The sequence below is a fragment of the Barnesiella sp. An22 genome (genome assembly GCF_002159975.1).
Taxonomy (GTDB): domain Bacteria; phylum Bacteroidota; class Bacteroidia; order Bacteroidales; family Barnesiellaceae; genus Barnesiella; species Barnesiella merdigallinarum.
Genome location: NZ_NFJR01000020.1, coordinates 1 through 42,313 on the forward strand (window position 1 = coordinate 1; position 42,313 = coordinate 42,313).

Annotated in this window: 36 protein-coding genes and 5 pseudogenes; 23 read left to right on the top strand and 18 right to left on the bottom strand. The window is 44.8% G+C overall.

Features of this window, described 5'->3' with window-relative positions:
- On the bottom strand, positions 1 to 202 hold a 202-nt coding region (locus B5F38_RS14460; RefSeq protein WP_206422496.1), incomplete at its 3' end, for a hypothetical protein.
- A gap of 196 nt (positions 203 to 398) precedes the next feature.
- Here B5F38_RS14460 and B5F38_RS13060 point away from each other — a divergent pair.
- From B5F38_RS13060 to B5F38_RS13070, 3 genes are read left to right on the top strand one after another with little or no spacing between them, the layout of a single operon-like run.
- A complete protein-coding gene (locus tag B5F38_RS13060) occupies positions 399 to 986 on the top strand; it encodes an RNA polymerase sigma-70 factor (RefSeq protein ID WP_087409591.1) in 588 nt (195 codons plus the stop codon).
- A gap of 9 nt (positions 987 to 995) precedes the next feature.
- A complete protein-coding gene (locus B5F38_RS13065) occupies positions 996 to 2,015 on the top strand; it encodes a FecR family protein (RefSeq protein WP_087409592.1) in 1,020 nt (339 codons plus the stop codon).
- 23 nt (positions 2,016 to 2,038) lie between these two features.
- The gene (locus tag B5F38_RS13070; RefSeq protein WP_087409593.1) at positions 2,039 to 4,135 is read left to right on the top strand and encodes a glycoside hydrolase family 97 protein; all 2,097 of its coding nucleotides are present in this window, start codon (positions 2,039 to 2,041) and stop codon (positions 4,133 to 4,135) included.
- 65 nt (positions 4,136 to 4,200) lie between these two features.
- Here B5F38_RS13070 and B5F38_RS13075 read toward each other — a convergent pair.
- The 6 genes and pseudogenes from B5F38_RS13075 to B5F38_RS13100 form a co-directional block, all read right to left on the bottom strand.
- Positions 4,201 to 4,994: pseudogene (locus B5F38_RS13075) on the bottom strand (PRTRC system ThiF family protein).
- The gene (locus B5F38_RS13080; protein WP_025279169.1) at positions 4,991 to 5,695 is read right to left on the bottom strand and encodes a prokaryotic E2 ligase family D protein; all 705 of its coding nucleotides are present in this window, start codon (positions 5,693 to 5,695) and stop codon (positions 4,991 to 4,993) included. The pseudogene B5F38_RS13075 and the gene B5F38_RS13080 overlap by 4 nt, the downstream one beginning before the upstream one ends.
- Positions 5,692 to 6,789, bottom strand: coding sequence for a hypothetical protein (locus B5F38_RS13085; RefSeq protein ID WP_025279168.1), 1,098 nt, complete (start codon positions 6,787 to 6,789; stop codon positions 5,692 to 5,694). Before B5F38_RS13085 ends, B5F38_RS13080 begins: the two co-directional genes overlap by 4 nt.
- A 35-nt stretch (positions 6,790 to 6,824) precedes the next feature.
- Complete coding sequence (locus B5F38_RS13090; RefSeq protein WP_016274015.1) at positions 6,825 to 7,046, bottom strand: PRTRC system protein C; 222 nt, start codon at positions 7,044 to 7,046, stop codon at positions 6,825 to 6,827.
- A gap of 4 nt (positions 7,047 to 7,050) precedes the next feature.
- Positions 7,051 to 8,136: pseudogene (locus B5F38_RS13095) on the bottom strand (PRTRC system protein E).
- Positions 8,137 to 8,181: 45 nt separating this feature from the next.
- Complete coding sequence (locus B5F38_RS13100) at positions 8,182 to 8,391, bottom strand: hypothetical protein (RefSeq protein WP_025279166.1); 210 nt, start codon at positions 8,389 to 8,391, stop codon at positions 8,182 to 8,184.
- Positions 8,392 to 8,793: 402 nt separating this feature from the next.
- Here B5F38_RS13100 and B5F38_RS13105 point away from each other — a divergent pair, with 402 nt between their 5' ends.
- From B5F38_RS13105 to B5F38_RS13120, 4 genes are all read left to right on the top strand, one after another.
- The gene (locus tag B5F38_RS13105; protein WP_025279165.1) at positions 8,794 to 9,144 is read left to right on the top strand and encodes a DUF488 family protein; all 351 of its coding nucleotides are present in this window, start codon (positions 8,794 to 8,796) and stop codon (positions 9,142 to 9,144) included.
- 22 nt (positions 9,145 to 9,166) lie between these two features.
- Entirely contained in the window at positions 9,167 to 10,837 is a 1,671-nt protein-coding gene (gene hcp, locus B5F38_RS13110; protein WP_025279164.1) for a hydroxylamine reductase, read from the top strand.
- Positions 10,838 to 10,842: 5 nt separating this feature from the next.
- Positions 10,843 to 11,265 carry a hypothetical protein gene (locus B5F38_RS13115; protein ID WP_025279163.1) on the top strand — a complete coding sequence of 141 codons (423 nt, stop codon included), beginning with the start codon at positions 10,843 to 10,845 and terminating at the stop codon, positions 11,263 to 11,265.
- A gap of 129 nt (positions 11,266 to 11,394) precedes the next feature.
- Complete coding sequence (locus B5F38_RS13120; protein WP_025279162.1) at positions 11,395 to 11,694, top strand: cupin domain-containing protein; 300 nt, start codon at positions 11,395 to 11,397, stop codon at positions 11,692 to 11,694.
- 60 nt (positions 11,695 to 11,754) lie between these two features.
- On the opposite strand, the gene B5F38_RS13125 is transcribed toward B5F38_RS13120, so the two are convergent.
- From B5F38_RS13125 to B5F38_RS13140, 4 genes and pseudogenes are all read right to left on the bottom strand, one after another.
- The gene (locus tag B5F38_RS13125) at positions 11,755 to 12,045 is read right to left on the bottom strand and encodes a nitrous oxide-stimulated promoter family protein (protein ID WP_025279161.1); all 291 of its coding nucleotides are present in this window, start codon (positions 12,043 to 12,045) and stop codon (positions 11,755 to 11,757) included.
- Positions 12,046 to 12,528 (bottom strand): pyridoxamine 5'-phosphate oxidase family protein, encoded by a 483-nt coding sequence (locus B5F38_RS13130; RefSeq protein ID WP_025279160.1) that lies wholly within the window; start codon positions 12,526 to 12,528, stop codon positions 12,046 to 12,048.
- A 157-nt stretch (positions 12,529 to 12,685) separates the two neighbouring features.
- Positions 12,686 to 12,886 (bottom strand): hypothetical protein, encoded by a 201-nt coding sequence (locus B5F38_RS13135; RefSeq protein ID WP_087409611.1) that lies wholly within the window; start codon positions 12,884 to 12,886, stop codon positions 12,686 to 12,688.
- A gap of 241 nt (positions 12,887 to 13,127) precedes the next feature.
- Positions 13,128 to 14,888, bottom strand: a pseudogene (locus B5F38_RS13140) (DNA topoisomerase); the annotation flags it as partial.
- Between the two features lie 175 nt (positions 14,889 to 15,063).
- On the opposite strand from B5F38_RS13140, the gene B5F38_RS13145 reads away from it, so the two are divergent.
- From B5F38_RS13145 to B5F38_RS13185, 9 genes and pseudogenes are all read left to right on the top strand, one after another.
- Positions 15,064 to 16,308 carry a site-specific integrase gene (locus B5F38_RS13145; RefSeq protein ID WP_057256750.1) on the top strand — a complete coding sequence of 415 codons (1,245 nt, stop codon included), beginning with the start codon at positions 15,064 to 15,066 and terminating at the stop codon, positions 16,306 to 16,308.
- The gene (locus B5F38_RS13150; protein ID WP_206422497.1) at positions 16,295 to 17,299 is read left to right on the top strand and encodes a tyrosine-type recombinase/integrase; all 1,005 of its coding nucleotides are present in this window, start codon (positions 16,295 to 16,297) and stop codon (positions 17,297 to 17,299) included. Before B5F38_RS13145 ends, B5F38_RS13150 begins: the two co-directional genes overlap by 14 nt.
- The gene (locus tag B5F38_RS13155; protein WP_057256749.1) at positions 17,289 to 18,314 is read left to right on the top strand and encodes a tyrosine-type recombinase/integrase; all 1,026 of its coding nucleotides are present in this window, start codon (positions 17,289 to 17,291) and stop codon (positions 18,312 to 18,314) included. The genes B5F38_RS13150 and B5F38_RS13155 overlap by 11 nt, the downstream gene beginning before the upstream one ends.
- 105 nt (positions 18,315 to 18,419) lie before the next feature.
- Positions 18,420 to 20,201, top strand: a pseudogene (locus B5F38_RS13160) (DNA topoisomerase); the annotation flags it as partial.
- Positions 20,202 to 20,394: 193 nt separating this feature from the next.
- Complete coding sequence (locus tag B5F38_RS13165; RefSeq protein ID WP_087409595.1) at positions 20,395 to 20,631, top strand: hypothetical protein; 237 nt, start codon at positions 20,395 to 20,397, stop codon at positions 20,629 to 20,631.
- Between the two features lie 583 nt (positions 20,632 to 21,214).
- Positions 21,215 to 23,587, top strand: a complete 2,373-nt coding sequence (locus B5F38_RS13170) for an ATP-binding protein (protein WP_087409612.1) — start codon at positions 21,215 to 21,217, stop codon at positions 23,585 to 23,587.
- The gene (locus tag B5F38_RS13175) at positions 23,562 to 24,869 is read left to right on the top strand and encodes a sigma-54 dependent transcriptional regulator (RefSeq protein ID WP_087409596.1); all 1,308 of its coding nucleotides are present in this window, start codon (positions 23,562 to 23,564) and stop codon (positions 24,867 to 24,869) included. The genes B5F38_RS13170 and B5F38_RS13175 overlap by 26 nt, the downstream gene beginning before the upstream one ends.
- Before the next feature lie 389 nt (positions 24,870 to 25,258).
- Entirely contained in the window at positions 25,259 to 25,582 is a 324-nt protein-coding gene (locus B5F38_RS13180; protein ID WP_087409597.1) for a helix-turn-helix domain-containing protein, read from the top strand.
- A gap of 170 nt (positions 25,583 to 25,752) precedes the next feature.
- Positions 25,753 to 26,568 carry a hypothetical protein gene (locus B5F38_RS13185; protein ID WP_143240984.1) on the top strand — a complete coding sequence of 272 codons (816 nt, stop codon included), beginning with the start codon at positions 25,753 to 25,755 and terminating at the stop codon, positions 26,566 to 26,568.
- A 292-nt stretch (positions 26,569 to 26,860) separates the two neighbouring features.
- On the opposite strand, the gene B5F38_RS13190 is transcribed toward B5F38_RS13185, so the two are convergent.
- The 4 genes and pseudogenes from B5F38_RS13190 to B5F38_RS13205 all read right to left on the bottom strand — a co-directional run.
- The gene (locus B5F38_RS13190) at positions 26,861 to 29,545 is read right to left on the bottom strand and encodes a DEAD/DEAH box helicase (RefSeq protein WP_087409599.1); all 2,685 of its coding nucleotides are present in this window, start codon (positions 29,543 to 29,545) and stop codon (positions 26,861 to 26,863) included.
- Positions 29,535 to 31,916 carry a ThiF family adenylyltransferase gene (locus B5F38_RS13195; protein ID WP_087409600.1) on the bottom strand — a complete coding sequence of 794 codons (2,382 nt, stop codon included), beginning with the start codon at positions 31,914 to 31,916 and terminating at the stop codon, positions 29,535 to 29,537. Before B5F38_RS13195 ends, B5F38_RS13190 begins: the two co-directional genes overlap by 11 nt.
- The gene (locus B5F38_RS13200; protein WP_087409601.1) at positions 31,909 to 33,081 is read right to left on the bottom strand and encodes a hypothetical protein; all 1,173 of its coding nucleotides are present in this window, start codon (positions 33,079 to 33,081) and stop codon (positions 31,909 to 31,911) included. Before B5F38_RS13200 ends, B5F38_RS13195 begins: the two co-directional genes overlap by 8 nt.
- A gap of 453 nt (positions 33,082 to 33,534) precedes the next feature.
- Positions 33,535 to 33,702, bottom strand: a pseudogene (locus B5F38_RS13205) (tyrosine-type recombinase/integrase); the annotation flags it as partial.
- A 285-nt stretch (positions 33,703 to 33,987) separates the two neighbouring features.
- On the opposite strand from B5F38_RS13205, the gene B5F38_RS13210 reads away from it, so the two are divergent.
- Positions 33,988 to 35,217, top strand: coding sequence for a site-specific integrase (locus B5F38_RS13210; protein ID WP_087409602.1), 1,230 nt, complete (start codon positions 33,988 to 33,990; stop codon positions 35,215 to 35,217).
- A gap of 19 nt (positions 35,218 to 35,236) precedes the next feature.
- Positions 35,237 to 36,439 (top strand): site-specific integrase, encoded by a 1,203-nt coding sequence (locus B5F38_RS13215; RefSeq protein ID WP_087409603.1) that lies wholly within the window; start codon positions 35,237 to 35,239, stop codon positions 36,437 to 36,439.
- A 39-nt stretch (positions 36,440 to 36,478) separates the two neighbouring features.
- Here the strand turns inward: B5F38_RS13215 and B5F38_RS14345 are convergent, their stop codons facing one another.
- The 3 genes from B5F38_RS14345 to B5F38_RS13230 form a co-directional block, all read right to left on the bottom strand.
- Positions 36,479 to 36,637, bottom strand: a complete 159-nt coding sequence (locus B5F38_RS14345) for a hypothetical protein (RefSeq protein ID WP_158096883.1) — start codon at positions 36,635 to 36,637, stop codon at positions 36,479 to 36,481.
- Between the two features lie 479 nt (positions 36,638 to 37,116).
- Positions 37,117 to 37,425, bottom strand: a complete 309-nt coding sequence (locus tag B5F38_RS13225) for a helix-turn-helix domain-containing protein (RefSeq protein WP_087409604.1) — start codon at positions 37,423 to 37,425, stop codon at positions 37,117 to 37,119.
- A 40-nt stretch (positions 37,426 to 37,465) separates the two neighbouring features.
- On the bottom strand, positions 37,466 to 37,777 hold the full coding sequence (locus B5F38_RS13230; RefSeq protein WP_087409605.1) for a helix-turn-helix domain-containing protein: 312 nt from the start codon (positions 37,775 to 37,777) through the stop codon (positions 37,466 to 37,468).
- Between the two features lie 462 nt (positions 37,778 to 38,239).
- Between B5F38_RS13230 and B5F38_RS13235 the strand changes: the two genes are divergently transcribed.
- From B5F38_RS13235 to B5F38_RS13255, 5 genes are all read left to right on the top strand, one after another.
- Positions 38,240 to 38,704, top strand: a complete 465-nt coding sequence (locus tag B5F38_RS13235; RefSeq protein ID WP_087409606.1) for a DUF3408 domain-containing protein — start codon at positions 38,240 to 38,242, stop codon at positions 38,702 to 38,704.
- Positions 38,705 to 38,932: 228 nt separating this feature from the next.
- A complete protein-coding gene (mobC, locus tag B5F38_RS13240) occupies positions 38,933 to 39,307 on the top strand; it encodes a plasmid mobilization relaxosome protein MobC (RefSeq protein WP_164470585.1) in 375 nt (124 codons plus the stop codon).
- The gene (locus B5F38_RS13245; RefSeq protein ID WP_087409608.1) at positions 39,304 to 40,233 is read left to right on the top strand and encodes a relaxase/mobilization nuclease domain-containing protein; all 930 of its coding nucleotides are present in this window, start codon (positions 39,304 to 39,306) and stop codon (positions 40,231 to 40,233) included. The genes mobC and B5F38_RS13245 overlap by 4 nt, the downstream gene beginning before the upstream one ends.
- A gap of 49 nt (positions 40,234 to 40,282) precedes the next feature.
- Positions 40,283 to 41,050, top strand: a complete 768-nt coding sequence (locus tag B5F38_RS13250) for a hypothetical protein (protein ID WP_087409609.1) — start codon at positions 40,283 to 40,285, stop codon at positions 41,048 to 41,050.
- A 4-nt stretch (positions 41,051 to 41,054) separates the two neighbouring features.
- The gene (locus tag B5F38_RS13255) at positions 41,055 to 42,257 is read left to right on the top strand and encodes a site-specific integrase (RefSeq protein WP_087409610.1); all 1,203 of its coding nucleotides are present in this window, start codon (positions 41,055 to 41,057) and stop codon (positions 42,255 to 42,257) included.
- Positions 42,258 to 42,313 lie beyond the last annotated feature (56 nt).

Sequence of the window (42,313 nt, forward strand, 5' to 3'; positions counted from 1 at the left end):
CTTTGCTATAAATGAACCGGTATTTTGTCTGCTGTTCTATGGATTTAAGAACATTTTCCAAGGCAATTCCATCGACATCAATGGATACCTTGCTGTTGGATGCGTAGGCAGATAGCCCATAGCCAAACATCATCAGGAAGAGCATAGCCCTAAACATCAGATGCCAACGGCTGCGCATTGGATGTAAATTTGTTTTTTCCATTATTTTGATATGAGGTATTGTTTTCTGGTATGATTTTTGAGGTAATTTATAGATTTTTATTGTAATCTAAATAAAGAACGATTGTGAAAAAATAATCCACATCGAGAAAGTACAAAATTTTCAATTTATTCATTTTTTGTTTGAAGTGCTTGGAAGCGAGCGTAATAATAATTAACTTCGCAACAAATATCATAACATGGAAAACGAAAAATTTGAAAACGAAATGCTTTTAGTGGCTGCCTTGAAGATAGACAGCCATGAAGCGTTTGTTAAAATTTTTCGACATTATTATTCAGACCTTGTAATCTTCGCATCCCGTTTCATCCCGGATAATGAGACATGCGAAGATATAGTCCAGGAAGCATTTGTGAAAATCTGGACGAACCGAAAAGTTCTTGAAATTCGGACATCACTGAGGACATATCTTATATCCTTAGTACAGCATCTTGCTTTAGACGAAATCAAGCACCGCAAGGTCAAGACCCTATATCAGGATATGAACCATGAGATTATCATGTCCCTGCCGGCCGATGAACATGTCATGTATTCGGAATTAAGTGACGCTATTGATAATCTGCTCTCACAGCTCCAACCGGATGTTCTTGAAACATATAGGTTGTCAAGAACACATAATCTGAAATATACCGAAATCGCCGAGAAACTCAATATTTCGGTTAGGACTGTGGAATCTCGCGTCAGCAAAACGGTAAAATTTCTTCAACAGCATCTCAAAGATTATAAGATCATCATATATTGGATTCTAACGTTTCAACACCTTTTATAAGAAATTACGATGGATAATAACATGAATAATACGATAGATTCCTTAATTAGCCGCTATCTGATGGGTAATGCTTCATCGCATGAGATTGAGGAATTACGGCGTTGGATTGAGTCGGATGAGCAAAATAGAAAATACTTTCAGCGACAACAGGATATATGGGCAGTCTTGAATCCGACTTTAGATATAAACGATATAGATACCGTAAGCGCAGAATTGAAAGTGCTTCGTAAGACCGGTATTGTATCTTTACGTTTTGCAATATTCAAGAAGTTGCTCGGATATTGGTCGCGCATTGCAGCTGTTGCTATTTTGCCACTACTTGCAGTGGTAGGATATCTGATTTATAGGCCATCGGAGGGACGAGATATTGCTGATGTGACAATCACCACCTCTTTTGGCTGTCTCAGCAGCACGGTTCTTCCAGACGGCACAATCGTATGGCTTAACGCAAACAGCTCATTGCAATATGACCCCATGATGGATGACAATGTGAGGAATGTGATATTACACGGAGAGGCATACTTTGATGTCAAAGCTGATGCGAAACATCCATTTAATGTAAAGACTCCATATATGACAGTCACGGCAACCGGTACGGAATTCAATGTAAATGCCTATGACTCGTCCGCTTCCATAACATTAGTCGATGGTAAAGTAAGTGTAGAAGTAGAAAGTAAATCAATGACACTTAATCCCGGCGAACATCTGGCAGTAGCAGATGGCCGTCCAACAATTAGCAACCATATAAATACAGAAAAATATTGCTGTTGGAGAAATGGCACGTTAATCTTTGAGGATGAACCTCTTTTTAATATCTGTAATAGGCTTCAGCAAATATATGATGTTGAGTTCGATATTGCGCCAGAATTGAAAGAGAGAACATTCCGGATGATTCTTAACGGCGAGAACATAAGCGAGGTGGTGCGTTTCTTTGAATTGGCCGCTCCTGTGACGTGTGAATTTGAGAACCTGAAATCCCCCAACGATACAACCAAATTTAAATCAAGAATCCGCATAATGCCTTCCTAAAATCATATAATCGAATCTTTCATATGAATGTACATATAAAATTATTCGCTATTGCCCTTGTCCTTACCAGCTGTAGCTCTACCACTGAAAATCTGCTTTCGCCAGACGGCAATATCGAGATTGCCTTTACTCTCACAGACAAAGGCGAGCCATCCTACTCCGCAAAGTACAAAGGCAACGACATCGTTCTTCCTTCTTTGCTGGGCTTTGTGCTTAAAGATACAACCTCTCTAACCGACAATTTCAAGATAACAGGCATCGAACGCTCTGATTTCAATGAGTCATGGACACCAGTATGGGGCGAAAACGACACTATCGAGAACTGTTACACACAGATGATCGTCAACCTCCAACAGGGCGACCGGAAAATGGACATAGAGTTCCGAGCATATAATGACGGCTTCGGCTTCCGATATATATTCCCTGAGCAGACGGCCAAAGCATTTGTAATCGCAGACGAAGCCACACAGATAGCAATGGCTGGCGACCATACGGCATGGTGGATCCCCGGAGATTATGACACCCAGGAATATGAATACACTACATCACGCCTAAGCGAAATACGCGCACACGCCGACGACAACTTCATGAATAATGCGTCGCAACAAAGATTCTCACCTACGGGAGTGCAGACAGCCTTGATGCTAAAAACCAACGATGGTCTTTATCTTAATCTCCACGAGGCGGCATTGGTCGACTTCCCTGCGATGAGTCTCGAACTCAATGACACCACAATGACATTTAAAAGCCATCTCACGCCCGGACAAGGCGGTACGATCGCAACTATACACACTCCCTTTAAAACGCCGTGGCGCACCATCACCGTAGGAGAGAAAGCAACTGACATTCTCGCATCAAATCTTATTTTAAATCTGAACGATCCATGTATTCTGGACGACGTATCATGGATTCATCCTACCAAATATATGGGAGTATGGTGGGAAATGATTACCGGCAAAAGTTCATGGAGCTATACATGGGCCGATAATTTCAATCTTGCGACTTTTGATTATTCAAAAGCCAAACCGAATGGCATTCATGGGGCTAATAATGAGAATGTGCGGAGATATATTGATTTTGCGTCAGAGCATGGTTTCGACCAACTTCTTGTCGAAGGCTGGAATATCGGTTGGGAGGATTGGTTCGGCAAAGAGAAGGACTATGTATTCGATTTTGTCACTCCTTACCCCGACTTTGACATCGCTGCACTCAATGATTATGCCCACCGCAAAGGTATCAAATTGATGATGCACCATGAAACTTCCTCTTCGGTCGATAATTATGACCGCCACATGGACGCCGCCTACGACTTGATGAAGCGATACGGCTATGACGCAGTGAAAAGTGGATATGTCGGTAATATCATACCTAAAGGAGAACATCATTACAGTCAGAAGCAGGTAAAGCACTATCTCGATGCTGTAAAAAAAGCAGCAGATAAACATATTATGGTAAATGCCCATGAGGCTGTACGTCCGACAGGCCTATGCCGCACATACCCCAATCTCGTAGGCAACGAAAGTGCTATGGGACAGGAATTCGCCGACATGAGTCCGCAACACTGCACCATACTGCCTTTTACCCGCCTTAAAGGAGGTCCTATGGACTTCACTCCGGGCATATTCCGTATGAAGATAACCGATTTTGCGCCTGGCGGTCAAGGTAAACAGAAGCGTGCGACCATCCCCAACCAGCTTGCATTGTATCTCACCATGTACAGCCCCTTACAAATGGCTGCGGATATGCCCGAGCACTATCAAAAGCACATGGACGCATTCCAATTTATCAAAGACGTACCGGTTGATTGGAGCAAAAGTGTATATCTTGATGCAGAACCGGGAGATTTTATCGTAGTCGCCCGCAAAGACAAAGGCAGCGATGCATGGTATGTAGGAGGCGTTACTGATGAAAATGCCCGAGACTATACACTTGATTACAACTTCCTGCCACCCGGTAAAACGTATGAAGCAACCATTTATGCCGATGCTCCGGATGGCGATGGCTTCGACAATCCCGAAGTTTATACCATTACCACCAAGACGGTAGACAGTACGTCAAAAGACAAAATCCATATGGCTCGTGGCGGCGGATTCGCAATTTCAATAAAACCAGTAGATTAAATTTAAATAATTAGTTTATCCAGGCGAGAGAAAATTTCTTTCGCCTGTTTATTGTAGATTTTCAATTATACTGAGACTGGATTTACTTTCATAGTAGCGAGATTTAGGTACAGGCCTTGATGCTCTATCATACCGTGACGGAACATTTTCCACAGCAGGTTGCAGCCGAGCTGCGCCAATGTCGAGTTGATAAACAGATCCTGTTTCTCCAATGCTTCGGCGAGGGAGCAGCTTGGACCTGAATCATTATCTTTCACTTTTGAGTACCGCACAAGGCGTGTCACCACTTTCAGTGAGCTTACCGTTTCATAAAGATGCGATTCCGGTTGCTTTATTTTTCTTGGCACAGTTCCCAATACAACCTGTCCGCTTGACTGCGAATTGCCAAAGTCGAGCCAATATATCGGTGTACCATGATTGGTGTAGTCTGATTCCTGTATCGCTTTCAGCACTTTCCATAAATTCATACGAGATTTCACATTGTCGGTGCATGTAATTGTGATATTGGCAAGATTATTCTTTCGTACATCCTTGGGACATACAGGATAGGATATAAGTCCGGGATTGCAGTCCAGTCATTCCCGAAGAAATTGTTTATCCGTGTCACCAGACACTGTGCCTTGTTCAGCCCGATATCCGACCAACCGAAAAGTTGACGCCCGATATTGGCCTCGGTAACTATGTCCGGGTCATAGACTGTCACGAATAGACCGGGATGGTTCAATGCCCTAAGTGTCACATCGAGCCGGGCGAGATTTGTAAGGACCTGTGAACCCGTGCCGCCGGCACCTATAAGGTTTACCGTAACCGGATGCTGCGGATTGAGCAGGTAATTGTGAATATAATGTACACGTTTCATTTCAGAAGGTCTTTTAGTTTAAGATTATTCAGAGGTATAAGTTCATTGAGGTTGAACGGTTTGTCACGTGCGGCCTTTGTCACCAGCACAAGATTGGACTTCGTAGGATTACGGCCTCCGCCCAAGTGTGAGAACTCCGTCAGCCAGAACCTTTTCTCAAGATATTCCAGAAATGTTCCGAATGTCGGTTGCCTCGGACTTTCAATTTTCGGATTCCCCATGCACACGCTGGCACTCGTGACGTTGAAAAACGGGGCGGCGTACAGTTTTGTCTCCGGAGTGGGGACTTCTCCTTTGAAGGCATACACGTTCATTCCGCCACCTTCCTTTGATTCATAGATCACTCCCGGAACATTATATTCCGCATTTTCAATCTTCAGGCTTTCCACAAAATACATCATTCGTCTTTGCGGCGGATTATACCATACATACCGTTCAGACCCCTTGCGTGTATCGCAATACAGCAGATTTGACGGCAATATCCCGCATGGAGTGCTGTCATGTACTTCCGAATAATTTCTCACAAGGTCATTCATGAACTCCAAGGTCACGGGGCGTCCTTCACCCATGTTTCCATTCTTGTCTATTGCACGCATCTCCAGAAAATGCTTCTTCTCGTCCTCGCTGACATAGGCGATCAGAACGGCCTTGGGATATATAACGGAACTTATCTCCCGTGTCAGTTGGTTAGTATTTGTCATGATTCAAAATTTCTTATGATGTTAATGAATTTGTCGGACCATTGAAAGAACCGTTCGGGATACTCATCCGATATTTTGAAGAGAGATTTGGTGTCAGGAGTCAGTTTCATGGTTGTCACCGGTATTATCTCGTATGATTCCCGGTAATCAGAGTTTATGAAGTCAATCAGTGTCCTTGTCACTATGTCGTCATCCTCATAAACAATGCAGATCTGGCGGTGCAGCCTCACCGGATATATGTCCGGCTCTTCCTCAAAATATGGGTCATAGTCATAATCCATTATCGGTTTCTTCGGGTCAAGGAATTCCATACCGTCCAGCATGGCGTCTATCAGTTTTGATTCCCATGCGCTAACCGGCTTATAGTCATGTAACGCAGTGTGTATGTCATCATGATATGACTTTGTTTCAACACGTTTGAGTAGCTTGTTTATCGCGCCGGTCTGATATGACTCTATGCGTTTCCTGTCCTTGATAATTTCTTTGTCTGTCTCATTGGTGTCATGTTCCCAAAGGATACTTTCCATTATACACTCATGTTCATCACAATCCAATATTGAACCTATCCCGTTTGCGCGCATGAACCTGTTAAGGAACGATATGGCTATACGTCTAAGTTCGGCGTTGACTTGGGTTAGAAATTTTATTGGGAAATAATACAGCTCGCAGGTTCCCCAGCGATGGTATTTCCAGAGTGTAAAATGAAGTCTGCCGTCATACATCTCGATATTCAGACCAATCTTGTCGGAGAGAATGGTCTCCAAGTCATAGAATAACTGGTTGATGCTATCATTCAGGGTTCTGCCGGGTGTATGGTCGGCCTTCACGTTCAACAATTCCGCATATCGGAAATATGAATCACGCAGGAAATCATAGTTCTCCTGCGTGATTATGTTGAAAGTCCCATCCCCATAATCCTTGATTATGAACGAAGGTACTGTGCTCTGGAAGGTCGTTTTCAGAAAAGAATTACAGCACCGCTGGGCGCTGTAATTCTTCTTTGCCGGTTCACTCCGTAATGATAGCGCCTCTCGGTCTGGCTTATGAGCAGTTTTGCGAGCTGTTCCGACTGTGATTCGCTCAGGAGTCTGCATTGGTTCTCTTTTTTAGGTTTTACGGGCATTGGTTCTTATCCTTTGGTTCCGATTGTGGTCTTGAACTCATAGACCGCCGCATCGTCCTTCATGGTGGGACCGTGGACAGTGGCGGTTGTCAGTTCGGGATAGGTGTTGGAATAGAAACCCATCACCATTTCGGGGCTGTCCGATGGATTGGGGTCGTCAAGTGTGATTGTGGCTGTTCCTTTCTTGAAAGTGAACACGCGTTTGATTCCTGTGATTTCGAGTGCCATAGTCTTACATCATTTGAGGTTGAACATAGTTTCCTTGTAACATTGATGCCGGGAAGTCGGGGTAGTCTGCATATTCCTCCGGCCGGTAAGGAGGAGCGTCGTCAGGGTCCGCCATTCTTGGTGCATGAGCTGCCATGTCATGCTCGAATGGCATCGGCTGCTGCGCATACCGTGGCTGCCCGTTGGGAGGATACGTGCCGTGTTGTCCCCCGTTTGGCGGCGTCATCCCGCCATTTTGATGCGCATATTGCGGATAACCACCGTTGGGATGTGCCTGCTGCGGCCATCCCTGCGGCTGTTGCGGATATCCGTACTGGCCACCATATCCCTGTCCTGGGTTGCCGTATGGTTGTTGAGCGGGATGTGCGGCTTGTGCCGGCATTTCCTGCTGTGGCATGGTAGGTTGCTGTTGTGGCCCGGTTTGTTGAACAGTTTGCTGTTGAACTTGCGGTACAGGTTCCGGCATTGGCAGAGGCTGTGCCTGCGGTTACTGTACCTGCGCCGTCGCGGGCTGTTGCACCGGTTGCTGGACTTGGGGCTGCTGCGGTTGAGCCTGCTCGGGTTCCTCCATCATTGCGAAGAGATCTCCTTGTCTCACTAACTTCTTCTGTTCGTCAAGCCGCTCGTCGATTGTCTTCAAGTCGTCGGGTTTGGCGTACTTGCGTGCCTCGGTAAGCGCGTCCACAGCCTCCTTGTGTCTCTTGGCGGCGATATGCTCCTCTGCCTTCTTGAGATTCTTTTCATACTTCTCGCGCTTCTCCCTGTCCTCTTTGGATTCTTTCGTCTTGGCTTCCTTAGCTCCCTTGCTCGATGACGCTGCTTTGTTGGCCTGCGCCTCGAACTGCGCCATGTTGGAGATCAGTCCTGATGCTTTTTGCATAGGACGTGCGACCACCTGCATGAAGCCTGAGTCGAGTTCTTCGGGTGTGCCGTTAAGTGTCAGCGGCACGATGCTGTTCTGCGCCTCGTCCTTGAGTGTGTTTGACTTCGGGAGCACCGACACCGCCATGCGTCCCTCGGCGGATTTGCGGATGACCAACGTGATATCCACGTTAGGGGTCATCATCTGGTTCATTGATTGAAAAAACATATTCTTATCGTATTTAGTGTGAATATTTCCGGTTATTGCCTGCGCTCATCCCTTGAAGAATTCAGCGAGAAGCCTGTTGCGGTCGGGATGGCGGCTTATCTCAATTATAGGATCCAGGATGGTGGAGATATGCACCGGTCCCCCTGTCCTGCGTGACGGAAACTTGATTTCCGGTCTTTGGATCCGGACGATTCTTTTCTTCGGCACCGGGATTGTCACCGCCGGCTGTGCCGCTGTCATGATAGCCTGTCTCATAGTCATTTCTTTTTTAATTTATTATTGAATATCCGGGCTTGGCAGCCCGATGAACTACAAGGGCATTACAGCGGCCGACTCCGGTAATGCAAGGCTTTCGGGAAAAATACCGGAGCGTAGCGAGGATGATTTTTCCCGAAACCGACAGGCCCGGCCTTGCAGTCCGAAAGAGGCGGGCGCTAATTTTGCCCGGTAGTTCCTTCGGGTCTGTCAGCCAGACTATTCCACTCGACCCTGGTTCATGCAGTCATTTTTCAACGGGGTACTACTAATATCAAGTTTTGTGGTATGCTTTATTTCAAATAAAATTCAATCCTAATGACGCATTATTAATTATGAACCATACCGCAGATACAGGTGTTGAAATTGGATAGTAAATAGTAATATGTAATATCACAGTTTATGACACAATATCAATTAAAACGGGCTTACGAACCCGCTTCTCCGGAAGACGGCTTCAGGGTATATATAGACAGACTTTGGCCGAGAGGTCTCTCGCACGAGACTTTCCATTATGATTTGTGGGATAAGGATATCGCGCCGTCCACAGAACTCCGCGAATGGTTCCATGAAGATCCCACTGACCGCTGGCCCGAATTTGAGATACGATATACCAAGGAACTGGAGGAAAATCCTTCATTCGGGACATTGCGACATCTTCTTGCACAGAAATCTGTCGTGACGTTACTTTATTCCTCTCATGACGAACAACATAACAATGCTATTGTGATCTATAATCTTCTAACAACATAACTTCTTAACATATCCTCCACTTATGAAAATGTTCTGTTACCAGTGCCAGGAGACGGCACGCGGCAAAGGCTGCGAGATACAAGGTGTATGCGGAAAGAAACCCGAGACGTCTGCAAGAATGGATCAGCTCCTTTATATAGCCCGGGGAATCGCCATCGTAAACCGGCAGTTGCGCGAGAAAGGCGCATCAAGCAAGGGTGCATCCCGGTTTATCGTCGACGCACTGTTCACCACCATCACCAACGCGAATTTCGACAATGATATGCTCGACGGCTATATCACAAAAGCCCTCGAACTGAAAAACGAACTCGAAGGAGAGTCGAAAAAACGCGGCATGGAGCCTCCTTTCATGCCTGAGGTGTCGTATCATATTCCAAAGGAGGAATATGGCGTACATGAGGTAATCGAACACGGAGGTACTCTTAAAGAAGAAATCACAAGTGTTCTCCACGACAAGAACCCGGACATAAGAGGTCTCAAACAGCTTGCCATGTACGGCTGCAAGGGTATGGCGGCCTATGCCCGTCACGCCTGTAACCTCGGTTATGAGGACGAAGATGTATATGTCATCATCGAGAACGCCCTTGCCGAGATAAGCCGTCCTGACATAGATGTGGACGAACTGTTCTCGCTTGTCCTTAATGTGGGCGAGGGCGGTGTAAAGGCTATGGCGCTGCTTGACAAGGCAAACACATCGACCTACGGCAACCCCGAAATCACCAGGGTCGACATTGGTGTCAGAAACCATCCGGGCATACTCGTGAGCGGTCATGACCTCAAGGATCTTGAGGAACTGCTCGAACAGTCCGCCGGCAAAGGTGTCGATATCTATACCCACTCGGAGATGCTCCCCGCCCAGAGCTACCCGTTCTTCAAGAAATTTCCCCACTTCGCAGGAAACTACGGCAACGCATGGTGGCGGCAGATTGACGAGTTTGAGACATTCAACGGCATGTTCCTCTTCACCTCCAACTGCATTGTGCCCCCGCGTCCGAAAACCACCTACATGGACCGCGTCTACACGACCGGTGTCGTCGGAATGCCCGGCACACATTTTATCCTCGAGGGGAAGGACGGCAAAAAGGATTTTTCCGAAATCATAGAGCGGGCGCAGACATGCCAGCCGCCGACAGAGATAGAGCACGGTGAGATTGTCGCCGGATTCGCCCATAACCAGGTGCTCGCTCTGGCACCTAAGATTATCGACCTCATCAAAAGCGGTAAAATCCGCAAGTTTGTGGTCATGGCAGGCTGTGACGGCAGAATGCCCTCGCGCAAATACTATACGGAATTTGCGGAAAGGCTCCCTAAAGACTGCGTGATTCTCACCGCAGGCTGTGCCAAATACCGCTACAACAAGCTTCCGCTCGGTGATATCGAGGGTGTTCCGCGCGTGCTCGATGCCGGACAGTGTAACGATTCCTATTCGCTCGTCGTGATTGCCAATGCTCTCAAGGATGCTTTCGGCCTGGAGAGTGTCAACGATCTGCCGATTGTCTACAACATCGCATGGTATGAGCAGAAGGCGGTGATAGTGCTTCTGGCCCTGTTGAGCCTCGGAGTGAAGAATATCCACACCGGCCCGACGCTGCCGGCGTTTTTCACCCCCGAAATTCTGAAAGTGCTTCAGGAGAAGTTCAATATAGGTACCATCACCACCGTTGACGAAGATCTGGCTACCCTTATCGGCTGAAAGAAATGGACGGTCGGAATGTGAATCGGTTTATCCATAAATATGTGATAGCGGCGGCACACGCCATCCTTTGGCTGGCGGCGCTGTCGCTTGCAGCATATTTCCATCTTGACCACGGGTATTCGGCTGCCGAGGCGCTTCTCGGTTCCACACTCATGGCATACTGTGCATATGTCTGTGAGTCCGGACTCGGCACGTGGCGCGTGGCGGCCGCTGCCGGTGATGTTAGGATTGATTTCAGGAAGGCCGGATTGTGGGGATGGATTGTCGTGAACATAGCGGTAGCAATAACCCTGTCGTTGCTTTTTCTGAAATACCCCGAATGGTGGATATTGCTCCTTATCATACTGAATGCCGGATGGCAGAAATATATGAACGGGCGAATACCGCCGCGTTTGCAGGAAACCTTTAAATCAGTCAAGTCATGAGAATATCATCCGAACTGTTCCTCTGCCTCGGGCTTGCCTTCACCGCATTATATTTTCTTATATTCGGCATCGGCTTTGTCATCACTATGAAGATTCGCAAAAAAAGAAACCTCTAAATAAATTTACGACATGTTCAGATTAAAAGACAGAATTCCATACGCGGACGGCTCCATAGCAAAGGAGATTGTCATGCAGAACCATAGCGGGCTTTCGCTCCTTATGGCAGTAGACAAGGGACTTGAGATTCCCACACATACGGCTAATGCCGACGTGCTCGTCCAGATAATAGAAGGAAGCATGGAGTTCACTATTGAGGATAAAGTGCTTGAGTTGAAAGAGGGTGATGCGCTCACTATGACACCGGGTGTGAAACATTCCTTAAAGGCTACGGAACGGTTCAAGGTTCTTGTCACCAAACTCAATGCATAATCCCGTACTGGCTTTCACAATTAAGACATTCGGAGAGCATAGACTCCTCGGATGTCTTTATTATTTCCCTGCCAAATGGCGTATAGCCATGACGGGATGATAAAACAGCATTCTCGGACCGGAAAAACGCATGACCTCTTTTATTTTTTCTTTCATATCCGGGCGGTAACAATGTATCTTACAGTTACGGCAGCTTCCCTTTTCATCACCGAAAGGACAATGGCGCAGACGGTTTTCCGCATATTCCGCCAGTTTTTCACAATCCGGACAAAGATTTTTGTACCCTTCTTTCAAGCGGCAGTATAGACGAATCATCTGCCATACCACCTTGATTTCATATTTGATCTTCATCTATGGCTTGGATTTTCCAACCGACGGCTCTGTGAGCGTTATCTTTACAACAACGGTTCGTTCGAGACTGCGCTTTATCGCTTCATCAAAATTCTCCATATGTTTAGGGAGAAAGCGTTGACAGAGCAGACGCAAAGCCATAATCTTTTCCGAATTATCAGTCACAATCTCCGCTTCCCCTAAAGCAATGGCAGAGTCATAATACATCGTAAAATTCTTTTTCTCGGCCTCAAACTTCGGGGTGCATCGACTGACGGCACTCAGACTTACAACGGGATTGGCCCTTATGCAATCCAGCTTATCCCCCTCGTCGGCGCAATGGAAATAAAACGTGCGTCTGTTACTCCTTATCAACGACAGCGGGAGTCCGTACGGCGTTCCGTCCAGACGAATCATTGACATAGTTACAAAGGGTGCACGGTCAAACACATTAAGTGCCCATTCCTCATCTTTCTGCCTTGCTGCTTTTCTCATCTGCTTCATGTTGCAAATTTAAGAAAAATAAAAAATAAAAGAATAACAATCTGATTGTTTCTGAAGCATCAATAACCATCCAGTCACATCGGATAGAGAGACAGCATTATCATATCCGATAAAATATTGTGATTAACATTTATAGGACATATGGCATTGTGACATTTCAGAAAATCAGACCGCTGATTATGGCGAACAGCAGTGCCGCCGCCACTATGATGCAGGCAATTTTATAGAGGAATCGGAAGAATCCCCTGAAAAAGACTATTGCCAACGCCGCCCATACAGGTGATACTCCCCTTGTATAGAGGTATCCGAACACGGCGGCCAAAGCGAGTATCAGGATCGCTTTCCACAGCCACCTCATGCCTATGATCCTTGTGATAAGTGCAGATGCTTTCATAACTATATATATTTACCGGGGTGACACGGTGTCATCCGGATTTCGGAGGCTCCCCCGTGGCGCGCCTCCACAGGCAAGGCTACGGGTAAAAATACCGGAGCGAAGCGAGGATGATTTTTGCCCGTACCGCAAGGCCCGGCCTTGACGGTGGAAACGGGCGAGCCACGAACTTCGCCTCCGAATCCGAATGACGGCATTCACTGTCCTATCTCTTTCTTGAAGTCTTCCTGTCCGGGAAAGCGAGCGTGACATTGTAGCCGCCGTCGAAAACAAGCATGGCATCGAATGAATTTCCCTTCTTTCCCTTGAATCCCTTTATCAGCTTAGTCTTGCCGGATGACAGCAACTGCTCGATATGGCCGTCCGTGAGTTCCTTGTTCAAGAATCGTCTGAATACCAACAGACCGCAGGTTGTGTTATCGCACCGGGCAGTCTTGGCTCGAATGACGACATTCCCTTTGCCGCATTTGGGACACGGTCGGGAATGTACCGGGGTGACTGGCACGGTTATTCCGAGAATTTCAGTGGTGGCCTTGCGCGTATAGCCGACGATGGCGTTCATGAAGGTAGAGGGTTCAAGAGTGTGCCGTTCAATCTGCAACAGTGTGTTTTCCCAGCTGCCTGTCATGCCTACATCCGCCACGAGCATATCCTTTACGGCATCGTACAGTGCCAGACCTTTGTCGGTGGGTACGATGCTCTTGCCGGAACGACGTATGTAGTCGCGTTTCACCAGCGTGGCGATAATGGCCGCACGAGTGGCGGGCGTGCCGATGCCTATGTCGCGGACAGCCTCGCGCGCCTTCTCATCGGTGATATCCTTGCCGCACGATTCCATTGCGGCAAGGAGGGTGGCCTCGGTGTACAACGGACGCGGCATGGTCTTCCTCTGCGCCAGCCCTTGTCCCGAAACCGGTGCGGTGTCACCAACTGAAAAGGCTGGGCAAGCCGCATTTTCATCGGATTCATCCTCGCCACGGTCCTCCTTGCGGTCAAACACGGCACGCCAGCCGGGTATTACGACGGACGAGGACTTGGAACGGAACGGCATCCCGCAGATTTCGGCTTCGGTCAGGTATGTTTCGGTGACACACGGTGGCGAGAATGCTTCGAGTATACGCCCGGCAATCATCAGATAGACGGCACGTTCGTCGCCTGAAATGCCCGAGGAGGTGACACCGGTGACAATCAGAGCGTGATGGTCGGTCACTTTGGAGTCGTTTACGCTGCGGTTGTTGAGCGTTGAAAGGTCAAAAGCAGTGCCGTAGGCGTGGAATTCCGGCATGGCGCACACCTTTTGCAGCAGTTCCGGCACGGTTCGCATGACATCCTGCGGTATGTAACGGCTCCCGGTTCGCGGATAGGATATCAGTTTTTTCTCGTAGAGCGACTGCGCCACGGCCAGAGTCTTTTCGGCGGTCATGTCGTGATGTACGTTGCAGTCCTTCTGGAGAGCTGTGAGGTCGTAAAGAAGCGGAGGCTGGCGGTCGGAACGCCTGCATTCCGCCTTGGTGACACGCCCCGTGGCACCGGGTACGATACGGGAGAAGGCGGCGTCAGCCTGTGTCTTTTCCCTGAAATCATCCTTGTGGAAGAAACGGCACAGACTGCCGTCCCTGGAGAGAGTCACATGGAGCTGCCAGTAAGGGGCGGACACGAAATCACGGTTCTCACGGAAACGGGCGCACACCATAGCCAGCGTGGGTGTCTGCACACGTCCGATTGAGCTGTTGGAAGTGCCCGACACGCAGGCGAGGGCGCGGCTGGCGTTCATCCCCACAAGCCAGTCGGCTTTCGCGCGGCAATCTGCGGCGGCATGGAGGCTGTCGTACTCACGACCGTCGCGCAGGTTCGCCATGCCGGTACGGATTGCCTCGTCTGTGAGCGACGATATCCACAGTCTGCGGAAAGGCTTGGTGTAGCCGAGGTATTCATAGATATAGCGGAAGATGAGTTCCCCTTCACGATTATCTAAAGTTGTGATAAGCGTGATTATCCAAAGTAAAAGATTATCCAAAGCAATAACAACTATAAGTTTCCAATAAATTGATTTTCAATATTACTTTTGATAATGTTGTTTGGATAATATAATGGTAATTTCGCATAGGGTTGGAACAAACCACCCGTTAAAATCAATAAATATGTCCAACAACAAAAAGAAAAACATTCATGTTCTGATACAAGAATGTACAGAACACTTGCGGTTTCTTGGGTATTCGGAAGCCTGCATTACTTTACACCAGAAGAAATGGTCGGAATACCTGTTGCCTTATCTACAGGAAAAAGACATCGTGTTCTACTCGACTGAAGCCGGAGAATGTTACCTGAAATCAGTTCTTTCGAATTTAACCCCATTCTCCAAGCGGGTACTTACTCGTAGTGTGCATATCCTTTCCGCTTATTTGGATACAGGTATTATTCCAAAAAGGATAGTACCAATAGAAGAACATCCTTTGCCCGGAGAGATTGGAGAAGCTGCACATCTTTTTCTGGAAGAGCTGGTAAATAGTCGGCGTAATGATATTACGGTTTTAAAACATCGCCGTAATTTGAGTTATTTTATTGAATTTTTGGAAACCAAGTCAAAATCAAAACTTTGCGATATTGGAGAAGATGAAATCGTGACTTTTTTGAGTACGAGTAGAAACGCCAGGGACAGATATTCTTCTATACGGCTGTTTCTCCGATTCCTGGCAGGTAAAGAATATATTCAGACAGATTTTGAATATGTTCTTTCTCGTAACCGTTATCCCAAACGGGAAAAACTGCCTTCCATATATAGTGCCGAAGAAGTCAAACAAATAGAGTTGTCGGTTGAACAATCAGGTCCGGTAGGGAAACGTGATTATGCAATATTGCTTCTTGCCACACGGCTCGGTTTACGCGCTTCGGATATTTGCAGATTGGAGTTTGACCATTTGGATTGGGATCACAATGTCATTGCATTCATCCAATACAAAACAAAAAAATCGATAGAGCTTCCGTTGCTTACTGATGTCGGTGAAGCCATAGTCAATTATCTGCGTTATGGCAGACCGATTTCCGGGCATTCGGAAATATTCTTATCGGCACGTCCACCTTATCGTCCAATGTTCCGTTGGGGAATAAACGGTGTAATATCAAGAATTATGAGAGAATCAGGCGTTGATATATCCAAACGTAAGTTCGGTCCTCATGCTATGCGTCATTCTCTCGCCAGCAGACTGCTTGCCAACGGTGTTTCGCTGCCAGTCATATCTGAATCATTGGGACACGAGAGTTCCTTGAGTACAATGGAATATTTAAGGGTAGATTTGTCAAGCCTGATGAAATGTGCCCTTGACGTACCGCTTGTCAATCCCGCTTTTTACGAACAGAAAGGAGGTATCTTTTATGGAAAAATGTAAATTTATGAGCGTATTCGCTCCATATATGCAAAAGTTTGTGGATGCAAAAGAAGCTCTGGGTTTTTCAAGGAAATATTTTGAAAGTGTTTTAGGGTTACTCGATCGGTTCTTCATCGAAGAAAAGGTACGGACTCCTTTTATCCCAAGTGTACTGATAGACAAATGGGGACATACTTTGATTAATAACAGCTATAAAACGATTTGTAGCAAATATTCTATATTGGCACAGTTTGCAAAGTATATGAATAACATAGGTTTTCCTTGTTATGTACCTCGAATTCCAAAGAGCAAAGCCAATACGTATGCACCATACATCTTCACGCACGAACAAGTGCTTTCCATTTTTACAGTGTGTGATTCTCTTGTGGCCAGCGATCACGGAAATATGGACAGCCGTCTTTTTTCTATACCTGCCATTTTTCGCCTGCTGTATGGTACAGGGATGCGTGTGAGTGAAGCCACGTCATTGTTGAACCAAGATATAAATCTCGAGAAAAGAGTAATCACAATAAGGAAAACCAAGAACCAGCGCCAACGCCTGATACCTGTCTGTCCGTCATTGCACCAGATGTTAAGCCAATATGTGGAAGCGAGGAACAGGCTGCCTTTACCCCATGTAAATGCCATGGAGTCTCCATTTTTTATTTCTCCATCCGGATTGCCTCTGAACCAGAGCAGGGTTTATGCGTGGTTCAGAATTATATTAAGAAAATGCAGTATTCCGCATTGTGCTAAAAAAGGACCCAGAGTACATGATCTAAGGCATACATTTGCCGTACATTCGTTGATGCGCCAAGTAAGAAACGGGGCGGATATATATTGTACGCTTCCTATTCTTTCCGTTTTTCTTGGACATAAGAAGCTGTCCGATACGGAAACCTATGTGCGGCTGACACAAGAGATGTATCCGGATGTACTGAAACTGGAAAGTTCCATTACAAGTTTTTTATACCCCGCTTTACCCAATAATCCTGTAGCCTATGAAAGATGATTTTGCAAAGTATCTGACTCGCTTTTTTACAAGTTATCTGTCCGGAGAACGAGGTCTGAGCCATAACACCATAAGGGCATATGGAAATACATTCTTGTCATTCATAGATTTTATGGAAAAAACAAGATGCATTAAGGCAGACAGGATATCGCTGGAACATCTGACACGAAACAACGTTTCGGATTTTTTACATTGGACGGAAGAAAACAAAGGATGCGGTACAGCAACACGCAATCAAAAGCTCTCCGCATTCCATACTTTTTGTAAGTATATGCTGTATACTGACATCTTCCATTTGGACCAATGGCAATCCATATTATCTATAAAATCGAAACATTGCGAAAAGCAGTCGGTAAGTTATTTGTCTATTGACGGAATAAGACTATTGTTGTCGTTAATACCAGTAAATACGAGAAACGGACTTCGTGATCTTGCCTTGATAGCGTTACTGTATGACAGTGGAGCCAGAGTTCAGGAACTCATAGATTTGACACCGACAGACTTGCATTTGGTTAAGCCATATTATGTGTCATTATTTGGCAAGGGACGGAAAAGAAGGCTTGTTCCGCTACAAGAACAGCAAGTGGAATTACTTAAAAAGTATATGGAAACCGAAGGTCTGTTGAAGCAATCGTTGAACCAACGTCCTTTGTTTGTAAACAACAGAGGGGGAAAACTCACAAATGCGGGGGTAACTTTTATTTTGATGAGATACGTGAGGAATGCACATGTTGCAGATCCGAATCTTATACCAGCCAAAATCAGCCCTCATAGCCTACGGCACAGCAAGGCGATGCACTTGTTGCAAGCCGGAGTAAACTTGATTTATATTCGGGATATACTCGGGCATGTATCTATACAAACTACAGAAATATACGCTCGGGCTGATTCCAAACAGAAAAGAGAGGCTCTTGAAGCTGCTTATGCAGACATCATTCCTGTCATGGATAAAGTAGAAGGCTCTTGGGAGAAAGATTCAAAATTGAAGCACTGGTTAAAAGGACTTGGAAAGTAGGACTAATTATTATCCAAAGTAGTTTTTGTAAGTATTAAATATAACTATCTCATAATCAAATACGAATAGAATTCTACTTTGGATAATCTTTTACTTTGGATAATCGCGATTATCTAAAGTTGTGATAAGCGTGAGGGGGAACTTATCTTCCGCTGGATATACGCCTTCCTGGAGTGTACGAAACCGTTCCGCCGCCTGTGGATCTCCTCGCTGACCGACGAGGCCATACGGAAAGGGCTGGAAAACCTGAAAGACGGGACGGAGTACGACAGCCTGTATGCCGCCGCCGACAGCCGCGCGAAGGCCGACTGGCTGGTGGGCATGAACGCCAGCCGTGCCCTGGCCATCGTCTCCGGCTCGTCCAACAACTCCATCGGACGGGTACAGACGCCGACGCTTGCCATGATATGCAGCCGCTACAGGGAGAACCGGAACTTCGTCTCCACACCGTACTGGCAGCTGCACGTCACCCTGAAGAACGGGGATTCGCACCGCCGCTTCTTCCACACGGTGAACTTCAGTGACCGGCAGGAGGCTGAGACGGCCTACCGCCGTATCTCTTCCGATTCCCGGGCGACGGTCACGAAGGTGGAACGCAGGAGAACCCTGCAACAGCCGCCGTTGCTCTACGACCTGACGGCACTCCAGAAGGAGTGCAACGTGCATCTCGACCTGTCCGCGGCAAAGACGCTGGACATCGCCCAGTCGCTCTACGAGAAGAAACTCATTTCCTACCCGAGAACGGGAAGCCGATATATCCCGCACGACGTGATGGTTTGCGTGCCCGGACTGCTGGAAAGAATTCTGGTCATGCCGGGATTCGCCGCCTGCGCCGGAACCCTCGACCTTGCACGTCTCAACACCCGCAGCGTGGACGACAGGAAAGTGACGGACCACCATGCCCTCATCACGACCGGCATTGCTCCCGAAGGGCTTTCAGAGGCGGAGACCGCTGTCTATACGCTGATAGCTGGACGTATGCTGGAGGCGTTCTCGCCCTGCTGCGAGAAGGAAATGCTGCTCATGGAGTGTCGCGTGGAGGGGTTGGACTTCTGCTCGAAGGGTTCTTCCGTGGTCAGCCCGGGATGGCGCGGCATCTTTGGCCGGAAAGAGGACCGGGAAGATGACGAGCCGGAAACCGACGAGGGTACGGCTGTGTTTGCCGAAGGGGATACGGTCCCGGTTTCAGGCCACGGACTGGCCCAGAAGAAGACCATGCCCCGGCCGCTCTATACCGAAGCCACGCTGCTGGCGGCCATGGAGACCTGCGGCAGGGAGATAGCCGACGAGCAGGCACGGGAGGCCGTGAAGGAGCTGGGAATCGGAACGCCCGCCACGAGAGCCGCCATCATTACCACCCTGTTCAAGCGCGACTACATCGCCCGATCGGGCAAGAGCATCGTCCCCACGGAAAAGGGGCTGCATATCTACGAGGCGGTAAAGGAGATGCTTGTGGCGGATGCCTCCCTGACGGGAAGCTGGGAAAAGGCCCTGCTGCAGATCGAGCGGCACACGCTCACGACCGAGGCTTTCATGGCTTCCATCACGGACTACACACGCAAGGCCACCCGCGAAATCCTGAACCTCAGCCTTCCGTCAGCAACCGCCCGCACGTTCACCTGTCCCAAATGCAAGACCGGGCATATCATCGTCAGGGAGAAGATTGCCCGCTGCGACAATAAAGGTTGTGGACTGACCGTGTACCGCAGGTTCCTAAACAAGCAGCTGACGGACCAGCATCTGGAACAGCTCTTCTCTTCCGGCTCCACACGGCTCATCAAGGGATTCAAGGGGAAGAAGGGCGTGGCTTTCGACGCTTCGGTCACCTTTGACGCCGGCTTCACCCTGACACTTTCGTTCCCCAAAAACGGGAAAAAGAAGAGATAACAGAGCCATCCCGATTCGTGGGGCAAAGGTCGCAGCCCGCCCGTTCCCACCGGCAAGGTCGGGCCGCAAGCGGTTTCGGGAAAAATCATCCTCGCTGCACTCCGGTATTTTCCCCGAAACCCTTGCCTGTGGAGGCGGACTGCAAGAAGCCCCCCGAAAACGGGAATGGTATCCCCACTAAAACAGGAAGATTATGAAAGCAAAAGAACATATCAAAAAGATAGCAGGCAGCAGATGGACAAAGCCCCTCGCGCTGGCCGTCACGGCAGCTGTCATATTCAGCTGGCTCTATACACACGGCATATCTCCCGTATGGACCGCCGTGGCCATTGTATGTTTCAGAGGAATCTTCAGGTTCCTCTACCGGGCAGCCTGCCTGCTCGTGGCACTGGCTATTCTCCTGTGCATCCTGAGTCTCCTGGTCTTCTGAAATCTGACAGCAGGGAACATACACCGATTTTATCATTGCAGCATAAGGGAGCTGTCTGGACCTGTTAAAATGAATTCGATACCTGTATGATTATATCTTTACAATATATATCGTGTTAAAACTTGTTCAAAATTAGAATAAATATATGCTATTTTTATTGTGTTAAATTAAAATGTATATATTTGCGTTTCACTGCATCGCTTGATAGAATATCATATCGTTGGTCGGAGGGTCTGTAAATCCGGCAAATGACAACAGGGGGCTATTTATGTTCCGATATCGGGACATAAAAGGGGCCCCGGTTTTTTTATCAGTATGGCGATATGGATACACAGAAATAGGAACTGACTGTAAAAAGATAACATATGGATAAGATATTGGAGGCTCAAATCAGAGAATCTTCTGCCGGTTGCAATGGTCGGACAAGAGAGTCAAGCGGACAAGTTGTGGCTTACAAAGGCCATAAAGGGCTGGAGTGTATTTTGCGTGCGACAGGATAGCAGGTTGGGGTGGCATCCAAAATATTCACATCCCGGAAGACTGCACCCTCGACTACCTTCCGGGATTTTTTATCATAAAATGTATGGGGAAGCTAAATGGGATATCTTTACAGACAAAAATCATAGTTGGTTATCTGATATTGCTGGCAGTCATCGGAAGCATGATTGCCATACTGCTTCATGAGCGCAAAAAAATGCACGACATAGCAGACGGAACCGCAGAAATACGTGAGATACGGAATGAAGTCAACGCCATACGCCGTCACATCGTCAGAATCGCATTACTGGGGGAATCTGCCATCGGATGGGATAGGGAGGACTTCTCTGCCTACCGGAACAGGCGCCTGCACATAGACAGCCTGCTGGAACGAATGAAAGACAACGGCCTGGATCTGGTAAACCCCGAACAGATAGACTCATTGCGTCAGCTGTTGGCGGAGAAGGAAAATCACCTGTACCATCTTATAGAGGCTTTTCAAAAGCAGGGGGTCTCGGACAGTCTGCTCTACAATCGTTTGCCCGAGGTTATTGACAAGAGTACCCGTACACGCACGGTCACCCGCCGGAAAAGCGGTATAGCCGGTTTATTCGGTAAGAAGGAAACGGTGCAGGTTCCGGTCTCTACGACAGAATTGTGGAAGCTCAATCAACAGTTGATAAACATGCAGGAAGAGCATGACAAACATATCGGGCTCTATATGGATAGCTTGCGCCTGCAAAACCTGAAATTGAATAAAAAACTGAACTCCTTCATCACTGCCCTTGACGAGCAAGTTCAGACCTCCTTTCAGAGCCGGGAAATAAGGATTGCGGAGGCGAAGGCTCTTTCGTTCAAGCTGTATGCGGCCTCCATCATCGTTGCCATTGTCCTGCTAATCATATCTCATCTTGTCATACAGAGGGACATACGACGCAAGAGACATGATCGCCGCAGACTTGTAAATGCGCTTAAGCAGAACCGGGAGCTGTCTGAAATGAGGAAGCGTATTATCGTGACGCTTTCCCATGACATAAGGGGACCACTAAACGCCATCTGCGGCAGTGCTGAACTGGCTATTGACACCAGAGAAAGGAAACGCCGCAACATTTACCTTGAAAACATCATCAAATCTTCACTCCATATTACAAGACTTGCCAACAACCTGCTCGATCTTTCCAGATTGGACGAAGCGAAGGAATCATTGAACAAGATACCTTTCAGTCTGAAAACTTTTGCCGACGATATTACTATGGAATATACTTGTGCGGCCAATGACAAGGGGCTGCTCTTCAAAACGGAAGCAGAGGAGATAGATATTGTGGTATATGGAGATGCAGATCGTATTCGTCAGGTGGCGGACAACTTGCTGACCAACGCGCTCAAGTTCACCCGTAACGGGACCGTTCGTTTCCGGGTAAGCCACAAGGACGGGGTAATGACCATGGAGGTGGAGGACTCGGGTATCGGCATGGACAAGGAGACGGTAGAACGCATATTCCGGCCGTTTGAGCGGGCGGCACCAGAGATATCGTCGGATGGCTTCGGGCTTGGTCTCCCGATAACCAAGGGGCTTTTGAACCTGCTCGGTGGTAACATCTCCGTGTCGAGTCGTGTCGGGAAGGGTAGCCTGTTCCATGCGGAAATCCCCCTTGCCATTTCCACTGAACCGGTAAAGAATAGGGTCATACCGGCCGTGAAAAAGTACAGCCTTCCCAAGCGCATCATCTTGGTGGACGACGACCCGATGCAGCTGCGCATCGTCATGGAGATGCTGGAGCGGAACGGAGTTGCCTGCCGGACTTGCGTCGAGGCGAAGGACGTGGCAGGCGAACTGCGAAAAGAGCCGTATGATCTGCTGCTGACCGACATCCAGATGCACGGAACCAGCGGTTTTGACCTGCTATATCTTCTGCGTCACTCCAATATTGGAAATTCACGCACCATTCCGGTTGCCGCCATGACTGCTCGAAACGATGAGGACGAGAACCGTTACATCGAAGCCGGCTTTTCCGGTTGCATACGGAAGCCGTTCTCCATGAACGAGCTACTGGCTTTCCTTTCCTCTGTCATGGAAAAGTCGGGACAGCAGCAGGAGCAGAAGGCTGATTTCAATGCCCTGGCCGCAGAGACGGGGGATATGGAATGGATGCTTAACGCCTTCATTGAGGAATCGCTTGCCAACAGGACGGAACTGAAGGAAGCCCTCGAAAGTATGAAAACGAACATACCGCGAATGAAAAACACCCTTCATCGCATGTATCCCACCTGGAAACAGCTGGGAGTGGCCGGTGAACTGGAGACATACAGCAGAATTCTGCATGACGAAACGTCCGATGAGCAGACTATCCGTACACATACCGAGGAGGTTATGGGAAGAATAGATCAGTTGATAGGCGATGCGAAGAATATGCTTTCGAATATCAGAAGACTTGCCTTAAAGAATAATACGAATGAAACACAGAATACTCATAGTTGAAGACAATATCCTGCTGGCCGGACAGCAAAAGAAATGGTTCGAGAAATACGGCTATGAAGCCGTGACGACAATAGACGAACCCGGTGCGAGGCAACTTTTGAAAAAAGAGTCTTTCGATCTTGTCCTTTCCGATGTCCGTCTTCCGGAAGGGGACGGCATATCGCTGCTCGAATGGATGCAGAGAGAACGGATAGATGTTCCCTTCATCATCATGACCGGATACGCCTCTGTCCCGGACGCAGTCCGTGCTATCAAGATGGGGGCGAAGGACTATCTGGCTAAACCGGTTCAGATGGATGAGTTGCAAAGTCTGATAAAGGACATCTTGCGTCCTCGCTTTGTCATATACGGAAAGGACAAGGAAATCCTGCCCAGGAACAGCCATCAGATGAAAAACGTGGAGAATCTGGCCCGTACGGTTGCTCCATTCGATATATCCGTCCTGATTCTTGGCCCGAGCGGAGCGGGCAAGGAATCCATAGCACAACATATCCATTATTCCAGCGAGCGCAGGGAAAAGCCGTTCTTGGCGGTAAACTGTAGTGTCATACCCAAAGAGCTTGCACCCTCGTTCTTTTTCGGGCATGTGAAGGGAGCGTTTACGGGAGCAGCCACAAACCGGGAGGGCTTTTTTGAAACGGTCTGTGGTGGTACTCTGTTTCTTGATGAGGTGGGGAACCTCTCCGTTGAGGTACAGAGTATGCTCCTGCGTACCTTGCAGGAAGGCACCTATATTCCCATAGGCAGCAACCGGGAGAAATATGCTGACGTAAGGATTGTGGCGGCAACCAACGAGAACCTGCAGTTGGCCATCAAGGAGAGACGATTCCGGGAAGACCTGTACCACCGCCTGGGGGAATTTGAAATCGTTCTGCCGGCCCTGCATGAATGCCCGGAAGACATACTTCCGCTTGCCGAACATTTCAGGAAAAGGTTCTCCAGGGAACTCAACCGACAGACCGACGGATTCAGCCAGGAGGCGGAGCAACTGTTGCTTTCATATGGCTGGCCGGGAAATGTACGGGAATTGCAGAACAAGGTCAAACGGGCTGTTCTGCTGTCCAAACAGTCGGTAATCGAAGCAGGTTGTTTGAATATAAAAGTCGAGGATGAGGAAGAGGAAATTTTCCTTTTCCCGGAAAATGAGACACAGGAAAAACTCTCCATTGTCAGGGCTTTGAAAATATGTACGGGCAACCGAAAACGGACAGCGGAGATGCTGCACATTGATCCGTCCACGTTGTACCGGAAAATGAAGAAATATGGATTGAACAACAAATGAAGACAATATATATCCGGCTATAATGTGAAATAACATTCTGCCAGCTGGAATGTAATTTTATATTCGGCAATCAGTTCCGGGGCAGAGCCCATACAAAACAGATTTCTACGAACAAAAACTGGGTTAGAACACAAACATTCAGGAACGGAATCTGTCTGACTTATTGCAAAACATTGCAATAGGAGATTGCATGTACTTGCATTTGCAATACCTCAATCAGTCTCGTTTTTCTGCGGGAAATCTTTTATCTCACTGTTATTCAATATCTTGTCATGCTCTTGCGTAACAAAATACTTCGTTGGTCTACGTTTTGTCCTTTTACATAATGAAACCTGTTGCGCAACACGGTGTAATTAACGGAATTATTACACTAAAAAACAGAACTCATTATGATACAGATAGACAGGGAGACATTTCAGATGATGCTCCAAAAGATAATGGAACGGTTTGATAGAATCGAAGCCAGATTGAACCGTATGAATCGACAGACAGCAGCCCTTGAAGGGGACAAATTGCTCGACAACCAAGATATGTGCGAACTGCTTGGCGTTACAAAACGCACCCTTGCCCGTTATCGACAGAAGAAACTGGTGACCTATTACATGATTGATGGGCGTACCTATTACAAGGCTTCGGAAGTGGAGGAGTTCCTTAACCGGAAAGGGAAAGTTCTGCCCGCGAAAATAAAAAAGGAACTTGATATTCAACCTTGATTTTTGGTGATGTTTGTGTGGGTACATGGATTCTGGACGGAATAACCGTCCGATTTATGAGATAGAATATAGTTCGTCTGTTGCTGGGAAAAGATGTAGGGCTGAGAGATTCTTACTTATGTTTTTATTACTAATGTCATAGCTTTAATATTTTATCCATAACTATCTACATGAAAATATTTATTTTTGTGGGATATCAAAAGGAAGTAACTATGTTATTACCAACAATGACATATAAAGAAATGTACGATCATCTTAGCAAGGATCTTCAAAAAGTAAAGATAAGAGAGAATTACTTTCTCCCGAAGGCAATAAAAGAATTCAAGAAGGAGAAGAGATTCCCTGCATGTAGATGGTATGAATACACTGTGCCTGCATCACAAAATAAGTATGTCATATTTTTTTATGCTGAGAGTCGAGCTTTTATCGAGCGGCCTCAGATTGACAATTTTTCCATAGTCTTTGATAAAAAGAATAATAGATATGTAATTAAGTGTGCAGTGTGTGGGTATAGTCATACTAAAGAAGGCCCATTAATGCCTCTTAGGCAGGTTCAAGTATATACAAGTCATTTCTTTGATAGATATAAGGAGAGGTATTTAAAAGATTTGTCACTTAATGCAAATGATGTAGTTTGTAGATATCTCTCAAGAAACAAAAGAGGAATGCCCATTGAAATGAATGATGAGATTAATAGGCATTTAGATCAGTATGGAGTTGGTGCAAAATATGGTTTTCGAGTTAGAGATGGTTTCTGTTTTGCGATATCTGATTTACAGGTTATAAAAAGTGAAGATGGGGATAGTGAAAAAGATAAGCCTCAAGCAATGTATGTGGTCTATAAAACATTTATGAATGAATCTGATATGGCAGATGCGCAATTATCAGCCATAAATAAATCTCATTATGAGGCTTGGTTACAGTACGCTCAAACTATTCAGAGGGAAGCTGTAGATGGAGAAATTACGCTGACTCTTGATGCATAAATAAAAGTAGGAAATATCTAGGTAAGCTTCATCGAAACAAACCGAACACAAAGTCTTCTTGGTATAGTTGAAGGTATTTATAAGAAAATATATACGTAAATCAGAATGTTATCATCAGGCAAAAAGATAATAGATAATGGTTTTGGAACTATCTAGGTCTATTATTCCGCTCATGTTCAATAAGCCCATTAACTGATTCAAAGATAATAATTTTATTTTAGATAGAGTAAAAGAATTTCATTAGTCTCTGTTTTTCATTCTTGAAGGATGATATTACGTGAGATTAAAGATGCTAATTTTTCACTGCAAAACTACCGTGACATTGCCAATATGGCTTGCCGCTTCCACAAGGACAAAGTTCCTCAAGTCCGACTGTATCACAATTAGCATTCGAGAAAGGGAAATAACCATAACTTTTGGAAACATTACTCTTATTGTCCTCAGCGTCGTTGACAGGCAATGTTACAGTAAGTAAAGTGCGTGTCAACTCTTTTTTTGCAGAAGCAAACATATTTTGATAAATTGTCTCATATTTACTCTGGGGTATCAGAGGACTGTTGATTTCGTTGATGAAACCAATCCACAACTTATCGATAACGTTGAGCAAAGTTTGCTTTTCAATTTCTCGGATGACGGATGCTCCTCGTGTCGCTACAGCTTCTCTGAAATCGCACTTTATGGAAGATATCTTTTCGTCAGTCATGAGTGGTATTGGGGTAAGTGCTTCAACTCTCCAAATGTTGTTCAATGCCCTCTCAATTATTAGGAGTGCCTTTGCTGCTATCGTTTTTTTATGGCTTTCATATTCTGATTTAAAATCAATATTTTCCCACAAGTCGAAAAGTTTATAGCCAGATTTGATGGCGTCCCTGTCTTGCCGGAGAAGTTGCATTCGCAAATTATACAAAAGCCAACGGAAAGGGTGAATAATATTATCTCGTTTAATTGCCTCTGCACGTTCATTCTTATCCTCTTCCTCTTTGTTGTGTTGTGCTAACAAGAATAGCTTGACTGCACGTTCATCTGTTATTTCCCCACTATCTGTGACATTTTGTTGTTTTAAATCTTCCAATACTTTTTTATCATTTGGAGATAAATATCCTATTATTTCATCTTCGCAAGAGACAAAAAATTGTGATGAGCCTGGATTGCCTTGTCGCCCTGAACGTCCAATGAGTTGCTCGTCAATGCGCTTTGAATGCGCTATACCCCAACCAATAACAGCCAAACCGCCAGTTGTCAGAGCATCGTCACTTGGTTTGATGTCTGTTCCTCGTCCAGCTACGTTGGTCGCCACCGTAATGCAACCAAGTTCTCCCGCACGAGTTATGATAGAGGCTTCTTGACCAAGTGTTTTAGCATTCAACAAATGCGGCTTCAATCCATTACTTTCTAAATAAGATTTTACTTTTTCAGATTGCTTGATAGAGTTCACGCCAACGAGAACAGGCCGTTGCTCCTTATGCAGTCTTACCACTTCTTGCGACATGGCAAAAAGGGCTTGTTCGCTTGTTGTGAATGCTCGTAGAGGGTAGTCTTTACGAATTACTGGCTTATGAGTTGGGATAACTGCCACTTCGAGACCGTACACATTGTGCCATTCGTCTATTGCGGCAACGGCTGTACCAGTCATACCCGACAGTTTGTCATATAAAGAAAGATAATTTTTTACAGTAATGGTTCCACGGATATTATCTATCTCATTTTTAAGTGGAAGATTTTCTTTTGCTAAGACTGCTTCATGCAAACCATATCCCCATACGTGTGTAGGTTTTAAGCGACCTGTATTTTGGTCGACTATGATAATCTTTTTGTCTGACACGATGTAGTCCACATCTTTTTCATACACCGTAAGGGCTGTCAGTAATTGGCATAATACGTTTTGCAATTTCAGTTGTGACAGCCATGAGTTTTTCTCCGCCAATACAAAACCTTCTTTTTGAGCTTTTGTAAGAGTAGAATCTCCCTCTATACATTTTATTTTATTGTCGTAAAAGTCATCGTCAAAAATTGTCGAGTCTCCACAATCATTGGCAAGCCAAGCTTTTCCTTTTTCCGTCAATGTCGCTTTCTTTCGGAGTATGTCTATTGTGTATAGCCCCATCTCTGTTTGCGCCACTAACTTTTTTACATTGGGGAGGAATTTTTCATAAGGACTTTTATTTTTCTTTTGAGAGTAATAGACGCCTCCTGATAAAATGTGCGGCGTTTCCTCCTCGTCAATCATTACCGAATCAGCTTCATCTACGATGGTAAAGCCGAACTTGTCTTGTACGCATTTTGAAACATCTAAGGTAGTGTGATCAAAAAGATAGTCAAAAACAAAGCCGGATGTTGTTCCGAATGTAATGTCGCAAGTATAAGCCTCCTTACGTTGTAAACTGTAATGAGCCTTGCCCTCGATGCATCCGACTGAAAGTCCGAGAAAGGCATATATAGGACGAGTAATCTCAAAATCTCTCTTTGAAAGATATTCGTTAACAGTCATTACATGCACGCCCTTTCCATTTATTGCATTAAGGACTGCTGGTGCTATAACTACCAATGTTTTGCCCTCTCCAGTTGCCATCTGTAATATTCGCCCATTGTGAATTTCAATTCCTCCTTGCAACTGTTCATCGTAAGGTATCATGTTCCAAGTGAATTTTTCACCAAGTACATTCCAAGAATTCTTATATATGGTTTGGCCATTATTGGTGGTAAATACGAAATCATAGCTGTCATCCCATGACTTTTCAGTAGGATTGGCTTCAACGATTATGTATTTGTTTTTAGCAAATCGTCTCATTGTTTCTTTAACTATGGCAAATACATCTACCAGGACATTGTCAAGAGTAACGCTTTGGTCCACGACACTGGTACGAATGTCTTGAAACTTATTTCTTAATTCGTCATTTGACAATTTGGAAAGCTCATCGTAGGCTTCATTGATGGCTTTTATAGTGTCATGTATGTTATTCTGTTCCTTAGATTTCATTATTCAGTGGGTTAAATGATAAAAATTTTTTATCTATATATAATTGGAAATCTATTTGTCCGTCACTTCTTACCGTGGCTACAATTGGATTGTTTGTGTCAACTTCTTTATTATTCGCAATTTCAACAATCTGTTTTTTTGCAGCTTCCAAAGGTTGGTTGTCATGAAAGGAAGCGACGCATACGTTACCGACATAATCAATTATCCCATTGGAAAGCCGATTCATTTTCTCTATAGTTTCGTTTGAACCAGCTTGGCCTATGGCTGATGTAACGAAAATAGCATTCCTATCTGTATTATATCCACCAAGCAGATAGCCCATATTCCCACTGTGTGTCATTGGAAGTTTCTGCATTTTGTTAATGGCACTTTCTGGTATAACCATTTTTATTGGATTTTCTTTAAGTTGGTAGCAATGGAGAGAGTCGGAGATGATATTGTCATCGTCGTAATGCCATATTGTTGAAGTTATATAGCCACGCTCTTGCATTTGCCTATGGATAGAACGTATACATAGGTTGACAAGCGATTGAACGTCGCAACTTGTTGCCAAAAATGTGGGAGAATAGCAGCCTGTGCCCTCCACATAGTAATTTTTCTCATCCTGCTCTATGGAAGCAAGGAAATGTTTTCTTAATTCGAATGGATTTCCATCATGGTTAGAAAAGCAAAGTAGATGCGTTGCTTTGTTTGTAATGCACAAACTCAATAGTGCGATATCATTTGCGGCATAGCTGAGGAAATGCAGAAGCTCGTTACTTGCCGTACAATCTATTATTAAATCATATTCATGCAACGCATCAAGAAATTTTTTCTGAGAGTTGTAGTTGATGTTTCCATAGAAGTTTCCATTGGCATAGTGGCATACACCAGTGTAATCTGTTTGATACCAATACCCTTTAGGCCTAACATCGCAGAATGGCGAAATGCGTTTAATATGAGCAGCAAGCGCCTCTGCTTTGGCATTGCCGATGTCCGTGTTGTCGTATATAGATCGACAAATGTTACCTGCTTCTACAATGTCTTCATCCCAAAGTGTTAGTTGTCGTACTCCACCTCTGGCTAAGGTTTCAGCTATAGGTGAACCAATCGCGCCAAGTCCTATAATTGCGATTTTCTTGTCGGCTAACGAAGAGTTTAACTCTCCACGACCAAAATATTCTTTTCTTTCTATTGTATTAGAATGTGAAAGCCATAGCGTGATATCGCTCACCTCTTTTAGATTGCATCGATACCGTTCAAAATCATATTGAAAATTAGAGTATTCCCGATTATAAAGATTTGCAGTTGCAAGAAACCATTTTACACCACCATCACAGACTATCCCAATAGCAAAATAATGCCACTTAGAAACGTAGTAGTTATTTAGTTCCTCAGGGTCAAGTCCATTTTCATCTATAAACTCCTCTATTGGCCTATTCAAGGAGTCTTGTATATTTTTATTGGTTACAACTAATTCATTTATCTTTTTTTGTATAGCTTCTTTATGTGTCTTAGGCATAGACATTGTGGATAGCTTATGTGTTAGATCTAGTTGGTCGGATTCAGCCTCCTCATCAGTAAGAAAAAGATGTGTGTACCAGCTCTCACCTTCTTTTCGCAAACGATCTAACGACGCATCACTTACTCCTTTGAAACGAAAATCTGGAAGCAAAGTATTGCAAAGTTTTTCATCCCACTTAAACTCCTCAGCCCATGATGCAAAGCTATTGCTTCGTTCAGGTATATGTGTTACAAGCACGTATGGTAACTTTTCATTTGTTCCTTCTTTGTCTTTAAAAACAGTGAACTTGTCATTTGGATATTTTACAACATTCAAATAGCCTGAGATCTCCTTGAAATTTTCGCTATTGGTTGAAAAATCACCTATAAACGTTATTTGGCATTTTTTTGCTAACTCGTTGATCTCATCAGGATTGTATCCCTCGTAGGCATTGAAAATTTGTAATGCAGTTTGAGTGCTACGATCGTCTATATGACGAGGCAAGCCATCCTTTAGATTATTATGAAACCATCCTCTTAGTCGAGAAAACTCTTCATCGAGTTGTGCTTTAGGTGTTTCTGCAAAAGCTGAATTCAAGCAGAACCAATTCCCTTTTCGAGGATTACTACTATCAAAGGGTATTAGATGTGGATAACCTGAAAGGCTCCATGTTACGAACAACAATTTATTGTGCGGAAAAGTGTAAGGGATGCGAACTTCTATTTCTATGTTGTAAAGGGTATCGTTAGGAGCAATCTTCCCTACAAATTCATTTTCCTGGTCTTGTTTCTCGAAGTATTCCAACAATGTGAAATCGTCAAGGTTTAAACAATAATTGTTGTAGAAATCCTTGTCCTCGTATTTGAAATTATATATTGATTTAGGCATATCCTCTGCTTGATGGTGTTGTTTTTGGTTTTGATTGAGTGCTTATATACTGTTGATGCTCATATTGCTCGGCTCCCTTACGCCTTTGGTCGTCTGAATTAGCATTTGAGACTATTGGCGGTTGTGGTGGACTTTCTAGAAATCTTGATTGTATCTGCTCACTCACTTTCCGCTGCGCTTCTTCTCTATTTGAGATTTTCTTTTCCAATTCTCTCCCTTTGAGATAATCTTTTAAAATAATATGAGGCCCTTCAACTGGCTGAATGAATTTGTCTATGCCAAGCATTTTTTCACGCTCATCATTTTGCTCCATGCTTTCGGCTTGCTTTTTTGTCCACATATCTTCTAGAGAAATGTCTGCTTCTGTAGCAAGAGACTGTGGCATCGTTATTGTTACATCCATTTTATTCAGTAGTTGGTAAACTCGCTTCAAACAAGATTTCGGGTGTTTATGCACTTGCTTCTCAGAAAAACGTATCACAGTCCAACCTCTTTCAGTAAAGTAGTGATTGCGCAAATCATCTATCGTTCCGTTTTCTGTTTTATAGTGTATAGGTTTTCGTTCCCATCCGGAATAGGGCTCATCTATTTCTATGTCGACGAATATTCCTTTTTGTGTATCTATATAGGCGATATCAGGTTCGAAAGGTTTAGAATAATTTCCTATGAACAATGAGAGGCTATCGTAAAAACCATGTAACTTTAAGTCCTTGATTATTTTGCATAACCTTTCCTCGCAAACGCCCCTTTTGCCACTACGACCAAGAACAGGCAACTTTATTTCGCATCCTCTCTGTGGAACACGGATGATAGGGAATCTAGCATCGACCGAATTGGAAATAGAATATAGAACTTTATAGGTAGCTTCGTAATTCAATTTCAATATTGATGTTAAGAAAGGGACTATTTGTACAGTATAATTTTTGCTCATTTTGGGATGTTGCAAAATTTCCCCATAGTTGTCATTTGCTGGTTGCGATGTGTTCCCTGATTGGGGGGCCTGTGTTCCTGTTGTAGATTCAAGCTCTATTGTGGGAACACTTGGAGGATCGTCATTGGTTGTCCCGCTAGCATGAGTTCCGTCATCAACTTGAGGTGTCTTTTCTTTAGATTTCCCATAGAAAAGACGGTGAAAAAAATTACGAATTAGTTCTATTAGTTTCATCGTTTTTTTGATTTGCGAGATTAAATTTTGTAAATATATGTAAATATATAAAATCTTCTTGATGTAGAAAAATTTATTATTAGAAATTGCAATTATTCAGTTGAACTCAAATTCGATTCTGACATCTAAGTGAGGTGAATATGGTAACAAATATTGTTATACCTTATGAGTGTTAATGTCATATTCTTCAGGGAACTGGTCGCACCTATAATGCCTGTAAACAGGCATTATAGGTGCGACCAGTTCTAAGCTAGGTAATGATTTGGTGGCGGAATATTTGCATTATCTAGCTTTTTCCGACTATTTGTATTTGTAAACAGCTGTTTTACAGATTCCTATTATCTTTATCTCTCTTACTTTGATACTTTTTCTTGCTTTACTAGTCTAATAGATTCAATAAAAGGCTATCAAGAATCTTTTTAGTTAGACCTGATAAATATCAGGTTAACCTTATTATTTCAGCGAAATCTTATTCGCCGTCTCTCGCTTCTTGGAATTGACCAAATCAGCATAGATTTGAGTAGTGGTGACATTCTTATGCGTCAGCATCTTCGATACTGTGTAAATGTCCGTGCCTAAAGAGATTTGGATGACGGCGTATGAATGACGAAAGCAGTGGAACAGAATACAGGAAGCAAGTAGATGAAGGGATGAGAAAGAAAAACGTAATTGGTTGAATATGAGCAAAAGTTCTGTTTTTTGCTGAGATAATGGAAAGCAAAAATGGACAGGATATTGCAGGTGTTCAGTTACCAGAATGTTAGCTGCCCAGTTACCTGAGCCGAATAGGTAACAGACTGAACAATGAAGAAGCTGTCACAGAGGCTGTTATTCACTATATGTCAGCATTTTGCATATCAAAGGACGCTTATAAAATAGGTAATTTTGCCATTAAAAAATAAGCGTATGAAAGTAGAAAAATTTAAGGTGTTGCTCTACCTGAAAAAGAGCGGTCTTGATAAATTCGGAAAGGCTCCGATAATGGGGCGAATAACGGTGAACAACACGATGGCACAATTCAGTTGTAAGCTGTCATGTACTCCGGAGTTATGGAATCCAAGAGAAAGCCGACTGAATGGAAAGAGTAAAGAAGCCGTTGATATTAATGCAAAAATTGACCGGCTCCTGCTTTCTGTCAATTCTGCATTTGATTCACTTGTAGAACGTAAGATTGATTTTGACGCGACTGCCGTAAAAGAGCTTTTCCAGGGAAGTGTGGAAACCCAGATGACTCTGTTGAAACGGCTTGATATGCATATCGAGGATATGCGCTCAAGAATCGGTATAGATGTGGCAAAAAGCTCCATGTCAACATACATTTACACCCGTAGGTATCTTGGTGAATATATTCAAAAACGATTCAAGACAAGTGATGTCGCTTTTGGTCAGTTGAATGAACACATTCCTTGGGAGTTTCAGGATTATATTCTGAAGGACAAAGGACTTGCGGTAGATACGGCAAGACATTATCTGGCCATCCTGAAGAAAATCTGCCGGATGGCATTCAAGGAAGGATATGCGGAAAAGCGTTATTTTGTGAATTTCAAACTGCCCCAAGAGCACCGTAAACCACCACGGGCTTTGAGTCGTGAGGATTTTGAGAAGATCCGTGATGTTGTAATACCACCGGAAAGAGTCACTCATAACATAGCCAAAGATTTATTCCTTTTCGCCTGTTATACAGGAGTCCCATATGCAGATGCGGTTTCAATTACCCGAGAGAATATATACAAGGATGATAAGGGCAATTTGTGGTTAAAGTATTTGAGAAAGAAAAATGATTATCAGGCACGCGTCAAGTTGCTGCCGGAGGCTATCGCTCTAATAGAAAAATATCGTTCGGATGAAAGGGATGAGCTTTTCCCGATGATACACCATCCCAATATGCGACGGCACATGAAAGGTTTACGGGATCTGGCAGGCATAAGTTGTGACCTGGTCTATCACATGGGAAGACATACCTTCGGAAGTCTGATAACCCTTGAGGCTGGTGTCCCAATTGAAACAATCAGCAAAATGCTGGGGCATACCAATCTGACAACAACTCAGCTTTATGCAAGGGTAACTCCTAAAAAACTTTTTGAGGATATGGACAAATTCATCGAAGCAACGAGTGATATGAAACTGGTATTATAAAATCAAAAAAGAAAGAATCATGAGAAGTACATATAAGCAACTGTATTATATAAACCGCGGTAAAGTCAAATCTGACGGGACCACATCAATCATGTGTCGTATTACAATAGACGGGAAGGCTGTTGCATTATCGACCGGGTTATATTGCCAGCCGGAAGAGTGGAACAGCAAGAAAGGAGAAGTCAAAAACAACAGACTGAATGGAATGCTTTGTGAATATAAGAAACGCGTAGATGAAACTTATGCTGAACTGTTGAAAGTGAACGGTGTTATCAGTGCTGAACTTTTGAAAACAGCCATGACTGGGGCTGTCGGTATCCCGAAGTATATATTACAAGCAGGAGAGGTGGAACGGGAAAATCTAAAAATCCGTTCCATTCAAATAGATTCAACTTCTAGTTACAGGCAATCAAAAATGTATCACTACTATCTGGGTGAATACATCCGTTCTCTGGGCAAGGAGGACATGCTTTTTACAGATATAACCGAAGAGTTTGGGGTCAATTATATTTTATATCTGAAAACAAATTACCCTCATAAGCCATCATACCGGAACCATTGTCTTTGTTGGCTGAAACGTTTGGTCTATCTAGCCGTAGATAACGGAATCTTGAGGTATAATCCTTTGGATGATATAAAATATGAAAAGAAGGCACCCACAAAGCTCATGTATATAAGCAAGAAACAACTTCAGGAGATAATGAGCAGCCCTAAGCCTGATCCATTACAAGAACTGGCAAGAAGAACCTTTATATTTTCATGTTTTTGCGGTTTAGCTTATGTTGATGTACGCAATCTTTATCCGCATCATATTGGTACAACTGCAGAAGGGCGGAAATATATCAGAACTTATCGTAAGAAAACAAGCGTTGAGTCGTTTATTCCGTTGCATCCGATAGCAGAGCAGATAATATCCTTGTATAATACGACAGATGACAGTAAACCCATTTTCCCGTTACCAATACGTGATATGATTTGGTTTGAAATACATGAGTTGGGATTTTCCCATCAGTTCAAACATAACCTGTCATATCATCAAAGTCGCCACACTTTTGGTACCCTGATGGTCTCTGCAGGGGTTCCTATGGAAAGCATATCCAAAATGATGGGACATACAAATATCAGAACCACACAAGGATACGCAAAAGTTACTGATGATAAGATTTCAGAAGATATGGATAAACTAATGGAGAAAAAATATATAGATGACTATACTAAATAATATTTAGTACATTATATTAATAAAAGGTGAAACTCAGAATCATTCATCATGATCTTCTTGTTCGTAAGCTTCAACTCGCTCTTTTGCTTCATCTATATCGTTTTGTCTAGCATCTTCAGATGCGTACCATACTCCCCAATCTCCATTATTATTAATGGTCTCAATGTCTTTTAGATAATCAGAATAATCGTAGCTCATAATTTTTTTTTCAAAAATAAAGAAATTTTTCCTATGAGTCTTATATTATTTTATTTATTATATATTTTTATATAAAAACAACTAGAAACGCAAAACTATGATTTCGTCAGTCGCCCATTTCCTCGCCGTCCATAGAAGTTAGTACAGACTCTATTGAAAGCGAAAAGGTCGAGCGGCTGTGCCGTTTCGGGCAGAATCTTCCTCTTTCAGAGCGTATTCAGCCCGAAAACCTTTTCCCTTTCACGTCTGTACAATGAACGCCGACGGCAGCGGAAACAAGCGACTGACGGAAAAGTCAGAAGAAAAAAAATAAAACAGCATATAGATTGGTTCAAATAGGGCCTAATACTATATGCTGTTTTTTATCATTTTGGAAAGGTTAATTTTTAGAAACACAAATAAAATGGGCAGGCGGTCAACTGCGCTCCCTCCAGAAAAATCAAAATCCTTGCGTGTTCTTTGTGGGAACGTTTGGGATATTAACTCCTTTTGTATCTGTACGCCTCCTTGTAGCCTTTCATCAGTGTCTTTTCTATGTCGGAAGCCCGGTAGAGAATCTTGCCGCCTACCTGTGTATAAGGCAGAATGCCGTTGTTGCGGTAGTCCTGCAAGGTTCTCCGGCTTACTTTCAGCAGGTATGCCACTTCCTTGTCTGTCAGCAGTTCATCGCCATAGACAGACGGTTGTCGTTTCTCCAACAACTTTTCGAGCAGGGCCAGCAGCCTGTCGAAATTCGAGTGGAATGTCTTTACCCACTCGTGGTCCTTTTCTCTGATTTCATTACTCATACGCGTTTGATATAGGGTTATACATTATTTTTGTACTCGTTCAAATGGTCTTGCCTTTCCAGCGCGCTTCCTTGCGTTTGTCCTCCACGTTGCCGACCACCCGCTCTACATCGTCAGGACGGTAGTAAGTCCGGTTCCCGATTTTCGTAAAGGCAAGCGTCCCGTTATCCCTCAGGGTCTGCAAGGTTCTCGGACTGATACGCAACCTGCGGCAGACCTCGTGGTTGTCCATCCATTCACCTGTTTCCTTCCCTCCGTGTTCACTGCACAGACTTTCCACCCGATGCACGAAGTGATCCAGTTTGGCGGCAATCTCCTCGAAAGTTCTCTTTTCAAAGCTGATGATTTCCATTGTCTTCTTTATTTTCAGTTAAACATATATTCAAAAATCCGGAACAGAACAGGTCTTTTACAGACGATATACCATCATGTCTCATCGTCCATTTTCGGATGGAAATGTGACCGTTTTATCCTGTTTCCACTGCAAATAAAAGCAGTAGAAATCACATTGCAATGGATTTTCAGACCGGTGGCGATGTGTTACCCGGAATGACATCATGTTACATATCAACTGCATACAATGAGCCTTCTTCATAAACAGAATTTGCTTGAACAATCCGGTATATAGAAATCACCCCGGCAAATTACGGCAGGCAGCACCAACCGCCCAATCAGTATTGTGCATAGGGTAACATAATTGCCACGGTGTCTCCATTTGCTTGATTCTGTTCACTATACACATTTCCTTTGCTCACGACAACGAGTCAAGGTGCGCACCGAGACCAGTGAGTAAACCGATTAAAATCAAAAATGTATGGTAACAAAAAAGAAATTGACCAAAGAAGAATGGGAGGCTATGACAGGTACGGACATGTCATTCATACTCCCGTCAGATGGCGGCATTGAAACTGCCCTGGAATCATCCTTGAATGATACCGGAAATAGAGAACAGGCAAAGTCTGTAGAACAAATAGAAGTTCCATCCGAGACCCGGCAACCGCCAACAGGAAGAGAGGAAGCCTTTCCAGCGTCTCAGCGTCGTATAAGCAGCAGGCAGAGGAAGCTTTCTCTGGACGAATACAGGAAAGCTTTTCTTCAGGTCCCGAGAATCGAAGACCGCAAGCCCGTGTTCGTAAGCGGTGAGGTACGTGACAGGCTGGACGAGTTTGTCCGCAGGCTGGGAGGACGTAAAAAGAGCGTTTCCGGACTGCTTGAAAACATCGCCCGGCAGCATCTTGAAATCTACTTGGAAGACTTCGATCAGTGGCGAAAACTGTGATATTTTCCTGAATGACAGACTTGCTTACTGACTCCAGTCATTACAGTATTCAGACAGTCAGTAGCCGACCTGAGGGGGTAACGGACAAAACTTCAGTTTTGGAAGTTAGCGAGGTTATCTTTCGGGCATCCCGAAAACCTCGCTCCACTCCCCAAGAGTGGAGGCAATCCGCTCCCGGTGGTCGCAGATTGTGAGAAAAAGAATAATCAGAAACCAAAGGAAGAAAATATGAATGACAGAAAGAAAAACAGGCCGAGGGGACGCCCCAGAGTAAGCGGAGTGTGCAAACTCAGCAAAGCCGTTACAGTGAAATTCTCCAAGATAGACTATGAACGGTTGTGCCGACGCAGCAGACAGGCTAACCTCACGCTGGCGGAATTTCTCCGTACATCAGCCTTTGAGACAACGATAACGGCCAGGCACTCTGCCGAGGAGACTGCCGTCATACGCAGCCTTACGGGTATGGCGAACAACCTGAACCAACTGACCCGGCTGTCCCATCAGGCCGGCTTCCACCGTACCCAAAGGACGGTGACAGAACTCCTGCAGAAACTCAAGGAGATTATTGTCCGGTACAGGCACGGAGAAAGGAGGCCGTCATGATTGGAAAGATCAAGAAAGGGAAATCCTTCGGCGGCTGTATTCGTTACGTGATGGGCAAGGACAACGCGGAAATCATCGACTCCGACGGTGTACTGCTGGAGAATATCCGGGAAATAACGGCCAGTTTCAACTACCAGCGTGAGCTTAATCCGAAGATAAAACAGCCTGTCGGGCACATCGCATTGAGCTTCAAGCCGGAGGACAAGGCACTGCTGACGGATGAATTTATGGCTAAAATAACCCGGGAATACATGGAGCTGATGGGCATAAGGAACACCCAGTTCATCCTGGTAAGACACCATAACACGGACAATCCGCACTGCCATCTGCTCTATAACCGCATCGGGTATGACGGCAAGGTAATCTCTTCCCAAGGCGATTACAAACGTAACGAAATCGCCACAAAACTACTTAAGAACAAGTACGGGCTGACATACGCCGAGGACAAGGGCAAGACTAACGTGGAGAAACTCCATGCTTCGGAACGTGTGAAATACGAAATCTTCAATGCCGTCAAGGCGGCTTTGAAGCACTCCGGAACATGGAAAGAGTTCAACGATTATCTGCTTCGCCGGGGCATCAGGCTGGAATTTGTAAAGCGTACCCGGGAGATAAAAAGGCCGGAGGACATACAGGGAATCCGGTTCACCAAGGACGGGCAGACCTTCAAGGCTTCACAGATCAGCCGGGAGTTCAACTTTGCCAGGCTGAATACCCGGCTGGGCTGGAAGACTTCGGAATCTCAACAGGAATCCGAACGTAAGGTGCAGCAAAGGATACCGGACGTAGACCATCTTCTCGAAAGTACGGGACCGGGACTGTTCAGTCCGACAAACGGCACCGCTCCCGAAGAACCGTTGCCTCAGGAAGAACTCTTGCGCAGACGCAGGAAGAAAAGACAAAAGAGGAAAGGATTCGGGCTATAGTCCGTCCTTTCCCATTCAAATTATTCATGAACATTAAAATTACAGGAATATGAAAATGGAAGAATGTATCGAGAGCATCTTCGGATGCCTGGAAAGAATAGAGAACAAAATCAACGGGTTGTCCGTCCCCTTGCCGGAAGGTAACAGCCCGACAGTTAATAATAAACAAGATGAGTCCGTGCTGAATGAAGTCCGGAAAGGTCATGAGACATTTCGCAAATTGTTGGCTCGCGTGTACGAAGGTCTTGCCGCCATCAAGAACGATATGGTTTCCATGGACAGGAAAAACTCGTCACAGGAAAGACTTGGACAGGTCTTGTCAGAAATGCGTAATGAACAGCGGCAGAACCAGGATAAAGTGGAAACCCTGTTTTGTGAGACCAATGACACAATCAGGAAGAATGCCGTCAAGACAAGCAACATCAACCATCATTTCAGCCTGAGCTTGGAATCCCCGTACATCCTTGGGAGTTTTTCCGTAATGTTCGCGGCAATCGTGGCCCTGTCCGTGGCTCTCTATTTTTCGGCGAGGACAGATAACGCACAAGTCGATAATGATCTGAAGTACCGTTATGTCAAGATGAAAGGAGAGGCTACCCCCGAGCAGCTTGTGGAACTAGAGAATCTCTTTGGATCGAACCGGGATAATGAACAGATAGAACAGATGCGAGAGAACGTGGAAGCCTACGAGGAAGCGGTACGGAGACAGGCCACCCTGACCGAGCAAGCACGGCTGAAAGAACAGGCCGCGAGAGAACTGGACAATAAGGCGAAGTCCATCAAGGACAAGTCTATTACGGACAAACCTAAAAAGTAAGCCCATGGCCAGTGTCAAAGTGAAATTCAGACCTTCCACCATAGAGGGAAAGGAAGGTACCATCTATTATCAGATTATCCAGAACCGTGTAATCCGTCAGTTAAAGACGGATTACCGGATATTTACAGATGAATGGAATGAGACTGAAAGCTGTATCATTATCAGTAGTTCAGAACGAAGCAATCTGATTCTATCTCTAAAAGAGCGCATGGAGTGGGACCTGAAGCGGCTGGACATGATTATCCGACAACTGGATAACCGGAAAGCCGGATATACGGCAGATGATATTGTCGCTTCTTTTCAAAGCAATGCAGAGGGACAGTCGCTTTTCAACTTCATGCAAAATATAATAGCTAGATTAAAACAAATGGGGAAACAACGAACATCAGAAACATACCAAACTACGCTTAAAAGTTTTATGCAATTCCGTAAAGATAAGGATCTTTTATTGGACGAAATTACTTCTGAAATGATACAAACGTATGAGGCCTATTTGCAAAATAGAGGGATATCAAGAAATAGCAGTTCATTTTATATGAGAATTTTAAGAGCCGTATATAATCAGGCTGTTGAAAAAGATTTGACGTCGCAAAGATTTCCATTCAAATACGTATATACAGGCGTTGATAAAACAGTGAAAAGGGCCATATCTATAAAATATATGAGACAAATTAAAAATCTTGACTTATCGATGAAACCTACCTTGGATTTTGCCCGTGATATGTTCCTTTTTTCATTCTATACCCGTGGAATGGCATTTGTTGACATGGCCTATCTGAAGAAAAAAGACCTAACAAACGGCTTGTTGACGTATCGTCGCCATAAGACCGGACAACAGATGCTTATCAAATGGGAAAAATGCATGCAAGAAATTTTGGACAAATATGAAACAACAGGAACACCCTATTTATTACCTATAATCAAAGTAATGAATGAAGATGAAAGGAAACAGTATGGAAATGCGCTTCGTATGGTCAATAACAAACTGAAAGAGATAGCTAAAACAATCTGTTTACCTATTCCGCTGTCAACTTATGTGGCTCGTCATTCATGGGCGAGTATCGCCAAGAGTAAGAATATTCCTCTTTCGGTTATAAGCGAAGGTATGGGACATGATTCAGAAACGACAACCCAAATATATCTGTCTTCACTGGATTCATCAGCAATAGATCAGGCAAATTCACTAATTATAAAAGATTTAAGATAAGTTCTGTACATGAGTTCAGTTTAGCAAAGCAGCCCAACTCCTTGTAAGAGACGGAT

Bases quoted from the DNA above. Each gene is read 5' to 3' on its own strand.
- B5F38_RS13105 (WP_025279165.1), top strand. From the start codon at position 8,794: ATGACACAATATCAATTAAAACGGGCTTACGAACCCGCTTCTCCGGAA.
- B5F38_RS13165 (WP_087409595.1), top strand. From the start codon at position 20,395: ATGAAAGCAAAAGAACATATCAAAAAGATAGCAGGCAGCAGATGGACA.
- B5F38_RS13150 (WP_206422497.1), top strand. From the start codon at position 16,295: ATGGAAAAATGTAAATTTATGAGCGTATTCGCTCCATATATGCAAAAG.
- B5F38_RS13070 (WP_087409593.1), top strand. From the start codon at position 2,039: ATGAATGTACATATAAAATTATTCGCTATTGCCCTTGTCCTTACCAGC.
- B5F38_RS13180 (WP_087409597.1), top strand. From the start codon at position 25,259: ATGATACAGATAGACAGGGAGACATTTCAGATGATGCTCCAAAAGATA.
- B5F38_RS13060 (WP_087409591.1), top strand. From the start codon at position 399: ATGGAAAACGAAAAATTTGAAAACGAAATGCTTTTAGTGGCTGCCTTG.
- B5F38_RS13080 (WP_025279169.1), bottom strand. From the start codon at position 5,695: ATGACAAATACTAACCAACTGACACGGGAGATAAGTTCCGTTATATAT.
- B5F38_RS13125 (WP_025279161.1), bottom strand. From the start codon at position 12,045: ATGAAGATCAAATATGAAATCAAGGTGGTATGGCAGATGATTCGTCTA.
- B5F38_RS13245 (WP_087409608.1), top strand. From the start codon at position 39,304: ATGATTGGAAAGATCAAGAAAGGGAAATCCTTCGGCGGCTGTATTCGT.
- B5F38_RS13155 (WP_057256749.1), top strand. From the start codon at position 17,289: ATGAAAGATGATTTTGCAAAGTATCTGACTCGCTTTTTTACAAGTTAT.
- B5F38_RS13225 (WP_087409604.1), bottom strand. From the start codon at position 37,425: ATGAGTAATGAAATCAGAGAAAAGGACCACGAGTGGGTAAAGACATTC.
- B5F38_RS13215 (WP_087409603.1), top strand. From the start codon at position 35,237: ATGAGAAGTACATATAAGCAACTGTATTATATAAACCGCGGTAAAGTC.
- B5F38_RS13255 (WP_087409610.1), top strand. From the start codon at position 41,055: ATGGCCAGTGTCAAAGTGAAATTCAGACCTTCCACCATAGAGGGAAAG.
- B5F38_RS13195 (WP_087409600.1), bottom strand. From the start codon at position 31,916: ATGCCTAAATCAATATATAATTTCAAATACGAGGACAAGGATTTCTAC.
- B5F38_RS13250 (WP_087409609.1), top strand. From the start codon at position 40,283: ATGAAAATGGAAGAATGTATCGAGAGCATCTTCGGATGCCTGGAAAGA.
- B5F38_RS13100 (WP_025279166.1), bottom strand. From the start codon at position 8,391: ATGAGACAGGCTATCATGACAGCGGCACAGCCGGCGGTGACAATCCCG.
- hcp (WP_025279164.1), top strand. From the start codon at position 9,167: ATGAAAATGTTCTGTTACCAGTGCCAGGAGACGGCACGCGGCAAAGGC.
- B5F38_RS13090 (WP_016274015.1), bottom strand. From the start codon at position 7,046: ATGGCACTCGAAATCACAGGAATCAAACGCGTGTTCACTTTCAAGAAA.
- mobC (WP_164470585.1), top strand. From the start codon at position 38,933: ATGAATGACAGAAAGAAAAACAGGCCGAGGGGACGCCCCAGAGTAAGC.
- B5F38_RS13130 (WP_025279160.1), bottom strand. From the start codon at position 12,528: ATGAAGCAGATGAGAAAAGCAGCAAGGCAGAAAGATGAGGAATGGGCA.
- B5F38_RS13190 (WP_087409599.1), bottom strand. From the start codon at position 29,545: ATGAAATCTAAGGAACAGAATAACATACATGACACTATAAAAGCCATC.
- B5F38_RS13230 (WP_087409605.1), bottom strand. From the start codon at position 37,777: ATGGAAATCATCAGCTTTGAAAAGAGAACTTTCGAGGAGATTGCCGCC.
- B5F38_RS13200 (WP_087409601.1), bottom strand. From the start codon at position 33,081: ATGAAACTAATAGAACTAATTCGTAATTTTTTTCACCGTCTTTTCTAT.
- B5F38_RS13145 (WP_057256750.1), top strand. From the start codon at position 15,064: ATGTCCAACAACAAAAAGAAAAACATTCATGTTCTGATACAAGAATGT.
- B5F38_RS13210 (WP_087409602.1), top strand. From the start codon at position 33,988: ATGAAAGTAGAAAAATTTAAGGTGTTGCTCTACCTGAAAAAGAGCGGT.
- B5F38_RS13235 (WP_087409606.1), top strand. From the start codon at position 38,240: ATGGTAACAAAAAAGAAATTGACCAAAGAAGAATGGGAGGCTATGACA.
- B5F38_RS13170 (WP_087409612.1), top strand. From the start codon at position 21,215: ATGGGGAAGCTAAATGGGATATCTTTACAGACAAAAATCATAGTTGGT.
- B5F38_RS13115 (WP_025279163.1), top strand. From the start codon at position 10,843: ATGGACGGTCGGAATGTGAATCGGTTTATCCATAAATATGTGATAGCG.
- B5F38_RS13175 (WP_087409596.1), top strand. From the start codon at position 23,562: ATGAAACACAGAATACTCATAGTTGAAGACAATATCCTGCTGGCCGGA.
- B5F38_RS14345 (WP_158096883.1), bottom strand. From the start codon at position 36,637: ATGAGCTACGATTATTCTGATTATCTAAAAGACATTGAGACCATTAAT.
- B5F38_RS13135 (WP_087409611.1), bottom strand. From the start codon at position 12,886: ATGAGGTGGCTGTGGAAAGCGATCCTGATACTCGCTTTGGCCGCCGTG.
- B5F38_RS13085 (WP_025279168.1), bottom strand. From the start codon at position 6,789: ATGCAGACTCCTGAGCGAATCACAGTCGGAACAGCTCGCAAAACTGCT.
- B5F38_RS13120 (WP_025279162.1), top strand. From the start codon at position 11,395: ATGTTCAGATTAAAAGACAGAATTCCATACGCGGACGGCTCCATAGCA.
- B5F38_RS13185 (WP_143240984.1), top strand. From the start codon at position 25,753: ATGAAAATATTTATTTTTGTGGGATATCAAAAGGAAGTAACTATGTTA.
- B5F38_RS13065 (WP_087409592.1), top strand. From the start codon at position 996: ATGGATAATAACATGAATAATACGATAGATTCCTTAATTAGCCGCTAT.